49 protein-coding genes, 3 tRNA genes, 1 rRNA gene and 1 pseudogene (1 of these 54 cut by a window edge) are annotated in these 56,086 nt (G+C 73.2%); 25 read left to right on the plus strand and 29 right to left on the minus strand.

Annotation, left to right across the window (positions count from 1 at the left end; genetic code table 11):
• Positions 1–76, plus strand: a 5S ribosomal RNA gene (gene rrf, locus AB0C35_RS39180); the annotation flags it as partial.
• A 110-nt stretch (positions 77–186) separates the two neighbouring features.
• Here rrf and AB0C35_RS39185 read toward each other — a convergent pair.
• The 6 genes from AB0C35_RS39185 to AB0C35_RS39210 form a co-directional block, all read right to left on the minus strand.
• Entirely contained in the window at positions 187–903 is a 717-nt protein-coding gene (locus AB0C35_RS39185; protein ID WP_358467391.1) for a hypothetical protein, read from the minus strand.
• 76 nt (positions 904–979) lie between these two features.
• Complete coding sequence (locus tag AB0C35_RS39190; RefSeq protein ID WP_358467393.1) at positions 980–1,594, minus strand: TetR/AcrR family transcriptional regulator; 615 nt, start codon at positions 1,592–1,594, stop codon at positions 980–982.
• Between the two features lie 4 nt (positions 1,595–1,598).
• Positions 1,599–2,381, minus strand: coding sequence for a fatty acid desaturase (locus AB0C35_RS39195; protein WP_358467395.1), 783 nt, complete (start codon positions 2,379–2,381; stop codon positions 1,599–1,601).
• A complete protein-coding gene (locus tag AB0C35_RS39200; protein ID WP_358467397.1) occupies positions 2,378–3,904 on the minus strand; it encodes an NAD(P)/FAD-dependent oxidoreductase in 1,527 nt (508 codons plus the stop codon). Before AB0C35_RS39200 ends, AB0C35_RS39195 begins: the two co-directional genes overlap by 4 nt.
• A gap of 123 nt (positions 3,905–4,027) precedes the next feature.
• On the minus strand, positions 4,028–4,702 hold the full coding sequence (locus tag AB0C35_RS39205) for a DUF998 domain-containing protein (RefSeq protein ID WP_358467399.1): 675 nt from the start codon (positions 4,700–4,702) through the stop codon (positions 4,028–4,030).
• A gap of 82 nt (positions 4,703–4,784) precedes the next feature.
• Positions 4,785–5,588, minus strand: coding sequence for a metalloregulator ArsR/SmtB family transcription factor (locus tag AB0C35_RS39210; RefSeq protein WP_358467401.1), 804 nt, complete (start codon positions 5,586–5,588; stop codon positions 4,785–4,787).
• An 87-nt stretch (positions 5,589–5,675) separates the two neighbouring features.
• On the opposite strand from AB0C35_RS39210, the gene AB0C35_RS39215 reads away from it, so the two are divergent.
• On the plus strand, positions 5,676–6,095 hold the full coding sequence (locus tag AB0C35_RS39215) for a methyltransferase domain-containing protein (protein WP_358467403.1): 420 nt from the start codon (positions 5,676–5,678) through the stop codon (positions 6,093–6,095).
• 24 nt (positions 6,096–6,119) lie between these two features.
• Here the strand turns inward: AB0C35_RS39215 and AB0C35_RS39220 are convergent, their stop codons facing one another.
• Positions 6,120–6,728, minus strand: coding sequence for a TetR/AcrR family transcriptional regulator (locus AB0C35_RS39220; RefSeq protein ID WP_358467405.1), 609 nt, complete (start codon positions 6,726–6,728; stop codon positions 6,120–6,122).
• A gap of 99 nt (positions 6,729–6,827) precedes the next feature.
• Between AB0C35_RS39220 and AB0C35_RS39225 the strand changes: the two genes are divergently transcribed.
• From AB0C35_RS39225 to AB0C35_RS39240, 4 genes are all read left to right on the plus strand, one after another.
• Positions 6,828–8,540, plus strand: coding sequence for an acyclic terpene utilization AtuA family protein (locus tag AB0C35_RS39225; protein ID WP_358467407.1), 1,713 nt, complete (start codon positions 6,828–6,830; stop codon positions 8,538–8,540).
• Between the two features lie 56 nt (positions 8,541–8,596).
• Complete coding sequence (locus tag AB0C35_RS39230) at positions 8,597–10,129, plus strand: carboxyl transferase domain-containing protein (protein WP_358467505.1); 1,533 nt, start codon at positions 8,597–8,599, stop codon at positions 10,127–10,129.
• Between the two features lie 5 nt (positions 10,130–10,134).
• Entirely contained in the window at positions 10,135–12,099 is a 1,965-nt protein-coding gene (locus AB0C35_RS39235; protein WP_358467409.1) for a biotin carboxylase N-terminal domain-containing protein, read from the plus strand.
• Between the two features lie 61 nt (positions 12,100–12,160).
• Positions 12,161–13,315 (plus strand): acyl-CoA dehydrogenase family protein, encoded by a 1,155-nt coding sequence (locus AB0C35_RS39240; protein ID WP_358467507.1) that lies wholly within the window; start codon positions 12,161–12,163, stop codon positions 13,313–13,315.
• Positions 13,316–13,342: 27 nt separating this feature from the next.
• Here the strand turns inward: AB0C35_RS39240 and AB0C35_RS39245 are convergent, their stop codons facing one another.
• The 7 genes from AB0C35_RS39245 to AB0C35_RS39275 all read right to left on the minus strand — a co-directional run bounded on the left by AB0C35_RS39245 (position 13,343) and on the right by AB0C35_RS39275 (position 20,830).
• The gene (locus tag AB0C35_RS39245; RefSeq protein ID WP_358467411.1) at positions 13,343–13,912 is read right to left on the minus strand and encodes an AAA family ATPase; all 570 of its coding nucleotides are present in this window, start codon (positions 13,910–13,912) and stop codon (positions 13,343–13,345) included.
• The gene (locus AB0C35_RS39250) at positions 13,909–15,003 is read right to left on the minus strand and encodes an enolase C-terminal domain-like protein (protein WP_358467413.1); all 1,095 of its coding nucleotides are present in this window, start codon (positions 15,001–15,003) and stop codon (positions 13,909–13,911) included. Before AB0C35_RS39250 ends, AB0C35_RS39245 begins: the two co-directional genes overlap by 4 nt.
• Positions 15,004–15,043: 40 nt before the next feature.
• The gene (locus AB0C35_RS39255) at positions 15,044–15,514 is read right to left on the minus strand and encodes a hypothetical protein (RefSeq protein WP_358467415.1); all 471 of its coding nucleotides are present in this window, start codon (positions 15,512–15,514) and stop codon (positions 15,044–15,046) included.
• Between the two features lie 40 nt (positions 15,515–15,554).
• Complete coding sequence (locus AB0C35_RS39260; RefSeq protein WP_358467416.1) at positions 15,555–17,048, minus strand: LCP family protein; 1,494 nt, start codon at positions 17,046–17,048, stop codon at positions 15,555–15,557.
• A gap of 121 nt (positions 17,049–17,169) precedes the next feature.
• Positions 17,170–18,627: an LCP family protein gene (locus AB0C35_RS39265; protein ID WP_358467418.1), complete on the minus strand. Its 1,458-nt coding sequence runs from the start codon at positions 18,625–18,627 to the stop codon at positions 17,170–17,172.
• Between the two features lie 136 nt (positions 18,628–18,763).
• Positions 18,764–20,200 (minus strand): GuaB1 family IMP dehydrogenase-related protein, encoded by a 1,437-nt coding sequence (locus AB0C35_RS39270; RefSeq protein WP_358467420.1) that lies wholly within the window; start codon positions 20,198–20,200, stop codon positions 18,764–18,766.
• A 405-nt stretch (positions 20,201–20,605) separates the two neighbouring features.
• A complete protein-coding gene (locus AB0C35_RS39275) occupies positions 20,606–20,830 on the minus strand; it encodes a hypothetical protein (RefSeq protein ID WP_358467422.1) in 225 nt (74 codons plus the stop codon).
• A gap of 88 nt (positions 20,831–20,918) precedes the next feature.
• Between AB0C35_RS39275 and AB0C35_RS39280 the strand changes: the two genes are divergently transcribed.
• Positions 20,919–21,833 (plus strand): Lrp/AsnC family transcriptional regulator, encoded by a 915-nt coding sequence (locus tag AB0C35_RS39280; protein WP_358467424.1) that lies wholly within the window; start codon positions 20,919–20,921, stop codon positions 21,831–21,833.
• 75 nt (positions 21,834–21,908) lie between these two features.
• Here the strand turns inward: AB0C35_RS39280 and AB0C35_RS39285 are convergent, their stop codons facing one another.
• The 3 genes from AB0C35_RS39285 to AB0C35_RS39295 all read right to left on the minus strand — a co-directional run bounded on the left by AB0C35_RS39285 (position 21,909) and on the right by AB0C35_RS39295 (position 25,599).
• Positions 21,909–22,781: a LysR family transcriptional regulator gene (locus AB0C35_RS39285; protein WP_358467426.1), complete on the minus strand. Its 873-nt coding sequence runs from the start codon at positions 22,779–22,781 to the stop codon at positions 21,909–21,911.
• Between the two features lie 111 nt (positions 22,782–22,892).
• Positions 22,893–24,467: an MFS transporter gene (locus tag AB0C35_RS39290; protein ID WP_358467428.1), complete on the minus strand. Its 1,575-nt coding sequence runs from the start codon at positions 24,465–24,467 to the stop codon at positions 22,893–22,895.
• A 97-nt stretch (positions 24,468–24,564) separates the two neighbouring features.
• Positions 24,565–25,599, minus strand: a complete 1,035-nt coding sequence (locus AB0C35_RS39295; RefSeq protein ID WP_358467509.1) for a GDP-mannose 4,6-dehydratase — start codon at positions 25,597–25,599, stop codon at positions 24,565–24,567.
• A 176-nt stretch (positions 25,600–25,775) separates the two neighbouring features.
• Here AB0C35_RS39295 and folP point away from each other — a divergent pair, with 176 nt between their 5' ends.
• On the plus strand, positions 25,776–26,615 hold the full coding sequence (folP, locus tag AB0C35_RS39300) for a dihydropteroate synthase (RefSeq protein WP_358467430.1): 840 nt from the start codon (positions 25,776–25,778) through the stop codon (positions 26,613–26,615).
• A 55-nt stretch (positions 26,616–26,670) separates the two neighbouring features.
• Here the strand turns inward: folP and AB0C35_RS39305 are convergent, their stop codons facing one another.
• Both AB0C35_RS39305 and AB0C35_RS39310 read right to left on the minus strand, forming a co-directional pair.
• Positions 26,671–27,258 carry a CGNR zinc finger domain-containing protein gene (locus tag AB0C35_RS39305; protein ID WP_358467432.1) on the minus strand — a complete coding sequence of 196 codons (588 nt, stop codon included), beginning with the start codon at positions 27,256–27,258 and terminating at the stop codon, positions 26,671–26,673.
• Positions 27,259–27,473: 215 nt separating this feature from the next.
• Positions 27,474–28,046: a hypothetical protein gene (locus tag AB0C35_RS39310; RefSeq protein ID WP_358467434.1), complete on the minus strand. Its 573-nt coding sequence runs from the start codon at positions 28,044–28,046 to the stop codon at positions 27,474–27,476.
• A 301-nt stretch (positions 28,047–28,347) separates the two neighbouring features.
• Here AB0C35_RS39310 and AB0C35_RS39315 point away from each other — a divergent pair.
• From AB0C35_RS39315 to AB0C35_RS39325, 3 genes are all read left to right on the plus strand, one after another.
• Positions 28,348–28,419: transfer RNA gene (locus AB0C35_RS39315), tRNA-Trp, on the plus strand.
• Positions 28,420–28,434: 15 nt separating this feature from the next.
• Positions 28,435–28,505, plus strand: a tRNA-Ala gene (locus tag AB0C35_RS39320).
• Between the two features lie 55 nt (positions 28,506–28,560).
• Positions 28,561–28,648: transfer RNA gene (locus tag AB0C35_RS39325), tRNA-Ser, on the plus strand.
• Between the two features lie 16 nt (positions 28,649–28,664).
• Here AB0C35_RS39325 and AB0C35_RS39330 read toward each other — a convergent pair.
• The gene (locus tag AB0C35_RS39330) at positions 28,665–30,017 is read right to left on the minus strand and encodes a pyridoxal phosphate-dependent aminotransferase (protein WP_358467436.1); all 1,353 of its coding nucleotides are present in this window, start codon (positions 30,015–30,017) and stop codon (positions 28,665–28,667) included.
• A gap of 156 nt (positions 30,018–30,173) precedes the next feature.
• On the opposite strand from AB0C35_RS39330, the gene AB0C35_RS39335 reads away from it, so the two are divergent.
• The 5 genes from AB0C35_RS39335 (at position 30,174) to AB0C35_RS39355 (ending at position 36,308) form a co-directional block, all read left to right on the plus strand.
• Entirely contained in the window at positions 30,174–31,100 is a 927-nt protein-coding gene (locus AB0C35_RS39335) for a LysR family transcriptional regulator (protein ID WP_358467438.1), read from the plus strand.
• A 323-nt stretch (positions 31,101–31,423) separates the two neighbouring features.
• The gene (locus tag AB0C35_RS39340) at positions 31,424–32,227 is read left to right on the plus strand and encodes a VC0807 family protein (RefSeq protein ID WP_358467439.1); all 804 of its coding nucleotides are present in this window, start codon (positions 31,424–31,426) and stop codon (positions 32,225–32,227) included.
• Positions 32,228–32,346: 119 nt separating this feature from the next.
• On the plus strand, positions 32,347–33,528 hold the full coding sequence (locus AB0C35_RS39345) for an Ig-like domain-containing protein (protein ID WP_358467441.1): 1,182 nt from the start codon (positions 32,347–32,349) through the stop codon (positions 33,526–33,528).
• Positions 33,529–33,830: 302 nt separating this feature from the next.
• Positions 33,831–34,925 carry an Ig-like domain-containing protein gene (locus AB0C35_RS39350; protein WP_358467443.1) on the plus strand — a complete coding sequence of 365 codons (1,095 nt, stop codon included), beginning with the start codon at positions 33,831–33,833 and terminating at the stop codon, positions 34,923–34,925.
• 60 nt (positions 34,926–34,985) lie between these two features.
• Positions 34,986–36,308 (plus strand): glycosyltransferase family 4 protein, encoded by a 1,323-nt coding sequence (locus tag AB0C35_RS39355; protein WP_358467445.1) that lies wholly within the window; start codon positions 34,986–34,988, stop codon positions 36,306–36,308.
• Positions 36,309–36,344: 36 nt separating this feature from the next.
• On the opposite strand, the gene AB0C35_RS39360 is transcribed toward AB0C35_RS39355, so the two are convergent.
• Positions 36,345–36,854, minus strand: coding sequence for a DUF664 domain-containing protein (locus tag AB0C35_RS39360; protein WP_358467447.1), 510 nt, complete (start codon positions 36,852–36,854; stop codon positions 36,345–36,347).
• Between the two features lie 210 nt (positions 36,855–37,064).
• Here AB0C35_RS39360 and AB0C35_RS39365 point away from each other — a divergent pair, with 210 nt between their 5' ends.
• Together AB0C35_RS39365 and AB0C35_RS39370 are read left to right on the plus strand one after the other, a co-directional pair.
• On the plus strand, positions 37,065–37,919 hold the full coding sequence (locus AB0C35_RS39365) for an STAS domain-containing protein (protein ID WP_358467449.1): 855 nt from the start codon (positions 37,065–37,067) through the stop codon (positions 37,917–37,919).
• Positions 37,916–38,884, plus strand: coding sequence for a sensor histidine kinase (locus tag AB0C35_RS39370; protein WP_358467451.1), 969 nt, complete (start codon positions 37,916–37,918; stop codon positions 38,882–38,884). Before AB0C35_RS39365 ends, AB0C35_RS39370 begins: the two co-directional genes overlap by 4 nt.
• Here the strand turns inward: AB0C35_RS39370 and AB0C35_RS39375 are convergent.
• Both AB0C35_RS39375 and AB0C35_RS39380 read right to left on the minus strand, forming a co-directional pair.
• Positions 38,867–40,189: a HAMP domain-containing sensor histidine kinase gene (locus AB0C35_RS39375; RefSeq protein ID WP_358467453.1), complete on the minus strand. Its 1,323-nt coding sequence runs from the start codon at positions 40,187–40,189 to the stop codon at positions 38,867–38,869. The two genes, AB0C35_RS39370 and AB0C35_RS39375, sit on opposite strands and share 18 nt — an antisense overlap.
• Positions 40,186–40,842: a response regulator transcription factor gene (locus AB0C35_RS39380; RefSeq protein ID WP_358467455.1), complete on the minus strand. Its 657-nt coding sequence runs from the start codon at positions 40,840–40,842 to the stop codon at positions 40,186–40,188. Before AB0C35_RS39380 ends, AB0C35_RS39375 begins: the two co-directional genes overlap by 4 nt.
• Before the next feature lie 157 nt (positions 40,843–40,999).
• Here AB0C35_RS39380 and AB0C35_RS39385 point away from each other — a divergent pair, with 157 nt between their 5' ends.
• From AB0C35_RS39385 to AB0C35_RS39400, 4 genes are read left to right on the plus strand one after another with little or no spacing between them, the layout of a single operon-like run.
• The gene (locus AB0C35_RS39385) at positions 41,000–41,545 is read left to right on the plus strand and encodes a hypothetical protein (protein ID WP_358467457.1); all 546 of its coding nucleotides are present in this window, start codon (positions 41,000–41,002) and stop codon (positions 41,543–41,545) included.
• On the plus strand, positions 41,545–42,591 hold the full coding sequence (locus AB0C35_RS39390; RefSeq protein ID WP_358467459.1) for a peptidoglycan-binding protein: 1,047 nt from the start codon (positions 41,545–41,547) through the stop codon (positions 42,589–42,591). Before AB0C35_RS39385 ends, AB0C35_RS39390 begins: the two co-directional genes overlap by 1 nt.
• Positions 42,588–43,277 (plus strand): ABC transporter ATP-binding protein, encoded by a 690-nt coding sequence (locus tag AB0C35_RS39395; protein WP_358467461.1) that lies wholly within the window; start codon positions 42,588–42,590, stop codon positions 43,275–43,277. Before AB0C35_RS39390 ends, AB0C35_RS39395 begins: the two co-directional genes overlap by 4 nt.
• A complete protein-coding gene (locus tag AB0C35_RS39400; protein WP_358467463.1) occupies positions 43,274–44,476 on the plus strand; it encodes an ABC transporter permease in 1,203 nt (400 codons plus the stop codon). Before AB0C35_RS39395 ends, AB0C35_RS39400 begins: the two co-directional genes overlap by 4 nt.
• Positions 44,477–44,629: 153 nt before the next feature.
• Here the strand turns inward: AB0C35_RS39400 and AB0C35_RS39405 are convergent.
• A pseudogene (locus AB0C35_RS39405) lies at positions 44,630–45,274 on the minus strand (NAD(P)/FAD-dependent oxidoreductase); the annotation flags it as partial.
• On the opposite strand from AB0C35_RS39405, the gene AB0C35_RS39410 reads away from it, so the two are divergent.
• Positions 45,234–45,722, plus strand: coding sequence for a TetR/AcrR family transcriptional regulator (locus AB0C35_RS39410; protein WP_358467465.1), 489 nt, complete (start codon positions 45,234–45,236; stop codon positions 45,720–45,722). The pseudogene AB0C35_RS39405 and the gene AB0C35_RS39410 sit on opposite strands and share 41 nt — an antisense overlap.
• A 54-nt stretch (positions 45,723–45,776) precedes the next feature.
• On the opposite strand, the gene xylA is transcribed toward AB0C35_RS39410, so the two are convergent.
• On the minus strand, positions 45,777–46,937 hold the full coding sequence (gene xylA / locus AB0C35_RS39415; RefSeq protein ID WP_358467467.1) for a xylose isomerase: 1,161 nt from the start codon (positions 46,935–46,937) through the stop codon (positions 45,777–45,779).
• An 11-nt stretch (positions 46,938–46,948) separates the two neighbouring features.
• The gene (gene xylB, locus AB0C35_RS39420; protein ID WP_358467469.1) at positions 46,949–48,355 is read right to left on the minus strand and encodes a xylulokinase; all 1,407 of its coding nucleotides are present in this window, start codon (positions 48,353–48,355) and stop codon (positions 46,949–46,951) included.
• A gap of 90 nt (positions 48,356–48,445) precedes the next feature.
• On the opposite strand from xylB, the gene AB0C35_RS39425 reads away from it, so the two are divergent.
• Positions 48,446–49,651, plus strand: a complete 1,206-nt coding sequence (locus AB0C35_RS39425; protein WP_358467471.1) for an ROK family transcriptional regulator — start codon at positions 48,446–48,448, stop codon at positions 49,649–49,651.
• 29 nt (positions 49,652–49,680) lie between these two features.
• On the opposite strand, the gene AB0C35_RS39430 is transcribed toward AB0C35_RS39425, so the two are convergent.
• The 3 genes from AB0C35_RS39430 to AB0C35_RS39440 are packed head-to-tail and all read right to left on the minus strand — an operon-like array spanning position 49,681 to position 54,586.
• Positions 49,681–51,237 (minus strand): glycoside hydrolase family 43 protein, encoded by a 1,557-nt coding sequence (locus AB0C35_RS39430; RefSeq protein ID WP_358467473.1) that lies wholly within the window; start codon positions 51,235–51,237, stop codon positions 49,681–49,683.
• Entirely contained in the window at positions 51,234–53,561 is a 2,328-nt protein-coding gene (locus AB0C35_RS39435; protein ID WP_358467475.1) for a glycoside hydrolase family 3 N-terminal domain-containing protein, read from the minus strand. Before AB0C35_RS39435 ends, AB0C35_RS39430 begins: the two co-directional genes overlap by 4 nt.
• Entirely contained in the window at positions 53,558–54,586 is a 1,029-nt protein-coding gene (locus tag AB0C35_RS39440; RefSeq protein WP_358467511.1) for a LacI family DNA-binding transcriptional regulator, read from the minus strand. The genes AB0C35_RS39435 and AB0C35_RS39440 overlap by 4 nt, the downstream gene beginning before the upstream one ends.
• Positions 54,587–54,859: 273 nt before the next feature.
• Here AB0C35_RS39440 and AB0C35_RS39445 point away from each other — a divergent pair, with 273 nt between their 5' ends.
• On the plus strand, positions 54,860–56,086 hold the 5' portion of the coding sequence (locus AB0C35_RS39445) for an extracellular solute-binding protein (protein ID WP_358467477.1). 72 nt of this gene lie beyond the right edge of the window; only the first 1,227 of its 1,299 coding nucleotides appear in the window; the start codon lies at positions 54,860–54,862; its stop codon lies off the right edge, out of view.

Here is a 56,086-nt window from a genome sequence, read left to right on the forward strand (position 1 = left end):
GAACCCGGAAGTTAAGCCCTTCAGCGCCGATGGTACTGCATGGGAGACTGTGTGGGAGAGTAGGACACCGCCGGACTCATATTGCAGAAAGGGCCTCGCCGACACCGGCGGGGCCCTTTCTCATTTCTCGGCTTTCGTGGTCGTTCGGTCCGCAGGGGTACCGGTCCCTCGGAATCTGCAGGGCGGTCAGCGGCGAACCTGGTGTTCCACGCGGTGACGAATGTACTCGTCTGGATGCGAGCGGGCGATCGCCACCGCAGTGTCGACGAGGTCGTGTAGTTCCGGCGGGTACGCAGACCGCCACAGGGGAAGTCCGGGAAGGATGCAACGCCGAACGTCCAGGTGCTCGTTGTTCACGAATTCCCGGAGCGCGACCTCGGACCACTCCTGTGCCAGGACCGACCTGTCATCAGGTTCTGCCGGGCTTTCGGTGCGCGGGCCCTCCTGTGGCACGTCGTGCGGCCGTAGCGGTAGGGCCGACCAGTACCACGCCCGCGCGGCGCCCGCCCGTTCCGGGTCGGTGCCCGTTCGTAGATGGTCGAGGAGTTCTGAGCGGACGCGCCGGCGTCCGAATGCGTTGAGGGCCGGCTCGACGAACTGCCGGTTGAAGCTCGGGTTGGGGTCATAGACGGCCGCCCTGATCAGAACGTCGAAGGCGGCGTCGGGCAGCGCCGGGTCCTGTCGGCAGGCGGCTCGGAGTGCCGCCCGTACCTGGCGCTCCCAGCGCCGCCGGTCGTCGGGATCCGGCTCGGGCTCGACCGCGAGATCGATCAGCCGGACGATGTCGGCGAGACAGCGGAGGAACGGTCCCCGTCCGTCATCGGTTCGCGTCGGCAGCGCCATGAACCCCTGCACGGCGCCGGGCGCTTCCTCGGCGGCTGCTTCATCCTCGCCCGAGTTCATGCTGGCCTCTCAATCCGGAATCGGAAGCCGCCCACGGCCACGTTGAGCGGAGGCGGGACGTTGGCGGGCCTTCTTCTCACTTTTCGGGGATCGTTGTGGGGCCGCGGGCGAAGGCATCCCAGAGCAGCGCGGCGGATTCGGCGGTGTTGAAGAGCGATTCGATGCGGGAGCGGTCGTCGTCCAGGTGGACGAGTTTCTGGATGCCGAGGAACATCGCGACCGCGATCATCCCGACCTCACGGGACGGGACGACGTTCTCCAAGGCCGTTCCGTCGACGAGACGCTGGACCGCGGCGGCGGCGAAGGCGGACCACGATTCGACGTGCGCCAGTAGTTCCTCCCGCAGCCGCGGCGACGTCGCCGAGGCGGTGAAGAGTTCCTGGACCGCGTCGATATGGCCCTGTTCGCGTACGTCCGCGGCGTACACCTCACGGAGACGGGAGAACAGTTCGGTGGCGTCCGCGCAGGAGCCGAGCGCCTCCTCGTAGCGTTCCCTCCGGGCCTGGCTCGTTTCGCGGAGCGCCGCGACGAGAAGGGCTTCCAGATCCTCGAAGTGGTAGTAGATGACTCCCGGCGCGAAACCGCCCGTCCTGGCGATGGAACGGGCGGTCGTCCCGCCGTACCCCTCGATGGCCAGCGTTCGGATGGTCGCGTCGAGGAGGCGTCTTCTGACCTCCGCGCGTGGCGCCATTTTTCTAGATCACTTTCCAGGGTTTCACGCCGGCGTCGGCGAGGACGGGGTCCAGCCGCCGCGCGAGCCGCGCCAGGTGGTGGCTCGGCACCTGCGGGTACAGATGGTGCTCCAAGTGGTAGGTCAACTCCAGGAACAGTGCGGGGACGACCCGTCCGCGCAGGGTGTGCGTCTGCGTGAGCGGCGTGTCCCCATAGTGCCGGTGCGGCAGGTGGACGGTCAGCAACGGGTAGACCCAGCTTCCCACGATCATCATCACGGCGTACACGAGGAGGCCACGGGAGAACAGGACGCCGGCGCCGACGGCCGCGAAGGGCAGCGCCGCCTCCGCCAGCAGCCACACGCGCTGTCCCACGGAACCGCGCCTGTACGCCCACCACCACAGGCGGACGAGGAAGACCGGGCCGTAGACGAGCGCACCGAGCGCGGACAGGTTCGCGGGATACCCTTCCGGGTCTTCTTCGCTCGGGAACGTCCGGTGGTGTTGCAGGTGGGTGGCGCGGTAGGCGTGGCCGCTTTCCAGGAGGACGGCTCCCAGCAGGAACAGGGCCCATTCCGTGGCACGCCTGCCGAGTCCGAGGGAGCGGTGGACGACGTCGTGCGTCGCGGTCACCACCGCGACGAAGATGGCGAAGGCGATGAGCGGGGTCGACCACCACCAGCCCGCGAGCCATGCCGCGGCGAACAGGGTGACCCCCGCGTAGGGGAGGGACAGGGTGAGGATCCGCCGCGGGCGGGTGGTGACGAGCAGGTCGGGGCCGAGTTCGGACAGCTTGGGGACCGTCATCGCGTCACCGCCGTCCGGCGCGCGGACTTGAGCGCCTCGTCCGCGACGATGCGGCTGCCGAGCGCGCACGCGACGGTGCCGAGGCCGGGCCAGGTGGAGTCGCCGACGAGCCACAGGCCGGGCACGCCCAGCGAATGGGGGATCGCGTTCTGGTTGGCGTTGCCGGGCGACTGGTGGGCGCCGCCGACCGCCCCGCCCGGCCGGAACGCGAAACGTTCGTACGAGCGCGGTGTGCCCACCTCCCAGACGCGCGCGCGTTCGCCGAGGGTGGGGTGGACGCGGCGGGCCAGGCCGACGAGACGCTCCCCGATCTCGTGCTTGCGGACCTCGTAGTCGGCGTCCGGCAGCCCTTCCCAGTCCGCGAGCCGCGTGTGCGTGGAGATCATCACGGCGCGTTCGCCCGGCGGTGCGCTTTCGGTGTCGCCCCGCGCGGACACCGAAACGAACATGTTGTTGCCGTCGCCGAGTGGCCGGTCGTAGTCGTGCAGCAGCTGATGGTGGGTGAACTCCTGGCCGGCGACCTCGTCGTCCGGGACGCCGAGGAACACGACGATCGCGCCGCCCATGTCGTGCTCGTCCCGTTCCAGGTAGGGGTCGAGCGGGCGCGCGAGGTCGGGGACGACGCGTGCGGTCGTGGCGGCCGGCAGCGCGCTCACCACCTGCCGGGCGTGGACGGCGCCCCGGGCCGTGTGGACGACGAACGCCCCGGCCCGTCCGGTGACGCGTTCGACCCGGCAGCCGACGCGCAGCTGCCCGCCGATCCCGCGATAGTGCGCGAGGAAACGCCGCCAGAAGCCGCGCATGCCGCCGTCCGCGCGGGTGAGTCCGGCGCCGCGGATGGTGACGCCCAGCGCGGCGTTGATGAGCGGGGCGCGGTCGACGGTGCTGTGCACGGTGTCCTCGACCAGCATCGACAGCAGCCCGACGAGCGGTGCGTCACCGCGGAGGCGGTGCCGGACGAGGACGTCCCCGAGGGTGGTGTTCAGGTGGCGGGCGAGCGGCAGGCCGCGAGGCCCGAGGGCCCGCAGGTTGTGGATCGCGTCCGCGGGACGCCGGATCGGCAGCCGCACGCCGGCGCGGCTCGCGTCCCAGAACACGTGCGCGAGATGGTCGAGGCGGGCCCAGAACGCGCGGTGCCGGGGACTGTCGCCCAGCGTGCTCAGCCGTTCGCGGTGCCAGGTGCGGGTGTCGCGGTAGAGGGTGACCTTGCGGTCGGGCAGCCAGCCGACGTAGCCGGGCAGCGCCTCGCCGGGGACCGGGTCCATCCCGATGCCGTCGAGGAGTTCCGCGCCGACTCCTCCGGGTTCGAAGTCCACCATCGTGGTCGCGCCCACGTCGAAGGAGAAGCCCCGCCGGCGGTAGTAGCCGGCGCAACCGCCGACATGGCCGTGCGCCTCGATCACGAGCGTGGACACCCCCGCCGCCTGCAGCCGGGCCGCCGTCGCCATCCCGGCGAGGCCCCCGCCGAGCACGGCCACCTCGCACGACGCCGGGAAACGCGCCGCTCTCCGTGGACGATCCATCTGAACGTCTGTTCTGAACATGGGTTCAGATTCCGTCCGGTACCGGCCGCGGTCAATGTGTGGAGCCGGAAATGGCCGGAGGCGGCCCCGCTCCGCCGTGGAGCGCGACCGCCTCCGGGCGGTTCAGGTGCGGCCGGCGGATTCGCGCAGGAACTTCAGCGACAGGACGGCGGCCCACGTCCAGATGACGGCGCCTCCGGCGAGCATGAGCCGGAAGTCGCCCGCCGGGAGCGCGGCGAACCCCAGGAGGAGGTACGCGGACGGTGCGGCGGCGCTGTAGACCGTCCAGCCGGGCCGTCCCTCGCGGAGGAACCGGCGGGCGAACACCGCGCACGCCGCGCTCAGCGCGAGGCCCATCCCGACCGGGGCGAGGTTGTGCAGCATGCCGTGCCAGCTGACCTCGCCGGCGCCGCCGGGCGTCCCGGCCGGGAAGCCGTCGGCCGGGTCGGTGCGGAACACCCCGGCCCACACCAGGCTCGCGCCGTAGACGGCGATGAGGGCGGTGCCCCAGGTGCGGCCGATCGTGCCCGGTTCCAGGACGCGGCGCAGCCCGGCGGCGGACGCCGTGACGAGGACGCCGCAGACCAGGAAGTTCGCGGTCTGGATCCACCCGTGCTCGCCGAGCGCGAGCATGCTGAGCGGATGGCGCGCGGCGTCATAGCCGTCGCGGACGAGCGCCTGCGCGACGATCAGCAGCACGAACAGCGGCCCGGCGACGGCTCCGCCGGCGAGCAGCGCGCGGGCGGACGCGGGCGGGGTGTGGGAACGGGACGTGCCGGTGGTGGGGGCGCTGTGCATGGGGACTCCTTTTCGGGGGACGCCGGCGGCCGAGGTCCGGCCGCCGGCGCGGAATGACGCGGGGGGGAGGGGGAGGCGACGATCAGGCGAAGAGGGACTCGCCGGTCTCCAGCAGGGTCTTCAGGTCGCTGAGCGTCTGGCTCCAGCCGCCGCCGGCCTCGGGGATCTCGCCCGCGGCCTGCGCCGCCGTCTGCGGCGCGCCGGTGACGTCGTGGGTGACGGTCAGCCGCGAGATGCCGGTCTCGTCGTCCTCGATCTCGTAGGTGAGCCGCGTGTGCGCCTCGCCGAGGAACAGCGCCCGCCACGTCTGGACGAGCCTGCGCGGCGGGTCCGACTCGATGACCTCGCCGTCGATCACCACGTCCGGGGCGCCGTGCTGCTTCATCACGTCGCTGGCGAGGCCGCGGAAGGCGCCGCCGGGACGCAGGTCGTACTCCACCGGCGCCTGGTAGCCGAACTTCACCGTCCACTCCGGCTTGGTGATGGCGTCCCAGATGGCCTGCGGCGTCGCCTTGATGTACACGCGGTACACCTGGACGGTCCTGTCGCCGCCGGTTTCGGTCGTCGTCATGTCGGTCTCCAGTTCTCGCTTGAGGTCGGCGAGCGCCGCGACGGGCTGCTCGGTGTACTTGCCGATCCACCGGTCGTGGATCAGCCGGATCGGCACCGGGTTGAGGAAGTGCAGCTTCTCCCGGCCCGAACGGCGCGGGACCACCAGCCCGGCGTCCTCCAGCACGCGCAGGTGCTTGGCGACGCCGAACCGTGTCATCTCCACCTCCGACTCCAGTTCGCCGAGCGTCCGCCCGTCCCGGGCGAACAGCAGGTCGAGCAGGAACCGGCGGGTCGGGTCCGCCAGCGCCTTGAACGCCAGATCGTCGTCGTCCACACTCGAAAAATACGTGACCAAAAGGTCACATGTCAACCATGGTCGAGGAAAGCCGCGGCGGGCGGCGGGATGCCTTATCGTCGGCCCATGACGCTCTCGCCCCGGCTCGCCGAGATCGTGGACGCGCTGCCGCTCGCGCCGGACATGCGCGTCCTGGAGATCGGCTGCGGGCCGGGCGCCGCCGCGCGGGCCGTCGCGGCCCGGCTCGGCACCGGCCACGTGCTCGCGATCGACAGGTCCGCCAAGGCGGTCGCGCAGGCGCAGGCCGCCTCGGCCGCCGAGATCGCGTCGGGGCGCATGAGCGTCCGGCGGACCGCGATCGAGGACTTCGCGCCCGGACCCGGTGAGGGTCCCTTCGACCTCGTCTTCGCGGTGCGGGTGGGGGCGCTGGACGGCCGCCATCCGGAGGCCGGCCGGGAGGCCGTCCGGCGCATCGCCGCGGCGCTCGCGCCCGGTGGGCGCGTCTTCGTCGACGGCGGCGACCCCCTGCGGGAGATCACCGTCTGAGCCGCGGCCCGCGGCCGTGCGGGGTCAGCCGCCGAGCGCCTGGTCGAGAGTGAGGGCCCACTGGTTCAGCAGGCGGGTCCGGCGGGCCGAATCGTCGGTGAGGAGATCGGCCAGGCCGAGGCCGCGGACGAGATCGAGCGTCGCCTGCACCGTCTCGCGGACGCCGGGCACGCTCTCGTCCGCGCCGAGCGCCTCGATGGTGAGGCGGTGCGCCTCGCGTCCGACCCGGGCCTCCAGAGGGACGACCTGCGCGCGAAGCTGCTCGTCGGAGCTCGCGGCGACCCAGAGCTGAAGCGCGGCGCGGAACAGCGGGCTGGTGTACATCTCGCCGAGCAGCGCGACGACCTCCAGGGTGGACGGACGCCGGTCGGCCAGCGCGTCCAGGCGCTCGCGCATCTGCGTCATCCGCACGTCCGAGCCGTACTCGACCGCCGCCGTCACCAGTTCCTCGCGCGTCCTGAAGTGGTGCTGCGCGGCGCCCCGGGAGACGCCGGCGCGCTCGGCGACCACCGCCACGGTCGTCCCGGCCCAGCCGACGGACGCGAGGCAGTCGACGGCGGCCTCCAGGAGGCGCCGGCGCGTCGCGCGGCTGCGGTCCTGCTGCGGTTGGCGGGGGACTGCCTGCGTGGTCATGTGGTCCTCGGCTCGGTGGAGCTCCAGTCAACCAAAACGCCGACCAGGAAACAATCATGCGTGATTGATTTTTTCCGTCCGGGCTGGCAGGGTTCAGCCATGAGCCAACCGCTGCGGGTCGGTAACGCCTCGGGCTTCTACGGCGACCGCTTCTCCGCGGTCCGGGAGATGCTGGAGGGCGGGCCGCTGGACGTCCTCACCGGCGACTACCTCGCCGAGCTGACGATGCTGATTCTCGGGCGCGGCAGGATGAAGGACCCGGACGCCGGGTACGCCACCACGTTCCTGCGGCAGATGGAGGAGTGCCTCGGGCTCGCCGTGGAGCGCGGCACCGCGATCGTCGCCAACGCCGGCGGGCTCAACCCGCGCGGCTTGGCCGCGAGGCTGCGCGACCTGGCCGGACGCCTCGGCATCGAGGTGCGGATCGCCCATGTCGAGGGCGATGACCTGCTGGCGCGGGCCGGGGAACTGGGGCTCGCGGGCTCGCGCTACGGAGCGCCGCTCACGGCGAACGCCTATCTGGGGGCGTGGGGGATCGCCGAGTGCCTGCGGGCGGGTGCCGACGTGGTGGTGACCGGCCGCGTCACCGACGCGTCCCTGGCCGTGGGGCCGGCCGCCGCGCACTTCGGGTGGGCGCGCGACGACTGGGACGCGCTGGCCGGCGCGACGGCCGCCGGGCACGTCCTGGAGTGCGGGGCCCAGGCCACCGGCGGCAACTACGCCTTCTTCGAAGAAATCTACAACGTAAAGGAGCCGGGCTTTCCGATCGCCGAGATCCACGCCGACGGCTCCAGCGTGATCACCAAGCACCCGGGGACGGGCGGCGCCGTGACCGTCGAGACCGTCACGGCGCAGCTGCTGTACGAGATCGGCGGGCCGTTCTACGCCGGCCCGGACGTCACGACGCGCTTCGACACGATCGAGCCGGCCCAGGACGGCCCCGACCGTGTGCGGATCAGCGGCGTCAAGGGCGTCCCGCCGCCCGCCACCACCAAGGTCTGCCTGAACCACCTCGGCGGCCACCGCAACGAGATGACGTTCGTCCTCACCGGCCTCGGCATCGAGGCCAAGGCGGAACTGGCCAGGAGGCGGCTGGAGGCCGCGTTCGGCGACGCCCCGCCGGCCCGCGTCGAATGGACGCTCATCGGCACCGCCGGGCCCGACCCCGCCACGCAGGGGGAGGCCACCGCCCTGCTGCGCTGCGCCGTCCTCGACCCCGACCCGGAGAAGGTCGGCCGTGCGTTCAGCGGCGCGGCCGTGGAACTGGGACTCGCCGGCTACCCCGGCTTCACGATGACGTCCCCGCCGGGCAAGGGCGGCCCCTACGGGGTCTACACGCCCGCGTTCGTCCCCAACGAGGCCGTCGAGCACGTCGCGGTGACGCACGAGGGCGAGCGTGTCCCCATCCCGCCCGTGTCCACGACGGCCACCCTTCCCGCGCCGGAGGAGACCGCGCGCCGGGAACGGCCGGCGCAGGGGCCGTCCGTCCGGGCGCCCCTCGGGCGGGTCGCGGGGGCGCGGAGCGGGGACAAGGGCGGGGACGCCAACATCGGCGTGTGGGCGCGGACGGACGCGCAGTGGCGGTGGCTTGAGGCGTTCCTCACCGTCGAGCGGTTCCGCGAACTGCTGCCCGAAACCCGCGACCATCCCGTCCACCGCCATGTGCTGCCCAACCTCCGTGCGGTCAACTTCGTCGTCGAGGGGCTGCTGCAGGAGGGCGTATCGGCCTCGACCCGGTTCGACCCGCAGGGCAAGGCCCTCGGCGAGTGGCTGCGGTCCCGCCTCGTCGACATCCCGGAGGCAGTCCTTTGACGCTCAAGAGCACACTCGACACGCGCGGCCCGGAGTACCGGGAACGCCGCGCGGCCATGCTGGAGAAGATCGCCGCCCTGGACGCCGAGCACGCCAAGGCGCTGGAGGGCGGCGGCGAGAAGTACGTCGCGCGGCACCACGCGCGCGGCAAGATGCTCGCGCGCGAACGCATCGAGATGCTGCTCGACCCCGACTCGCCGTTCCTGGAGCTGAGCCCCCTCGCCGCGTGGGGCAGCGACTTCTCCGTCGGCGCGAGCGTCGTCACCGGCATCGGGGTCGTCGAGGGCGTCGAATGCGTGATCGTGGCGAACGACCCGACGGTGCGGGGCGGGGCCAGCAACCCGTGGACGGTGAAGAAGAGCTTCCGGGCGTCCGACATCGCCCTGAAGAACCGGCTGCCGCTCGTCAACCTGGTCGAGTCGGGCGGCGCCGACCTGCCGACGCAGAAGGAGATCTTCATTCCGGGCGGGCGGATGTTCCGCGACCTGACCCGGCTGTCGGCGGCCGGGATCCCGACGATCGCGCTGGTGTTCGGCAACTCCACGGCGGGCGGCGCGTACATCCCCGGCATGTGCGACTACGTCGTCATGGTCAAGGAGCGCGCGAAGGTGTTCCTCGGCGGTCCGCCGCTGGTGAAGATGGCGACGGGGGAGGAGGCCGGCGACGAGGAGCTCGGCGGCGCGGAGATGCACGCGCGGGCGTCGGGCCTCGCCGATTACATGGCCGTGGACGAGGCGGACGCGCTGCGCCTCGGCCGCCAGATCGTCAAGAACCTCGGCCACCGCAAGCCCGGCCCGCCGCCCGGCCCGGTGGAGGAGCCGCTGTACGACGCGGACGAGCTGGCCGGCATCGTCCCCGAGGACCTGAAGGTCCCGTTCGACCCGCGTGAGGTCATCGCCCGGATCGCGGACGGCTCGCGGTTCGACGAATTCAAACCCCTGTACGGGACGAGCCTGGTCACCGGCTGGACGCGCGTCCACGGCCACCGCGTCGGGGTGCTCGCCAACGCGCAGGGCGTCCTGTTCAGCGAGGAGGCGCAGAAGGCGGCGCAGTTCATCCAGCTCGCCAATCAGCGCGACACGCCGCTGCTGTTCCTGCACAACACGACCGGCTACATGGTCGGCAAGGACTACGAGCAGGCCGGGATCATCAAGCACGGCGCCCTGATGATCAACGCGGTGGCCAACAGCACGGTCCCGCACCTGACGATCGTGATGGGCGCCTCGTACGGGGCGGGCAACTACGGCATGTGCGGCCGCGCGTACGATCCCCGGTTCCTGTTCACATGGCCGAGCGCGAAGTCGGCGGTGATGGGCCCGCAGCAGCTGGCGGGGGTCCTGTCGATCGTGGCGCGGCAGGCCGCCGAAGCGCGCGGGCAGGCCTACGACGAGGAGCAGGACCGGGCGATGCGGGAGATGGTCGAGTCGCAGATCGAGGCGGAGTCGCTGCCGTTCTTCCTGTCGGGGCGGCTCTACGACGACGGCGTCATCGACCCGCGCGACACCCGCACCGTTCTCGGCCTGTGCCTGTCCGCCGTCCACAACGCGCCCGTGCGCGGAGCCGACGGCTTCGGCGTCTTCCGGATGTGAGGGTGATGATCGCAAGAGTGCTGGTCGCCAACCGCGGCGAGATCGCCCGCCGCGTCCTGCGGGCCTGCCGGGACCTCGGGATCGGGACGGTCGCCGTCCACTCCGACCCGGACGCGGGCGCGCCGCACGTCCGGGAGGCGGACGTGGCGGGGCGGCTGCCCGGGGCGTCCCCGGCGGAGACGTACCTGTCGGCCGGGCGGCTGCTCGCGGTGGCGCGGAGCGCCGGGGCGGACGCCGTCCACCCCGGGTACGGGTTCCTGTCGGAGAACGCGGACTTCGCGCGGGCCGTGATCGACGCCGGCCTGACCTGGATCGGCCCGCCGCCGGCGGCGATCGCGGCGATGGGCTCCAAGATCGAGGCGAAGAAGCTGATGGCCGCCGCGGACGTCCCGGTGCTGCCCGAGCTGGATCCCGCCCAGGTCACCGGCGCCGACTTCCCGCTGCTGGTGAAGGCGTCCGCGGGCGGAGGCGGGCGCGGCATGCGGATCGTCCGGACGCCGGACGGGCTGCCGGACGCCGTCGCCGCAGCGCGCCGCGAGGCGGAGTCGGCGTTCGGCGACCCGACGGTGTTCTGCGAGCCGCTGCTGGAAGGCGCCCGGCACATCGAGGTGCAGATCCTCGCCGACGCGCACGGCACGGTCTGGGCGCTCGGCGAACGCGAATGCTCGATCCAGCGCCGCCACCAGAAGATCGTCGAGGAGGCGCCGTCGCCCGCGGTCGGGCCCGGACTGCGCGCCGAACTGTGCGGGGCGGCGGCGAGCGCGGCCCGCGCCATCGGTTACACGGGGGCGGGCACGGTCGAGTTCATGCTCGCCCGCGACGGCCGCTTCTTCTTCCTGGAGGTCAACACCCGCCTCCAGGTAGAGCATCCCGTCACCGAGTGCGTGTACGGGGTCGACCTCGTCCGGCTGCAGATCGAGATCGCCGAGGGGGCACGGCTCCCGGACGCGGTGCCGGAGCCGCGCGGCCACGCCGTCGAGGTCCGCCTGTACGCCGAGGACCCGGCCCTCGACTGGCGTCCGGGCAGCGGCGCCCTGCACACCTTCGAGGTGCCGGACGTCGACGCCGAGTTCGCCGTCCCCGCGTCGTACGGGCTGCGGCTCGACAGCGGGGTGGAGAGCGGCGGCGAGATCGGCGTCCACTACGACCCGATGCTCGCCAAGGTGATCGCGTGGGCGCCGGACCGGCGCGCCGCTGCCCGCCGGCTCGCGGCCGGGCTGCGCGGCGCCCGCGTCCACGGCCCGGCCACCAACCGCGACCTGCTCGTCCGGATCCTGGAGGAGCCCGGTTTCCTGGACGGCGACACCGACACCGGGTACCTGGACCGGATCGGCCTGGATGTCCTCGCCGCGCCGCTGGCCGGGGAGGACGCGGTCCGGATGTCCGCGCTGGCCGCCGCGCTGGCCGGGGCCGCCGCGGACCGGGCGGCCGCCCCGGCGCTCGGCGGGCTACCCTCCGGGTGGCGCAACGTCCGGTCGCAGCCACAGCGCAGGACGTTCGAGGGCCCGTCCGGGACGGTCACCGCCGACTACCGCCTGGACCGGGACGGGCTGGTGTCCGGACTGTGCCCCGGCACGTCGCTGGTGAGCGCCGCACCGGAAAGGGTCGTCCTGGAGCATGACGGGCTGCGCGAGACGTTCACGGTGACCACCGCCGGTGACTCGGTGTACGTCGACTCCCGTCTCGGCTCGGTGACGTTCCGGGCCGTCCCGCGATTCGCCGACCCGAGCAGCCACATCGCACCCGGTTCGCTCCTCGCGCCGATGCCCGGGACCGTCGTGCGCGTCGAGACGGAGCAGGGCGCCGCCGTCACCGAGGGACAGACCCTCGTCGTCCTGGAGGCGATGAAGATGGAGCACCGCATCGCCGCCCCCGCGTCCGGGACGGTCGCGGAATTGAACGTCACGGCGGGCCGGCAGGTCGAGTCCGGCGCCGTCCTCGCCGTCATCGAAGAGGCGAGTGCGCAGTGAGGAACGAAGGGCGCCCTCGCAGGGCCGAGGGCCCGGAGGCATGGAGAGCAGGGATCCCCGGATGAGCTTCGTCGAGACCGAGGAGCGTCGGGCGCTGCGCGCGGCCGTCGCCGAGCTGGGCGCCAAGTACGGCGCCTCGTACTACGTGGAGAAGGCGAGGTCCGGGCAGAAGACCGACGAGCTGTGGTCGGAGGCCGGCCGGCTCGGCTACCTCGGGGTGAACGTCCCCGAGGAGTACGGCGGCGGAGGCGGCGGCATCGGCGACCTCGCCGCGGTGTGCGAGGAACTGGCCGCGGCGGGCTGCCCGCTGCTGCTCATGGTCGTCTCCCCGGCGATCTGCGCCACGATCATCGCGCGGTCGGGCACCGGCGATCAGCGGAGCCGGTGGCTTCCGCGGTTCGCGGACGGCTCGGTCAAGATGGCGTTCGCGATCACCGAGCCCGACGCGGGCTCGAACTCGCACCGCATCACCACCACGGCGAGGCGTGACGGCGACAACTGGGTGCTGAGCGGGCAGAAGACCTTCATCTCGGGGGTGGACGAGGCGGACGCGGTCATGTTCGTCAGCCGCTCCCAGGACCAGAAGGGCAATCTGCGTCCCTCGCTCTTCATCGTCCCGACGGACGCGCCGGGCTTCTCCTGGACGCCGATCGACATGGAGATCGTGTCTCCGGAGAAGCAGTTCATCTGCCACCTCGACGACGTCCGGCTGCCCTACGACGCGCTGGTCGGGGACGAGGACGGCGGACTCCTGCAGCTGTTCGCCGGCCTCAACCCCGAGCGGATCATGGCGTCCGCCATGGGCGCCGGGATCGGCCGCCTGGCACTCGGCAAGGCCACGGCCTACGCGAACGAACGGCAGGTGTTCAAGACGCCCATCGGCGCGCACCAGGGCCTCGCGCATCCGCTCGCCGCCGCGAAGATCGAGCTGGAGCTGGCGCGGCTGATGGGGCAGAAGGCCGCCTGGCTGTACGACGAAGGCGACGACACGGGCGCCGGGGAGGCCGCCAACATGGCCAAGTACGCCACCGCCGAGGCAGCGATCCACTGCGTCGACCAGGCCATCCAGACGCACGGCGGCAACGGCCTCACCACCGAGTACGGCGTCGGCATGCTCGCCGGGGTCGTCCGCCTCATGCGCATCGCCCCCGTCAGCCGCGAAATGATCCTCAACTACGTCGCGCAGCACTCCCTGGGCCTGCCCAAGTCCTACTGACCGGCCGGGTCGTGCCGGCCGGCGGCGCTACCGGCCGGCCAGCGCGTCGAGCTGCGCCTCCAGGGGGACGGGCGCCGCCAGCCGGTTGTCCACGGCCGTGTGGGGGACGGGCGGCGGCTCGTCCGGGCGCATCCGGGCGGTGAAGGCCTCGAAGCCGGCCAGCTTGCCGGTGTCGCGGGGCGAGCCGCGCTCCTCCAGGCGGCGGCGCAGCGTCGCGGCGTCCGTGCGGACCCACACGAGACGCACGGGCGGGCCGCCCAGGGACCGCGTCCACTCCGCCCAGCGGGACCCGTCCCGGATGTGGCCGGTGAACGGGCCGCTGAGCAGCACCGGGCAGCCGTGTGCGCGGATCTCCCGCGCCGTCGCGGTCATCCCGGCGTACTCGTGCGGCTTGACGTGCTCGTCGTACCACGGGCCCTCCCGCTCACCCGGGTCGCGGGCCGACGCGGCGAGGGCGGCCTCGACGAACGGCCCGTACATCGTGTCCTTGTCCAGCAGGGCCGGGACGGGACGCAGCCGCGCCAGCAGCAGGCCCGACACGGTGGACTTGCCGGAGCCGGGCGGGCCCGCCACCACCCACACCGGGGCGGGGATCATGTCGACAGGCGCAGCCGGCGGGTCGCCAGCCGCTCGATGCGCGCCTCGTCGATCTCGTGGCCGAGCCCCGGCTGGGTGAGCGGGACCCCGACGACGCCGCCGGACGAGCGGACGGGCGGCGTCACGAACACCGGGCCGCCCGCCGGGTCGGACACGTCGCTCGGCAGCGTGCAGCCCGGCAGGGACGCCAGCGCGACGGCGGCGGCCTGGCCGATGCCGAACGCGCCGCACCCGCTGCACCACACGTCCCACCCCGCCGCGTACGCCAGGTCGTGGGCGCTGCGGGCCGCGGTCAGCCCGCCGAGCCGGTCCAGCCGCAGGTGCAGGGCGCGGCCCGCCTCCAGCGACAGGGCGGCGTCGAGGTCCTCCAGGCCGCCGATGGCGGGGGCGACGGCGGCGCCCACCCGGAGCTGGAGCCGGGCGTGCGCGGCGAGGTCGCCGGCCGCGAACGGACGCTCGATCGCCGCCAGGCCGTAGGCGTCCAGCGCCTCCAGCACGGCCAGGTGCTCGGGCGAGTCGGAGTAGGCGTGGCCCGCGTCGGCCACGAGCGCCAGCGCCGGGTACGCCTGCCTGACCGCCCGGACCGGCTCGATGTCCCAGCCGGGGCGGATGCCCAGGGTGACGCGGGTGTGGCCCGCTCCAACGGCCTTGTTGACGCGGCCCGTGAGCGTGTCCAGCGCCGGCTCCGGTGAGATCCGCGCACCGGTCACGATGGACGTGCGGGTGCCGCCGAGCGCGTGCGCGAGCGGCAGGCCCTTCACGCGGCACCACAGGTCCCAGCAGGCGGTGTCGACGGCGGCGGCCGCCTCCTGCGCCCCGAGGTCGGCGGCGGCGGACACGTCCTCGGGACGGTCCAGGTCGAGCCCGACGAGCGCGGGACCCATGCGCTCCTCGATGTCGGCCCAGGCCGGGCCCGGACCGCCGGAACCGCTCGGGACGGCCATCTCGCCCCAGCCCACGGCGTCGCCGCCGGTGAGGCGGACGAGGACGCTCTCCGGCCGCCGCCCGCGCGGCATCGTCACGCGGAACGCGTCGCAGCCCTGGATCCGAGGCACCCGCACCCGCCCTTCGAGGAAGTGGTCTCCTCCCATGATCCCCCCTCCGGGCACCTGCGAAGACACACCGGGCGGGTCAGCCCGCGCGGGGTGGCCGGGATCCACCACCGAGGAGCCGGCGCAGGACCGGGCGCAGCGGCCGCCGCTCGTACCCGCCGTCGGCGAGGCCGGCGAGACGCTCGAACGGGTTGTAGGACGACCAGTCGCCGCACAGCAGCATCGACGCGCCCGCGCACACCACGTACAGCGCGATCATGGGGAGGCCGAGGCACCAGGCGTACTGCGTGCAGTGCCGTGCCTCGTGCCGCAGCAGCCGCGACCCGTCGGCGAGGCCGGACGCGTCGCCCCGCACGAGGACGACGTTGCCGACGGTGAACACCGGCGCGGCCGGGAGCGGCGGCCGGTAGCCGCCGGCGACCAGCAGCCCGTCCGGGGCCCGGCGGACGCCGCGGGGACGGCGGGTGGCGGTCACGGCCAGCAGCAGACCCAGGCACGTCGACAGGTTGACCGCGTTGACGACCTGCCGGAGCCGGTGCACCCGTTTCACGGGTACGAGTGTCCCGCGCCGGCGGTACCGCCGGGAACGGCTACGGGCAGTTCGCCTCCAGGGACACCGGTTCGCTGGTGGGCGACTGCGTGGCGCCGCCGCCCGGCTGCTGCCCCGTCCCCGGCTGGCCGGCCACCGGCGGCGACACGCTCGGCGACGCGCCGGGCTCGCCGCTCGGGTTGCTGCTCACCTGGCGGGGATCGGTGTTGACCGCCTCGGCCGCCAGCCTGCGGATGAGGTCGAAGTCCGGGTTCCCGGTGTAGATCAGCGGCGGCACGAACTGCAGGCTGTTGATGTGCGCGCCGTCCTTGACCTTGTCCGACAGCTTCACCAGAGCGGGCAGCAGCTCGTGCGGGATGTCGGTCGACAGGGTCTGCTTGGCGGCCGCGGCGAGCTTGTCGAAGCTGGTGAGGACGGTCCGCGGGTCGGCCTGCTCGGCGATCGCGGCCATCAGGCACTTCTGCCGCGCCATCCGCACGTAGTCGCTGCTGCCCGTGCGGGACCGGCCGTACCAGAGCGCCTCCTTGCCCGACAGCGTCCGGTGGCCGGGCTCGAGCACCGCGCCCTCCAGCCCGTACGGGATGGGCTGCTTGATGTTGATCTTGACGCCGCCCATGGCGTCGATGATGTCGGCGAAGCCGAACATGTCGACCAGGATGTAGTAGTCGACCCGCAGGCCGAGGATGCCGGCGATGGTGGCCTTCAGCAGCTCGGGGCCGCGCTGGTTCTTGGGGACGCCCGGCACCACGTCGGGGTGCTCCTCGGCGTACTGGTACACCTCGTTCAGCAGGCCCGGCGTCTGCGGGCCGTCGCCGGTGAAGCCGTAGGGGAACCGGTCGCGGGCCGGTCCGGGCGGCAGCTGGAAGCTCTCCAGGTTGCGGGGCAGGCTCAGCAGCACCGTGTCGCCGGTCTCGGTGTCGACGCTGGCCACCGTCATGCTGTCGGTGCGCACGCCGGTGCGGTTCTCGGCGGAGTCGCCGCCGAGGAGCAGGATGTTGACGCGGGCCTGCCCGTTGAACGGGTCGTCGGCGTCGACCTCCTTGCCGTTCTGGTTGCCGCTGTGGAAGATGCTGGTCAGCGCGTCCCGGTAGACGTAGGTGCCGTGCGCCGACCAGGCCACGGGGACCGCGACGGCGAAGCACATCACGGCGACGGCGGCCGCGCCGAGCGTGCGCGCGGGCGCCGACAGCCGGAGGGGACGCAGCACCTGGTAGGAGCGGATCACGATGAAGACCCACACCACGCCGAGCGCCAGCAGCGCGGCCGACAGCCGCTGCAGCACGTCCGGCTGGACGGCCAGGTGCAGCAGGTCGGAACGGTAGAAGGTGCCGGCGGCCGCCACGGCGGCGGCGAGCGCGACGTACAGGGACAGCAGCAGCCACCCGGCGATCCGCCGGCCCGCGACGATGTGGGCGACGCCCCACACCAGGGCCGACGCGAGCGTCAGCGCGAGCGCCCGGGGGAGCCCCCCGGCGCCGCCGGAGGAGCGATCCCCGTCCCCTTTCCGGGCGCGCCGACTCGCCGATCGACCCATGTACGCTCCGATTCCCACCCACGGTGAATTAAGCCTGGCTCACATTTAACGACGCGCGAAACCGGTCAAAAGTTGCGTGGGAGTCGACCGCGTGCGAGCGCGCGCTGCCCCTCGGGGTGCCCTAGGTGCAGCTGTTGTTCAGGATATTCAATCCGGCCGTCTTATGGGAGCCCGACGCGGAGGCGCGGACCGCCCGCGCCGCCATCCGCCTGATCTCGGCGTAGTCCGGGCGCCAGGTCGAGATGAGGGGCGGGACGAACTGCAGGCTCGTGATCTCGGCGTTCCTGATCTTGGCCGCCAGGTCGACCAGCGGCGGCAGCAGCCCGCGCGGCAGGTCGGTGCTGACGGATTCCTTGAAGACCTGGGTGAGCCGCTGGAAGCTGCGCAGCACGGTGAGCGGCCCCGCCTGGCGGGCGAGCGCCCACATCAGGCATTTCTGCCGGCCCATCCGGTCGAAGTCGCTGGTGCCCGTCCGCGACCGCCCGTACCAGAGGGCCTCCCGGCCGCTCAGCGTGCGGCAGCCGGGTTTCAGGACCCCCGCCGGCACCTGCTGCCTGGGCACGGGGACGGCGTCGGCCACACAGACCCGGACACCGCCGACCGCGTCCACGATCTGCCGGAAGCTGCGCATGTCGACCATCGCGTAGTAGGGGACGGGACGGCCGAGGATGTGCGCGACGGTCCGCTTCAGCAGCTCGGCGCCGGGGTCGGGGACGTGCCCGCCGCCGGAGAGGACGCCGGGACGCTCGGTCCCGGCCCCGTAGACGGCGTTCAGCAGCCCCTCGGGCGGGTACGGGACCCGCTCGCTGCCCGACCACACCGGCACGTGCTGCAGATTGCGCGGCAGGCTCAGCAGGACCGTGTTCCCCGTCCCGGTGTCGACGCTGGCGAGCGTCATGCTGTCGGTGCGGATTCCGGGGCGGCCCACGTCGGCGTCGCCGCCGATGAGCAGGACGTTGAGGCGCGGAATGCGCGCCCACGGGTCGGCGGTCTCCCGCGGGGCGGCCGCCGCGCCGCGGGCCGCGTACCGGTCGTCGCCGAACAGGCTGGTGACCAGGCCGCGCTGCAGATGGCCGTAGTGCGCGACGGTCAGCGGCGGGACGACGGCCAGCAGGCACAGGACCGAGACGGTGGTGCCCGCGGCGAGGCGCCACAGCGGCGACAGCCCGCCCGGCGCCAGCACCGCGTAGGAGTGGACGATCAGCGCCGCCCACAACCCCGCCAGGACCGCGGAGCCGGCCGTCAGGGCCAGCAGCCAGCCGGGCCGCACCGACAGCTCGAGGAACAGCGAGCGGCCGTGACCGGCGCACAGAGCCGCGGCCGTCAGCAGCACCGCCTGCGCGCCGAGCAGCGCCGCGCCGAGCCGGACGCGCCCCGCCCGCAGGTGCGCGACGCCGGGCAGCGCCGGTGACACCGCGGCCATCAGCAGCGCCTCCGCCAGCCGCCGCAGCGCCGCGTCCCGCCGGTCCCGCGCGGCCCTCCTGCCCCGCTCGTGCCGCTTGTCCCGCCCGCCGTCCTCCGGCCGCGCACGGTCCGGCAGCAGCGGTGTCCGGTTGCCGGTCGATCCCGAGTCGAACATGTCCGCCCCCTTCAGGGACGGCAGCCCCCGCTCCGTCCCCTACTACAGAGCGTGCATGTCACAACACAAAATATGGCGTGTCGGCTACGGCGTGTCGCGAAATGAGATGGCGGTCGAGAAGGCAGAATCAGAAGGTTTACCAGCTGCTGGACAGCGGCATGCCCTCGGCGTACCCGGACGAACCCTGGATCCCGACGGTCGCCCGCTCGTGGAACTCCTCCAGCGTGCGGGCGCCCGCGTAGGTGCACGAGCTGCGCAGCCCGGCGACGATCGAGTCGATCAGGTCCTCCACGCCGGGCCGCCGCGGGTCCAGGAACATCCGGGACGTGGAGATGCCCTCCTCGAACAGCGCCTTGCGGGCCCGGTCGAACGGGGAGTCGTCGGCGGTGCGCAGCCGCACGGCCCGCGCGGACGCCATCCCGAAGCTCTCCTTGTAGAGCCGGCCGTCGGCGGCGCGCTGCAGGTCGCCGGGCGACTCGTAGGTGCCGGCGAACCAGGAGCCGACCATCACGTTCGCGGCGCCGGCCGCCAGCGCCAGGGCCACGTCGCGGGGGTGCCGGACCCCGCCGTCGGCCCACACGTGCTGGCCGAGGCGGCGGGCCTCGGCGGCGCACTCCAGGACGGCGGAGAACTGCGGGCGGCCGACTCCGGTCATCATCCGGGTCGTGCACATCGCGCCGGGTCCCACGCCGACCTTGACGATGTCGGCGCCGGCCTCGATCAGGTCGCGGGTGCCCTCGGCCGTCACCACGTTCCCGGCCGCGACCGGGACGCCGGGGTCCAGGCCCCGGACGGCGGCGAGCGCGCTCAGCATCTTGTCCTGGTGGCCGTGCGCGGTGTCGACGACGAGCAGGTCGGCGCCCGCGTCCAGCAGCGCCTTGGCCTTGCCGGCGATGTCGCCGTTCACGCCGACCGCCGCGGCGATGCGCAGCCGCCCGGCGCCGTCCACAGCGGGCTTGTAGAGGGTGGCGCGCAGCGCCCCGGTGCGGGTCAGGATGCCCGCCAGCCGGCCGGCGGCGTCGACGACGGGGGCGAGCCGGTGGCCGCGCTCGTGCAGCCGGTCGAACGCCTCGCGCGGGTCCACGCCGGCCGGCACCGTGACCAGGTCGCGGGACATGATGTCGCGGAGCTGGGCGAACCGGTCGACGCCCTGGCAGTCGGCCTCGGTGACGACGCCCACCGGCCGGTCGTCCTCGACGACGATCACCGCGCCGTGCGCCCGCTTCGGCAGCAGCGCGAGCGCGTCGCCGGCCGTGCTCGACGGGTCCAGCCGGATCGGGGTGTCCACGATCAGGTCGCGTCCCTTGACCCAGCCGATGACCTCGGCGACCACGTCGGCCGGGATGTCCTGGGGAAGCACCGCGATGCCGCCGCGCCGGGCGACGGTCTCGGCCATCCGGCGTCCGGAGACGGCCGTCATGTTGGCCACGACGAGCGGCACGGTCGTCCCGCTGCCGTCCGAGGTCGAAAGGTCGACGTCCAGGCGCGACCCGACCGAGGAGCGGCGCGGGACCATGAAGACGTCGTTGTAGGTGAGGTCGTGAGCGGAACGCTCACCGTTCAGCAGATGCACGGCGGTTCTACACACCAATCACGGGATCCGGGTGGCCTGGCCACCGTTCATTGTCGGCCATACCCGCCGATGCTCCCGCCAAGCCGGGCCCGGGGGCCGCCGCAGCGCCCGCGGCGGGTCCGCGGGGCCGTACCCAGGGGTGATGACTCTGTGTCCCCGCGGCGTGGCCGGGTGATCTCCGGTGGTTCCCCCGTCCCCTTCCGCGTGTGACGCGAGTGAACACCATGACTGTGGTGCAAAACGGTGCAACGTGGGGCTTGGCTCTCTGTAAAGTTACCTCTTGACGTAACTGCGCCCCGGATGCACTTTTCTTACATGTGCCTCATGCGGACGGCGAGACCCGCCGTGGGGGCGTGACAGCAGAACACCGGGAGAAGCGCATGCAGGTCACGCACTTGGGCCCGGTCAGCCGCGCTCGCCCGCGCCGCGGGCCGCCCCGCCGGGGCGGCGATCGCCGCGGTGATCATTGTCATTCCGCGCGGCCGCCGCCGGCGCGGCGCCGCGCCGGGTGGGCGGCGCGAGCCCGGCAGCGTTGCGCTCTTGCAGCGGTTGACCCGGCGTCGGAAACGGCGCCGCGCGGAACCCGGCGCAGACGCATCGACGGCCGCCGGGCATGACGAACACGAGCAAGATCAATATTTGACGTCATACCGTCCTGAAATGGAATGATCTTGCAGTTGCTGGCAGAACGATTCATTACACGTCGAGGAGGAGAGCCGTGCTGGATGCGGTCGACGCCGTGCTCGTCCGCGAGCTCCAGCGGGATGGCAGGGCGACGTTCCAGGCGCTCGCCGACCGCGTCGGGCTTTCCCGCACGGCAGTGCGGGCACGGGTACAGCACCTTCTCGAGACCAAGGTCGTCCGCGTCGTCGGCATCGTGCACGCCGCCGTCGTCGGCGCGGAGGCGATCGGGCACCTCTCGGTCACCGTGGACGGCTCGGCCAGGGAGGTGGCCGCGGCCATCGCCGAACGCCCCGCCGTCAGCTTCACCGCGCTGACCGCCGGCCCGCACGACCTGGTCGCGCAGGTGCGCACCCGCGACGACGCCGCGCTCGCGGCCGAGGTGGACCACATCCGGTCCGTCCCCGGCGTGCGCGCGGCGGAGGTGTTCCGGTCGGTGTCCACCGTGCGCGACACGCACGCGGTGGTGCGCGAGCTCGGCGAGGTCAGCCTCGACGACATCGACTGGCGGCTCCTGCAGGAGCTGCAGCGCGACGGGCGCGCCCCCTACACCCGGCTCGCGCACATCATCGGCCTGTCGCAGGCCGCCACCCGGGCCCGGGTGGTCAGGCTCATGCGCACGGGCGTCATCCAGGTCACCGGCCTGGCCGACCCGCTGGCCCTCGGCGCCGCCGAACTCGGCGGGTTCGGGCTGATGGTGACCGGAGGGCTGCGCAAGGTCGCCGAGGCGGTCGCGTCCCAGGACGGCGTCCGCTACCTGGCGACGGGCTTCGGCCGCTACGACATCGTCGGGCAGGCCGAGGCGACCTCCCGCAGCGAGCTGGTCGCCGTGCTGGACGCGATCCGGTCGGTGCCCGGGGTGACGGTCCGGGAGTCCTGGCACCACCTGGACGTGGTGAAGGAGTCCTACGCCGTCGAACTCCCCGAGCACCCCCTCAACGGGGCGTCCTGACCGGCCCCGCCCCGGCCGCGGCGCGAACCGCGGCCGGGGCGGGGCCGGGGCGGCCGGGAACCGGTCCGTCCGGCGTCAGTGGTCGTCGCGGCCCGTCTCCTTGGCGAACGCCAGGAAGTCGCGCGCGGCGGGCGGGAGCCTGCGGTGCGCGTGGACCAGCCCGATCATGCGGGTGATCGGCGGCATGAACGACCGGACGGTCACCCCCTCGGTGTCGTCGATCTGGTTCCGGTACCACAGCAGGGACCCCATCCCCGCGCGGACCCAGCCGAGCCAGGCGCCGCGCTCGTCGGACTCGACGGCGGCGACCGGGGTGGCGCCGATGCGCCGCAGCATCGTGTCGATCTCGGCGCGGCGGGCGCTGCCGCGGGCGGGCAGCACGAGCCGCATCCCGTTCAGCGCCGCCGGGGACACCGGCTCGCGGACCTTCAGCGCGGGCGGCGAGATCAGCACGACCTCCCGCTGCTCGAACGGGTGCGCGGACATGTCGCCCGGGACGGGCAGGTCGGTCAGCGCCAGGTCGGCGCGGCCCGCCCGCAGCGCCGCGGCGACCTGGTCGCGGTCCGCGCAGCGGACCACCCGGATCCGGACGGCCGGCTGGTCGCGGGCGAAGCGGGGGATGAGCCGGCCGGTCAGCTCCGGCTCCAGGGACGCGGTGACGGCGATGCGCAGCTCCGCGCCCCGCCCGTTGGCGCGGGCGACCGACAGGGCCTCGATCGCCTCGACGGCGCCCAGCGCGACGCGGGCCTGCCGGACCACCTGCTCGCCGGTGGGGGTGAGGACGACGCCGCGGCCGGAACGCGCGAACAGTTCGACGCCGAGCTCGCGCTCCAGTTCGCGGACGGCCCGCGAGAGCGCGGGCTGGGCCACGTAGAGAGCCTGGGCCGCCGACGTCATCGTGCCGTGGTCGGCGGTCGCCACGACATAGCGCAGCTGCCGCAGATTCATGCCTTGACCGTATGACAACGAACCGATCCGGTCCCGGACATAGCCGGAATCGGACCGAGAATCAGCGGCGGCGGACCGCGTCCGGCCAGGTGATCAAGGTTGCGGCCCCGGTCACGGGGCCTTGCGCAGGCCCCCGGGCGGGCCGGGCGGGACGGTCTCCGGCTCGGGCTGCAGCTGCGGGGCGCCGACGCCGCAGTGGCTCTTGCACTCCGGTTCGACCTGCTCCCCGGACGGGGTCCGCAGCGCGTCGTCGCCGATGGTCAGGAAGCTCAGCACCGCCCCGCAGACGAGGATCGCGGCGCACGTGGCCATCGCGATCCCGAATCCCCGGGAGAAGTCGGCGGGGTTCTCGTAGGCGTCGCCGGTCAGCCCCGCCAGCGGCGGGATCGCCGCCACCGCCAGCAGCCCGGCGGCCCGCGCCACCGCGTTGTTGACCCCGCTGGCCACGCCCGCGTGGCGGACTTCCGCGGTGGCGAGCACGGTTGCGGTGAGCGGTGCGACCACCGCCGACAGGCCCAGCCCGAACACGATCACGGGGGGCAGGACGTCGCGCGCGTACGAGGCGTCCGCGCCGATCCGGGAGACCATCAGCATCCCGGCGGCCGCCACCAGCAGCCCGCCCGTCATCGGCAGCCGCGGGCCGATCCGCTGCGCGAGCGCGCCCGCCCGCGCCGACAACAGCAGCATCAGCACGGTGACCGGCAGCAGCGCCGACCCCGCGGCGATCGGCGAGAACTCGCCGACGACCTGCAGGTGCAGCACGAACAGGAAGAACAGCACGGCCATCCCGCCGTACATGATGAACGTGACGACGTTGACGGCGGAGAACTGCCGGGACGCGAACACGTCCAGCGGCAGCATCGGCTGCGGCGCCTCCCGCCCGGTCCCGCCCCTCACGCGCCGGCCGGGCAGCGGCCGCCCCCGGCCGCGGATGCGCTCGACCGCCACGAACCCGACCGCGGCCGCCAGGCCCGCGACGGCGGCGGCCCCGATGACCGTGGCGTTCACGTCGCCGCCGGGCGCCTCGGTGAGCGCGTAGGTCGTCCCCGCCAGGGCGAGCGCCGCCAGCGCCGCGCCGAGCACGTCGAAGCGCCCGCGGGCCTGCGGGTCGGCGCTCTCGGGGACGTGCCGGGCCGCCACCAGCACCACCACGGCGGTCAGCGGCACGTTCAGCAGGAACACCCACCGCCAGCCGGCCGCCTCCACCAGCCAGCCGCCCGCGAACGGCCCGACCGCGGCCGCGACGCCGCCGAGGCCCGACCAGGCGCCCACCGCGCGGGGACGGTCGTCGGGGGCGAACGACGACTGGATGATCGCCAGCGACCCGGGGGTGAGCAGCGCGCCGCCCACGCCCTGCAGCGCCCGCGACACGATCAGCATCTCGATGTTCAGGGCGAGACCGCACAGCGCCGAGGCGACCGCGAACCACACGACGCCGATGAGGAAGATCCGCCGCCGTCCGAACCGGTCCCCGAGCGAGCCGCCGAGCAGGATGAACCCGGCGAGCGTGAGCGTGTAGGCGTTCACCGTCCACTGCAGCCCGGCCATGTCGGCGCCCAGGTCACGCGCCAGCGCCGGCAGCGCCACGTTCACGACCGTGGCGTCGAGCATCGCCACGCCCGACCCGAGCACGGTCGCCAGCAGGATCCAGCGCCCGGGCCCGGTGCCCAGCCTGACGTCCGGCATCAGACGACCGGTTCTTCGGCGACCATGCCTGCATGGTGCCACGATCCGCCCGGGTCACGCCTCCCCGGCGCGACGAATCACCAGTGGTCGGGCCTGATCACCAGTGGTCGGGGCTGAACGGCTCGTCCTCAGGACGCGCGGACCGCGACAAAAGCCGCAGGTCCGACTCGACCATCATCGTCACCAGCTCCTCGAACGTCACCGCCGGCTCCCAGCCGAGCTGCTCGCGGGCCCTCTTCGGGTCGGCGCACAGCAGGTCGACCTCGGCGGGACGCGTGTAGCGGGCGTCCAGGACGACGTGGTCCTCCCAGTTCAGGCCCGCCGTGCGGAACGCGAACTCCACCAGCTCCCGCACCGACTGCGTCTGGCCCGTTCCGATGACGTAGTCCTCGGGGGCGTCCTGCACCAGCATCAGCCGCATCGCGCGGGCGTAGTCGCCCGCGTAGCCCCAGTCGCGCCGCGCGTCCAGGTTGCCGAGCCGAAGCTCGGTCGCCAGGCCCAGCTTGATGCGCGCCGCGCCGAGCGTCACCTTCCGGGTCACGAACTCGGCGCCCCGGCGCGGGGACTCGTGGTTGAACAGGATCCCGCTGACGGCGAACATCCCGTAGGACTCGCGGTAGTTCTGCGTGATGTAGTGCCCGTAGCTCTTGGCCACCCCGTACGGGCTGCGCGGGTGGAACGGCGTCCTCTCGTTCTGCGGCGTCTCCCGCACCATCCCGAACATCTCCGACGACGACGCCTGGTAGAACCGGATCTGCTCGCGGCCCGGCGTCCGGGACGGGCTGATGCCCGACACCACGCGGATCGCCTCCAGCATCCGCAGCACGCCCATGCCGGTCACCTCGGCGGTGAGCTCGGCCTGCTGCCACGACATCGGCACGTAGGAGATCGCGCCCAGGTTGTAGACCTCGTCGGGCTGTACCCGCTCCACCGCCGAGATCAGGCTGCCCTGGTCCAGGAGGTCTCCGGTGGTGATCTGAACGTCGCCGATGTGCTTGCGCAGCCGCGACACATGGGGGTTCGCCTGCCCCCGCACCAGGCCCCAGACCTCGTACCCCAGCCCAAGCAGATGCTCGGCCAGATACGAGCCGTCCTGTCCGGTGATGCCGGTGATGAGTGCTCGCCTGGACAGCGGATCCTCCATGGCTGTAATAGGTCCGACCGGGCCCACCACGGGTGGGACCCGCAACGAGCGTGAAATATGAGATTACCGACCACGCCGCGTCGATGACGAGGGAGGGCACCGTTTGAACCGAATTCACTTCTGGTTCGCCCGCCGGGCCGCCGGTGTGCCACGGTGAGGGCATCATGAGCTCTGCGCTGGTGCCGCCGCTGCGGCTGAACGGCCGCGAGATCGGCCCGCACGCGATCATGGCCGTGGTGAACCGCACACCCGACTCGTTCTTCGACCGGGGCGCCACCTACGGCTTCGACGCGGCCCTCGACGCCGCCGGCCGGGCCGTCGCCGCCGGCGCCGACATCGTCGACATCGGCGGCGTGAAGGCCGGCCCCGGCGAGGACGTCGGCGTCGACGAGGAACTGCGCCGGGTCGTCGACCTGGTCGCCGCCGTCCGCGACCGCCATCCCGGCGTGGTGATCAGCGTCGACACCTGGCGCCCCGAGGTCGGCGAGGCGGTGGCGCGGGCGGGCGCCGACCTGCTCAACGACACCTGGGGCGGCCCCGACCCCCGGCTCGCCGAGGTCGCCGCGGCGCACGGCATCGGCCTGGTCTGCTCGCACGCGGGCGCCCTCGCCCCCCGCACCCGCCCGCACCGGATCGGCTACGCCGACGTCGTCGCCGACGTGATCGCGCACATCACCGCCGAGGCCGAGCGGGCCGCCGCCCTCGGGGTGCGCCGGGACGCGATCCTCATCGACCCCGCCCACGACTTCGGTAAGAACACCCGGCACTCCCTGGAGATCACCCGGCGGCTCGGCGAGCTGACCGCCACCGGGTGGCCGGTACTGGTCGCGGTGTCCAACAAGGACTTCATCGGGGAGACCCTCGGCCGCCCGGTCGGCGCACGCGGCGTCGGCACGATGGCCGTCCTCGGCGTCTCCGCCCTCCTCGGCGCCCGCGCCTTCCGCGTCCACGACGTCGCCGGCGCGCGCCGCGCCCTCGACGCGGTCGCCGCCCTGCGCTCCTGAACGCCTGCGTTCCTGAACGCCCGTGCTCCTGAACGGCCGTGCTCCTGAACGGCCGTCAGTGCGCGGCGGTCTCCTTCTGGGGCGAGTCGGCGCCGGCTTCCCGCTGCCTGGCCCGGTAGGCGGCCACGTGCATGCGGTTGCCGCAGGTGCGGCTGTCGCAGTAGCGGCGGCAGCGGTTGCGCGACAGGTCCACCAGGACCCGTGAGCAGTCGGGCGCCTCGCAGGTGCGCAGCCGGTCCAGTTCGCCCGCCGCCACCACGTACGCCAGCGCCATGCCGCAGTCGGCGGCCAGGTGCTCGCCCAGCGGGGCGCCGGGCGCGAAGAAGTGCACGTGCCAGTCGTAGCCGTCGTGATCGGTCAGGTGGGGGGTGGCGCCGACCGCGCCGACGATCTCGTTGATCTGCCGCACGGCGGACGGGACGTCGCCAGCGCGGAACACCGCGTGGAACCGGGCGCGCAGGTCCAGGACCCGCAGCAGGTCGGCGTCGGTGAGCTCGCCCACGTCGCTGAACGTGTTGCGCTCCACGAACGAGCGCAGGCCGGGCAGCCCGCCGAGGCGCTCGGCGCCGGACGCCGCCGCACCCGTGTTGATCAGGTCGACGACGACGGCGAGCGCGTGCTCGGTGTCATGAGTGAAGATCACAATGACTCCAGTCTCCGGGACCGGGGCGGTCGTGTGCCCGGCGGCGCCGCCGGGGCCGGAACGCGGCCCGTGGCCCCCAACCATATGACGCCGGTCGCCCACGTCCACGCGCACCCCGCCAGGACGTGCCGGTGCGCCACGCGGCCTGATCCGGCCGGAACGTTCCATGCGCGGCGAGGGCCGCGGGCGCGCCCGCGGCGGGGGATCGGCGCCCGTCAGCGCTCGTAGTGGGGGTCGGCGACGACCGGGTAGTAGGCGTCCGTGTGCTGGATCCGCATCGTGACGGCCGCGCCCTCCAGCGTGTAGTCGGCCTTCACCTGACGGAACATCGAGTCGCTCGCCCACGGGTTGTAGAGCCGGCCCACGGTCGCGCCGTAACGCAGATGGACGACGTCGTAGCCGCCGGACGGCATCGACTCCAGCGTGAGGCCGTCGGCGAGGGAGACGGTGAAACGGAACTCCGAGGGGGCGTCGGGTCCGTGGATCACCGTCAGCAGCCGCACGCCGCCGGCCGTCGTCTGCGCGACGATGTCGGTGTCGACGTCGACGCCCACGAACACCCGCAGGCTGGGGCGCAGCACCTGGGCGACGGTGTCCGCCGCCGCCACGTCGATCCCGAGGTGGATCCGCTGCCCGTCCCTGGTCGGCACCCACACGCCGTCACGGGCGCGCTGACCCCAGGCGACTTCCGGATTCTCCATCTCCTGGGGCTCGTTCTTGCCCCGCGCGACCAGAATCCTGGAGGCGGCGCTCATCGCCGCGGCAGCCCCGTCCCGTGCATGCCTCATGGCGGGCCCCCTCGCCTTCTTTCATCACTTGCGTGACTTCGTGCTCATCTTGGGTTTATCACGGGCAAGGCGGACCGGATGCCGCTTGGCTGGCCGTTGGTCGATTCGTGACGTTCGCCCCGTGCGTCGTTGGACCTTACACCACGCTTATACGTGCCGGTCGGGCCAGGCCGTGATCCTCCGCACGGCCGATCACGGCGCCGATGACGGTGCGCATCCGGCCCTTCACGCAGAAAACACTTTGTGCCATGCCGGGAACCTCAGCATCATTGGACACATCGAACAGGACGCGAAAGCACGATGGGGTGAGCCACCGGATAGGCGGCCGGTCTCCAAAACCGGCGGAAAGTGGGTTCGACTCCTACCGCCCCAGCTGAGCGCGGATCACGGGCTTGTGGTGTAACGGCAGCACACTTCCCTTGCAAGGAAGCGATCAGGGTTCGACTCCCTGCTGGTCCACCGGCGGTTCACGCGGCGGGCCGTCCGGGCGCCCGGACGGCCCGCGCTTTCGCCCGGAGGGTTGGCCGAACGGTAAGGCAGCAGTTTCGAAAACTGACGTCGAGGTGACACTCGAAGGGGTTCGACTCCCTTACCCTCCGCCATTCCGGCCTTTTCCGGTCAGGCCGGCACCGGCTCGCCCGCGGTGACCGACTCGGAAAGGTCGGCGAGGACGTCGCCGAGGCGGTCCAGGGCGCCCGCGATCCAGGGCAGCGCCGCCGGGGCGGGGGAGGCCAGGGCCGCGAGCCGCTGCTCGTCGGTCTCCCCGTAGAGCAGGCTCGGCGCCACCCGCATCCGCAGGGCCGCCGGGGCGTCCCCGAACGAGCTGCCGGGCAGGACGCCGACCCCGTAACGCTCCAGCAGCAGATGCGTCAGGTCCCCGGCCGTCCGGATGCCGTGGTTGACCCGCAGCACCTCCCGGACCGGACCGAAGTCGGGGTAAACGTAGAAGGCCGCCTCCGGCCGCGTGACCCGCGCGCCCGCGGCGGCGAACCGGTCGGCGACCGCGCCGGTGATCGCGGCGTGCAGCCGCCGGCTGCGGTCGATGTGCTCGACCAGCTCGGGCGGCTCGGCGAACGCGTACGCGGCGGCGTGCTGCATCGGGGCCGGGGCGCTGGACCAGATCTCGCTCGCCACGCCGAGCAGGCTGTCGCGCAGCGCCCGGCCGAACGGGCCGTCCGGCAGCCGCGCGACGCCGATCCGCCAGCCGCCCGCGGCCAGGCTCTTGCTCAGGGCGGTCGTCACGACGGTCCGCTCCGGCGCGTGCCGGGCCGGGCTCGGTACCTCGCGGCCCGGCACGTGCACCAGGTCGCGGTAGATCTCGTCCGAGATGATCACAAGGTCGTGCTCGCGCGCCACCGCGCACAGCCGCCGCACGGTGTCCGCGGAGGCGATCGTCCCCGTCGGGTTGTCGGGCAGCGTCACCACCACGGCCCGCACGTCCCTGCCCCGCGCGCGGGCCCGCACGACGGCGTCGGCCAGCAGCGCCGGGCTCGGCACACCGCCTTCGCCGGGCGGGGTGGCGACGCGGATCGGCTCGGCGCCCACCAGCGACGTCTGCGCGGCGTAGGTCACCCAGCTCGGCGCCGGCACGACGACATCGCCGCCGAGCGCGGTGAGCAGGGCGTACAGCAGCGGCTTGCTGCCGGGACCGGCGACGACGGCGGACGGGTCGGTGGGCAGCCCGCGCCGCGCCCAGTAGCCGGCGGCGGCGGCGCGCAGCGCGGCGGACCCGGCCACCGGGCCATAGCCGCCGCGGCCCGCGGCGGCGCCGAGCTCGCGGGTCAGGGCGGGGTGGATCGGTATCCCGGCCTCCCCGAAGCCCAGGGGGAGGACGCGCCGGCCCTCCCTGCGCTTGCGCGCGATCGCCTCGTTCACCGCGAGCGTCGCCGACAGCGGGACCGGACGCGGGGTGAAGGGCACCGGCCGGACGGGTGCGGACAGTTTCCGGGCAGGCTCTTTCTGGGCAGGCATCTATGCTCCAAAGGGCATGGCGAAATAGGGATGACGAAACAGCGGTGGGTGACTGCGCAATCCCCCTGTGCGACCCGGCCGGGCTCGATCTCATACTTGCCCGCTTCTAGCATCATCACAAGCGAGTCTCATCGATGGTGACCGTAAGATGGAATGATGCTAGAGCTGCGCCGCCTCCGGCTGCTCGCCGAATTCGCCCGCCGCGGCAGCATCGCCGCGACCGCCGCCGCCCTCGGCTACACGCCGTCGGCGGTCTCCCAGCAGCTGTCCGCGCTGGAGCGGGAGGCCCGCGTCCCGCTGCTGGACCGGACCGCCCGCAGCGCGGAGCTGACCGACGCCGGGCGCCGCCTGGCCGAGCGCGCCGAGGAGATCCTCGGCCTGGTCGAGACCGCCGAGGCGGAGCTGTCGGCGCATTCGGAGACCCCCATGGGGCGCGTCGTCGTCACCGCGTTCCCCACCGCCGCCGTCGCCTTCGCGCCCGCGCTCGCGCAGAGCCTCGGCGAGCATCCCGGGCTGACGTTCGTCCTGCGCCAGACCCGCCGCGGCGACGGCATCCGGCAGGTGCAGAACGGCGAGGTGGACATCGCGCTCATCGACGACTGGACGGGCAAGGTCCCCGACCAGTCGCCCGCCGCCCTGGAGTTCTTCCACCTGCGCCGGGATCCGCTGGTCCTCGTCGTCCCGGCCACGCACCCCATGTCGGACCCCGCGCTGCCCGTGGACCTGCAGCGGCTGCGGGAGGAGCCGTGGATGGCCGCGCCGCCCGGGGAACTGTCCCGGCAGGCCGTCGAGCGGCTCCTGGACACCGTCGGCGGGGCCCGTCCCGTCCCGTGGGAGTTCGAGGGCCTGCACACGATCCTCAGCCTGGTGGCGCGGGGGATCGGCATCACCGCGGTGCCCGCGCTGGCCCTCGCCGCCGGCGACCAGGGCGTGGCGGTGCGGCGCATCCCCGAATGCACGCTGGCCCGCGAGGTCTACGCCGTCACCCGGACCGCGAGCGTGCGCAGGCCGTCGGTGGCGGTCACGCTCAGAGCCATCTACGCGGCGGCTCGCGACGCTCAGCCCGCCCCGCCGGAGAGCTGAGCGAGGGGGCCGCTAAAGTCGGAATCAGGGCCGGGGTCATGCCGGTTCGACTCTGGCCGTTTCCGGACGCCACCCGCACCGAAGGGACGCGGAGCCGAACTAAGAGGGAACGGCCGCGGAACCCGGGTCATCTTTCAAAACGGACATACGGGTGCGGATCATCACGTACGGTGGGGCGAATCGTGAGCACATCCGAGTTCATGCACACCGATCGGGGAGCACATCGCTCGATGGATCGACCGGCGACCATGCCCGCACCGCCTCTCGGGGCGGTGGAACCTCCCACACTCGCGGCGGACACCCCCGCGGAGGAGCCTCGCGCTGTGGAGAGCCGTCCCGCGGAGAGCGCCGCGGCGGTGACCGCGCCCGCGGAGGGCTCCGCCGCTGAGGCCCCACGTGCCGAGACCCCATCGGGGCTCACGCGTGCCGAGGCCCCGTCGGGGCTCACGCGTGCGGCCGGGTCCGAGGAACCGCACGGCGCGGGGCACCTCGTGTTCGAGCTGCCGCGGGTGCCGGCGCTGCTCATGCACGCGCTTCCTCGATTCGTCGAGGGGGTCATCGCCCCCGTCGTGGTGTTCTACGTCGCCCTCATGCTCCTGGGCCTGACCGGGGCGCTCGTCGCCGCCGTCGCCTGGGTGTACGGCGGCATCGTCTACCGGTACGTGCGCGGGCATCCGGTGTCGGGGATGCTGCTGCTGGCGGCGGTCGGCGTGACCGTCCGCGCGGGGCTGGCCGCCGCGACGGGCAGCGCGGTCGTGTACTTCCTGCAGCCGACGCTCGGGACGCTGTGCGTGAGCATGGCCTTCCTCGCCTCGGTGCCGCTCGGCAAGCCGCTGGCGATGAAGCTCGCCAGGGACATGGCGCCGATCCCCGACGCGTTCTACAAGCACGCCAGGGTCCACCGGTTCTTCCTGCGCATCTCGCTGCTGTGGTCGGCGGTCCTGCTCGCGAACGTGGGCGTCAGCCTCTGGATGCTGTTCAGCCAATCGATCAGCATGTACCTGTGGATCCGCACCGGCATCGTCGCCGGGCTCGGCGCGATCGGCATCGCCGTGTCCGTGTGGGGCTTCAAGCGCCTCGTGCGCCACATCAACCGCGAGCCCGCCGAGAGCGTGCCCGCCGCCTGAGCGGCCTCATCCGGCCTGAGCAGTGATCGGCCGCCCCGCGGGCCGAACTTCCGGCCCGTCCGCGGCGTCTCCATTCTCAGATAGTCCGACACGGGCGAATTTTTGAGTTTGGGGGAGTTGTGGCGACTAGGGGCCGTTTCAGGCTGGTGCTGACCGGCGGCACGGGCATGGTGGCGATGCTCATGGTCGGCGGCACGGCCGGCTGCACGGTCGGCGGCGGGGGCAAGCTGGCCGCCGGGAACTCGGGCGAGCCCATGACGATCACGCCGGCCAACGGGACCGCACAGGTCAAGCCGGACGGCACGATCCAGGTGAAGGCCGCCGACGGCAAGCTGCAGAAGGTCACCGTCCAGGGCGAGGGCGCCACGATCACCGGGAAGTTCGGTGACGACCGCAAGACCTGGAGCTCCACCCGGACGATGACGCCCGGAACGTCCTACACCGTCACCGCGCAGGCTCGCGACGACGGCAAGACCCGCACCGTGACCAGTTCCTTCACCACGCTCAAGGCGGCCCAGACGCTCTCGATCGTCGATGTGACCCCGAACGTCGAGGGGGAGAAGGTCGGCGTCGGCATGCCGATCATCGTCCGGTTCGACCGCCCGGTCACCGACAAGGCCGCCGTCGAGCGGGCCCTGCGGGTCAAGCCGGACAAGCCGGTGGAGGGCGCGTGGCGGTGGGTCGCCCCAGACCAGGTGATCTACCGGACGAAGACGTACTGGCAGCCGCACCAGAAGGTCGCCTTCCACGCGACCCTGGCCGGGGTCAACGCGGGCGGCGGCGTCTACGGCGCGAAGGACGCGCAGGCGACCCTCCACATCGGCGCCGCGCAGATCACCACCGGCGACATGCGCAAGCACCACATGACCGTGACCCGGGACGGCGAGAAGCTGCGGACCATCCCGTTCAGCGCGGGCAACGGCCAGACGCGGGAGTACACCACGACCAGCGGCGTCCACCTGCTGATGGGCAAGGGCAACCCCGTCACGATGACGGCTCCCGGCCGCAAGCCGGGCGACCCCGGGTACTACAAGACGGTCGTCGACCACGCGGTCCGCTTCTCCAACAGCGGCGAGTTCGTGCACTCGGCGCCCTGGTCGGTCGGATCGCAGGGCTCGGCGAACGTCAGCCACGGCTGCATCAACGTCAGCCCCGCCAACGCGCGCTGGTACTACGACATCATGCAGCGCGGCGACGTCATCAAGCTGACCGGCACCGACCGCGAGGTCGAGTGGGACAACGGCTGGGGCTACTGGCAGCTGTCCTTCGACAAGTGGCGGCAGGGCAGCGCGCTGGGCTGACCTGCCACGATCGGCGGCGCGCCGCCCGGTCCGCACCGGGCGGCGCGCCGCTCTGCAACGCTTTGATCTCGGAGACCTGCAAAAACCCTGTGACGTGGCATGATCGAGGACTTTTGTCGCTAATGTCTCTCTGGTAGACGGCGGGGTACTGGAGGTTCGAGGTGCAGCGGAGGCTTTCCGCAGGAGTTCGGGCGGGCACGGCGATGGCGGGTGTCGTGTTGCTCCTGGTCACGGCCTGCAGCGGGGGTGAGAAGGACAACGGTGTCACCGTCGGTGAGAAAGCCGACGCGAACGTTCCACAGGTGACGATCGACCCGGGCAACGGGAATGTCAAGGCCGAGCCGGAGGACGGTGTCACGGTCACGGCGGCGGGCGGGACCCTCGACAAGGTCACCGTCACGTACAAGGGGAAGCCGGTCGACGGCGAGATGGCCGCCGACAAGACCACCTGGAAGTCGCGCACGCTGCGTCCCGGCTCCAAGTTCCAGGTCACGGCGGTCGCCACGAGCCCGCAGGGCAAGTCGACCACGGTCAACGCCACGTTCGCCACGCAGCGGGCGGCGCGGGTGCTCGACATCGCCGACGTCACGCCCGGCAAGGACGAGAAGGTCGGGGTCGGCATGCCGATCCGGGTCGTCTTCAACCGCGAGGTGGCCGACAAGAAGGCCGTGGAGAAGGCCCTGGAGGTCAAGTCCACCAAGCCCGCCACCGGGGCGTGGCACTGGGCGAACGACACCACGGCGATCTTCCGCACCAAGAACGGCCAGTACTGGAAGCCCAACCAGGAGATCCAGTTCCGGGCCAAGCTGTCCGGGGTGAAGTCGGCCAAGAACACCTACGGCATGTCCGACTTCAAGCGCGCGTTCCGCATCGGCGACTCGCACATCACCCACATCAGCGCCAAGAGCAAGAAGGCCGTCGCCAAGGAGAACGGCAAGACGGTCCGGACCTGGCCGATCAGCGCCGGCCGGGGCGGGCGCGTGGTCAACGGCGTCGACACCTACCTCACCGCCAGCGGCATCCACCTGACCATGGGCAAGGAGAATCCGGCGATCATGACGTCGGAGTGGATGGGCGTCGATCCGAAGGACAAGAAGAACGGCGGCTACAAGGAGGTCATCCCGTGGGCGGTGAGGATCTCCGCCACCGGCGAGTACGTCCACGAGATGGCCGCGACCGTGTGGGCGCAGGGCCGCCAGAACGTCAGCCACGGCTGCATCAACTCGCCGCCCAAGGACGCCCGCTGGTTCTACAAGTGGTCCTACCGGGGCGACCCGGTGATCATCACCGGCAGCAAGCGCGGCCTTGACCCGTTCAACGGCTGGAGCTACTACGAGATGTCCTGGAAGCGCTGGGTCGAGGGCAGCGCGCTCGACCGCACGGTGACGACCGGCTGACGTTAACCGGGCCCGCCGCCGGGAAGGAGCCGGACACGGCCGCCTTCGACGGGGGACCCGGTGAACGAACCAGACCGCAAGCCGAGACTGCGGCGCCGCGTCCGGCGCAGGGCACACCGTGTTCTGCGCCGGGCGGCGCTATGGACCTTACGTCCGCTCCGATGGAGGCGCGTACCGCCGCCGGGTGAGCGGCTCCACGTCCGCGTCCTCCTGCAGAACGCGCACGGGACGGGCGGCACGATCCGCACCGTCCTGAACCTCTGCGGGCCCCTGACGCGCGACCACGACATCGAGATCGTCAGCGCCCTGAAGGGGAACCCGAAACCGTTCTTCCCGCTGCCCGCCGGCGCCGCGGTCACCTACGCCGACGACCGCTTCGCCCCCAAGGGCAGGACGGCCCGCCTCCTGGGCCGGTTCCCGAGCCTGCTGATCCCGGCGGAGGAGTCGTCCTTCCGCTACATGAGCCTCTGGACGGACGTGTGCCTCCTGCGCGCCCTCCACCGCACGCCGTGCGACGTGCTCATCGCGACCCGGCCGTCGCTCATCCTGCTGGCCGCCGAGCTCACGCCGCGCGGCACCGCGACGATCGGGCAGGACCACATGAGCCTGGAGTCCTACCAGCCGCCCCTCCGGCGGCAGGTCGTGCGCGCCTACCGCCGGCTCACCGTGCTCAGCGTCCTCACCGCGCCGGCCCGCGCCGGCTACGAGGCGGCCCTCGCCGGATCCGGCGTCCGCATCGTCCGGATCCCCAACGCCTCGCCGCCGCTGCCGGGCCGGCCGTCCCGGCGCGAGCACGAGGTCGTGCTGGCCGCCGGCCGCCTCGTCGCCAACAAGGGCTTCGACCTGCTGATCCGCGCCTACGCGCCGATCGCCGCCGAGCATCCCGGCTGGACGCTGCGCATCTTCGGCTCCGGGCTGCGCCGGGAACGGCTCGCCGCGCTGATCGCCGAACTCGGCCTGACCGGACGGGTCGAGCTGAGCGGTTTCACCCGCGACCTGCACGGCGAGATGGCGCGCGCGTCGATCTACGTCCTGTCGTCCCGCCGCGAGGGCATGCCGATGGTCATCATCGAGGCCATGGGGATGGGACTGCCGGTCGTGTCGTTCGACTGCCCCTTCGGCCCGCCGGAGCTGATCACGCACGGGCACGACGGGCTGCTGGTCCCGACCGGGGACGTGGACGCGCTCACCGCCGCGCTCCGCGAGCTGATCGCCGACCCCGGCCTCCGCGACCGGCTCGGCGAGCAGGCCCGGCGGTCCGCGCGCGCCTACGACCTGGAGCACATCGGCGCGCGCTGGTCACGCCTCATCTCCGGGCTCCGCCCGTTCCCGCCGCACGACTTCACCGGCAAGCCCGAGAAGTCGCGGCGCATCCCGGCCTGAGCGTCCCCACCGGAGGCCGGCGGCGCCGGCGGCGGCTCAGCCGCGCCGCAGGAGGCCGCGGACGAAGGCCGCCTGGCCGGCATGCTGCAGGTCATCGGAGATCACGCTGATCAGCCGCACGGCCAGCGTGACCGGCGGGTCCCATGCGCGGTCCACGACGCGGTCCAGATCGTCGTCGGTGAGCGAACCCACGTACTCGACGGTCCGGTCGTGCACGGCGTCGTGATAGCCGGTCAGCAGCTCCGCCGAGTCGACCTGGACCGCCGCGACCTCGTCCGCCGTGTGGCCGTAGCCGGTGTCGGACGGGTCGAGCGGGAGCCCGAACCGGCCGGCCCAGCCGTCCCGCGTCCACACCTGGGCGGTGCCGGCGGCGCCGGCGATGTGATCGTCCTGGACGCGGGTGAGGTGCCAGACGAGCCAGCCGATCGGGTTGGCCCCCTCACCGGCGCGGTAGGCGAGCTGCCGCGGGGTGAGCCCGCCGGCCGCGTCGTGGACCGCCTCCCGGATCCGGCCGAACGCGTCGGTGAGCAGTTGCGCGCTGGTCATTGCCCTGACGCTACCCGAACGGGCCCGCGCGTTCAGGACCTCGCCCCGCCGCGGCGCGGCGGGTTCCGGCATTCCGCTTGATACTCAACGTGATGCGTACGATCCTTAGCGTGATCGGTGAGGGCGGCTCACCGGGCGGGACGACTCGGATGCTCGGGGAGGGGTGCGGATGCCGGTGGCGTGCGTCCCGCCAGGGGTGTCGGGCGGATCATGTCCGACGCCTTGACCTCGGTGTTCGGCATCGAGCCGGGCGACCACGCGTACGTCCGGTACGCCGGCGAGGACGAGCGCCGCCGGCTGCGGGCCGCGCACGTGACCGCCGCCGCCGTCCGCGGTGAGCGGGCCGTCTTCGTCGACGCCGTCGCCCGCGACGGCCACGACGCCCGCGCTCTGCCCGGCGGCGGGCAGGTGATCGTCCTGACTCCCGGTGAGGCGGGGTTCGCCGGCGGGCGGCTGGACGTCCCGCGGCTGATCCGGGTGCTGGACGCGCAGGCCGCCGACGCCGCCCGGCTGGGCCTGCGGGGGCTGAGGATGTGCGTGGACGTGGCCGGGGTCCTGGCGGGCGCGCCGGAGGCCGCGGCCGCCGACGTCGGCCGGCCGGGCCGCTGCCCGCTGACCGTCCTGCGGGACCGGCCCCGCCCCCCGGCCGTGATCTGCCACGGCGATCGGCTCCGGCTGCCCGAGGCGGTCCTGCCCGCCCTAGCGGAGCGGCACCCGCTGACACTGGACGCGGCGACGGCCCTGGCACGGCACCCGCTGCTGTGTGTCCGGCCCGTGCGCGACCCGGCCGGGCTGTGCCTGGAGGGGGAGATCGACGACTCGAACATCGGCCTGCTGACGAGGGCGCTGGAGACGGCGCCGCTGGACGGACGGGACCTGCGGCTGTACGTCCGGGGCCTGCGGTTCGCCGATGTGCGGGCGGTGCGGCTGCTGGCACACGCGGCCGAGGCGATGCCGGACGGCCACCGGCTCGTCCTGCACGCGCCCGGTCCGGTGATCAGGGCCGTCCTGCGCCTCTACGCGTGGGATCGCCGGATCGTGGTGGAAGAGGGGGACCGGGGGTGAGAGGTTCTGCGTTCGTCCATCAGGGCTGCCTGTACGCCGACGACGACGAGTTCCTGCGGATGGCCGTGCCGTTCATCGACGAGGGCCTGCGGCGGGACGAGCCGGTGCTGGTCGCCACCACGCCGGTCAACCTCGATCTGGTGCAGACCGCCCTCGGGCGGCACGCGCGGAAGGTCGACTACGCCGAGACCGCGTTCTTCGGCCGCCGCCCGCCGCAGCGCGTCGCCGCCTTCACCGGCTACCGGCACCGGCATCCCCGCGCCGGCCGGGTCCGGATCATCGCCGAACCCGTCTGGGCGGGGCGGTCCGCCCGGCAGGTCGAGGCCTGGGAGTGCATGGAGTCCGCGCTCAACGCCGTACTGGCCGGCACCGGCATCCACATGATCTGCCCCTATGACGCGCGCACCGTCGAACCGGAGATCGTCGGCAACGCGCTGCGCACCCATCCGCACATGGTGGACGGCGCCGACGTGGCCGCGAGCCCCCGCTACACCGAGCCCGTCTCGTTCGTCCGCGCGCGGGCCGCGCCGCTGCCCCGCCGCCCGGACGACGCCGTCACGCTGACGTTCGGCGGGGACCTCAGCCGGATGCGGCACGCCGTCGTGATGGAGAGCGCGATGCTCGGGCTGGCCGGCGAACGCCTGATGATCTTCTCCGCCGCGGTCGGCGAACTGCTCACCGGAGCGCCCGGCGCCGGGGCGGAACGGCCGAGCGTCGCGCTGTGGGTGCGGCCCGGCGAGGTCGTGTGCGACATCCGCCTGCCCGCCACCACGTCCCTCGACCCGTTCATCGGGCTGCACCCGCCGACGCTGGACCCGAGGCCGGGCGACGGGTTCTGGCTCGCCCGGCAGATCTGCGACCACCTCGACGTGCGGCCCGCACCCGACGGCACCACGATCCGGCTGCACACCCCGAACCTGCGCTCCGCCGAAACGCACCACGGCGGATCACCGCTGGACGGGTGAGGCGAGACCGGCGTGGTCCGCGTCCCCGCCGCCGACGCCCGGCCGCCCGGCGGGCTCGCGGGCGGGCAGCCGGACGGTGACGACGAGTCCGCCGCCGGGACGCGGCGCGGCGGTCACGGTGCCGCCGTGCGCGGTCGCCGTCGCGCGGACGATCGACAGGCCCAGCCCGGAGCCGCGGTCGGAGCGCACCCGGTCGTTGCCGAGCCGGCGGAACGGCTCGAAGATCGTCTCGATCTCGTAGGCGGGCACGACCGGCCCGGTGTTGGTGACGACGACCTCCGCCCAGCCGTCCTTCTCCCCGGTGGCGACCGCCAGGTCACCGCCGTCGTGGTTGTGCCGGATCGCGTTCTCGACCAGGTTCTGCACGAGCCGCTCGACGAGGACGGGATCGCCCGAGGCGGGCGCCGGGCCGAGGCCGCGCACGGCGACCACGCCCCTGGCCTCGGCCTCGGCGGCCGCCTGGTCGAGGACGTGGCCCGCCACGTCCGCCAGGTCCAGCGGCCCGGCGCCGGTCACGGCGTTCTCGGTGCCCGCGAGGGTGAGGAGCCCGTCGATGAGCCGCTCGTGCCGCCCGTTGACGACCAGCAGCGACTCGCCGAGCCGCTTGACGTCGTCGGTGGCGTCGGGGCGGCGCACCGCCACGTCCACGAGCGTCCGGTTGATGGCGAGCGGGGTGCGCAGCTCGTGGGAGGCGTTCGCGACGAAGCGGCGCTGGCCGTCGAACGCCCCGGCCAGCCGGCCGAGCATGGTGTCGAAGGCGTCCGCCAGCTCCTTGACGTCGTCGCGCGGGCCCTCGTAGGAGATCCGCTCGCTGAGGTCGTGGCTGCGCGCCACCCGGCCCGCCGTCTCGGTGATCTTGTGGACGGGACGCAGCGCACGGTCGGCGAGCAGCCATCCGAAACCGAGCCCCGCCGCGCCCACGACCCCGAGGGCGATGCCGCCCTGGGTCAGGAGCGCGCTCAGCGTCTCCCGCTGGTAGTCCTCGCGCCCCTGGACCAGGAAGCCCTCGACCGTCCGGATCGTGGCCTCGTTGTTCATCGGGGGCGGGGCGGCGAACTCGTTCGCCTGACCCCGGGCCATGAGCACCCGGTCCGCGTTGACGGCCGGTTCGCTCTGCCGCTGAAGACTGCTCTGCACCAGGATGTAGGTCAGGCCCAGCAGGACCACGCCCGTGCACAGGAACAGGCCGGTGTACAGCAGCGTGAGCCGCATCCGGATCGTGGGCCGCAGACGCCTGGCGAACCCCGTTGAGCCGGTGAACCCCGTCGCCCCGGTGAGCCCTGTCGAATCGGTGAGCTTCGTCATGGAATCCGGTACCCCACTCCAGGGACGGTCTCGATGACCGGGGGATCGCCGAGTTTGCGGCGCAGCTTCATCAGCGTCACCCGGACGGTGTTGGTGAACGGGTCGGCGTGCTCGTCCCAGACCTTCTCCAGCAGCCGCTCGGCGGACACGATCGTCCCGTCCGCGCGCAGCAGTTCGGCCAGAAGCCCGAACTCCTTGCGCGCCAGATGCACGTAGCGCCCGTCCCGGTACACCTCCCGGCGGGACGGGTCGAGCCGGATGCCGGCGCGTTCCAGGGTCGGCGGAGCCGCCGCACGGGCGCGGCGGCCGAGCGCCTGGACCCGCGCCACCAGCTCCTCGAACGCGAACGGCTTGGTCAGATAGTCGTCGGCGCCGATCCGGAGCCCATCGACCCTCGCCGGGACGGTCACGGCGGCGGTGAGCATCAGCACCCGGACCAGCGCGCCGGACTCCACCACCGCGCGGCACACGTCGTCGCCGTGCACGACCGGCAGATCCCGGTCCAGGACGAGGATGTCGTAGTCGTGCACGCCTAGCCTTTCGAGCGCCGCGTCCCCGTCGTAGACGACGTCCACGGCGAGGGCCTCGGCCCTGAGTCCCTCGGCGATCGAGTCCGCGAGCATCCGCTCGTCCTCGGCGATCAGTACCCGCACGGTCGTCCTCCCCTGCCGTCCTGTCCCCGGCAAGCTTCGGGCACCGGGCGTAACGCCGGCATAACGCGATCTGGTTACGCCGGGGTTATCGGCCCGCGGCTGAACTTGCGGACGCCGTCGGCGCACCGTCCGGCGGAGACGACGAGGAGACCGACCGATGCGACGACGGACGTTCGCGGCACTGGCCCTGGTCCCGGCTCTGGCCCTCGGCCTGCAGGGCTGCGGGGGCGACGGCGGCGGCTCAGGCGGGAGCACCGCCAAGGCGGCCAGCGACCAGGAGAAGATGCGCAAGTTCGCGCAGTGCATGCGCGACAACGGGATCGACATGCCGGATCCGTCGGGCGACGGCAGGGTGACCGTCCGCAAGAGCCGAGGCCCTTCGCAGGGCGGCGGCGGCCCCGGCGAGGACGACGAGATGATGGCGGCGCAGAAGAAGTGCCGGCACCTGATGCCGAACGGCGGCAAGCCGCCGGAGCTGAAGCCGGAGGAGGTGGCGAAGCTGCGCGCCTTCTCCAAGTGCATGCGCGACAACGGCATCAGCGAATACCCCGACCCCGACGCCGACGGCCGCATGCTGCTGAAGGCCGGGCCCGGCACCGGAATCGACCCGGAGAGCCAGAAGTTCCAGGCAGCGCAGAAAGCGTGCGACAAGCACATGCCCGGCGACAAGGGCCCGCGCTTCAGCAGCAAGGTCGGCGACTAGTGTCCAGGACGCGCACCGCCGTCCTGGGCGCGGCGGGACTGGTCGTCGTCGGCGGCGCGGGCCTCGCGACCGCCGGCCTCGGCGGCGGTGACGGCGGCTCGGCCGCCGCGCACGGTTCCCTGCCGCCCGCGACGGCGCCGATCGAGCGGACGACGCTGGTCGAGACCCAGGACGTGGAGGGCGCGCTCGGGTACGGCGCCGCCCGCACGGTCACCGGTGCGGGCCGCGGCACCCTCACCTGGCTGCCCGGCGCCGGTTCCGTGATCTCCAGGGGGCGGCCGGTGTACCGGGTCGACAACAAGCCGGTGCCGCTTCTGTACGGCAAGCTGCCCCTGTACCGGACGCTCTTCACCGGGAAGGAGGGCGCGGACGTCAGGCAGCTCGAACAGAACCTGCGGGCCCTCGGCTACACCGGATTCACCGTCGACGACGCCTACAGCGCCGCGACCGCGGCGGCCGTGAAGCGCTGGCAGGACGACCTCGGCGTCGAGGAGACCGGCAGGGTGGAGCGCGGAGCGGCCGCGATCGCGTCCGGGCGGATCCGGGTGGCCGAGCGCAAGGCCCATGTCGGCGACGAACTCGGCGGCCCCGTCCTCACCTACACCGGCACGACCCGCGTCGTGAGCGTCGACCTCGACGTCCGGTACCAGCGGCTTGCGAAGAAGGGCGCGGAGGTGGAGATCGAGCTGCCGTCCGGCGACACCGCCAAGGGGAAGATCACCTCGGTCGGGAAGGTCGCCGAGCAGGGCGAGCAGGACCGGCCGGCCACGGTCGAGGTGACGATCGCGGTGGGCGGCCAGAAGTCGCTCGGCTCCTACGACAAGGCGCCCGTCGGGGTGCGCCTCACCGCGAACCGGCACCGCGACGTCCTCGCGGTGCCGATCGGAGCGCTGCTCGCGCAGGGTGACGGCGGCTACGCGGTGCAGGTCGTCCAGGACGGGCGCGTCCGCACGGTGCCGGTGGAGACCGGCGTGTTCACCGAGGGCCAGGTCGAGATCTCCGGGTCCGGCCTCGCCGAGGGCATGAAGGTCGGGGTCCCCTCATGAGCCCGGTCGTGGAGCTCCGGGAGGTCACCAAGACCTACCCGGGCGAGGTCGTCGCGCTGGACGCGGTGTCGCTGGTGGTCGAGGCGGGCGAGTCCGTCGCGATCGTCGGCCCGTCCGGATCAGGGAAGTCGACGATGCTGCACATGATCGGCACGCTGGACCGGCCGAGCGGCGGCACCGTCCTCATCGAGGGCGGGGACGTGTCGCGGCTGCCGGACCGGCGCCTGTCGGCGCTGCGCGCCCGCCGGATCGGCTTCGTGTTCCAGCAGTTCCACCTCGCCGCCGGCGTGAGCGCGCTCGGCAACGTCGCCGACGGGCTGCTGTACGGGGGCGTGCCGCCGGCGCAGAGGCGGCGCCGGGCCCGCCGCGCCCTGGAACGCGTGGGGCTCGGGCATCGCCTCGGCCACCGGCCGCACCAGCTGTCCGGCGGGGAGAAGCAGCGGGTCGCGATCGCCCGCGCGGTGGTGGGGGAGCCTCCGCTGCTGCTGGCCGACGAGCCGACCGGCGCGCTGGACTCCGCGTCGGGCGCGGGCGTCCTGGACCTGCTGCGCGAGCTGTCCGGCGCCGGGACGACCGTCGTCCTCATCACCCACGACCGGGACATCGCGGCGCTCATGCCACGGCAGGTGCGGATGCGCGACGGCCGGATCGTCCACGACGGCGCACGGCTGGAGGCCGCACGATGAACGCGAAGACCCCGCCCGGGGACGCGCCGGCCCGGCTCGGCCCCGGGGACGTGCTGCGGGTCGGCGCCGCCGGCCTGCGGTCCCGCCCGGCGCGGGTGTTCCTGTCCGCCCTCGGCATCGCGATCGGCATCGCCGCGATGATCGGCGTGGTCGGCATCTCGACGTCCAGCCGCGCGCAGCTCCAGGTCACCCTCGACCGGCTCGGCACCAACCTGCTCACCGCCGGGCCGGGCGAGGACTTCTTCGGTGACGCCTCGAAGCTTCCCGAGGAGTCGGTCGGCATGGTGGCGCGGATGCCCGGCGTCGAGTCGGCGTCGGCCACGGCGAAGCTGGAGGACGCCAAGGTCTACCGCAACGACCACATTCCGGAGGGGCAGAGCGGCGGGATCAGCGTCCTCGCGGCCCGCCTCGACCTGCCCCGCACCGTCGGCCTCACCACGGCCGCCGGAACCTGGCTCAACACGGGCACCGCGCGGTACCCGGCCGTGGTGCTCGGGTCGGCGGCCGCCGAACGGCTCGGCGTCGCGGCGCCCAACGTCCAGGTGTGGCTGGGCTCCCAGTGGTTCACCGTCGTCGGCATCCTGAACCCGAACGAGCTGGCGCCCGAACTGGACGCCGCCGCGCTGGTCGGCTGGGACGCCGCCGCGGCCCATCTCGGCTTCGACGGCCACCCGACCACCGTCTACACCCGCGCCCGCGACGACGCGGTCACGAAGGTGCGGGAGCTGCTCGCCGCGACCGCCAACCCGCAGGCGCCGAACGAGGTCGAGGTCAGCCGCCCGTCGGACGCGCTCGCCGCCGAGAACGCCGCCGACCGGGCGTTCACCGGCCTGCTCCTCGGCCTCGGGGGTGTCGCGCTGCTGGTCGGCGGCGTCGGCGTCGCCAACACGATGGTCATCTCGGTCCTGGAGCGCCGCGCCGAGATCGGCCTTCGCCGCTCCCTGGGCGCGACCCGCGGCCAGATCAGGCTGCAGTTCCTCACCGAGTCGCAGCTGCTGGCCGCGCTCGGCGGCGTCGGCGGCGTGGTCCTCGGCATCGTCGTCACCGCGGGCTTCGCGGTGACGCAGGACTGGCCGACCGTCGTCCCGGTCTGGGCGATGGCCGGCGGCATCCTCGCGACCCTCGTCATCGGCGGCGTCGCCGGCCTGTACCCGGCCGTCCGCGCCGCCCGCCTGGCCCCCACGGAGGCGCTGTCCTAGCGGAGGAAGTCGCTGATCCGGGCGAGCCAGCGGGTGTAGTACAGGGCGGCCAGGCCGTCGGGGATGAGGCGGGAGAAGAGCGGGCGGTACTTGTTGACGTCCTCGGTGCCCGAATGCCGGGCGACGATGCCGGCCTTTGCGCGAGCGCCTCCGCTCGTACTCGCGCAAGGCCCCGGGCACGTCCGCGGGCATGTCCGACGAGGTGCGCAGGACGGTGGCGAGCGTCCACGCGTCCTCCAGCGCCTGGTTGGCACCCTGCGCCCGGGCCGGCGGGAACGTGTGCGCGGAGTCCCCGGCGAGCGTGACCCGGCCGGTTCCCCACCTGCGGGGGACGCGGTGGCCGTAGTGCGGAAAGAACTCCACGTCCTGCTCGTGGGCCGCCTTCAGGACGGCTGGGACGGGCGGGCACCAGTGCCCGAATCGCCGGCGGATCTCGCCGAGCGGTGAGGCGGGCGGCGGCTCGTCCGGGTTCCACGGCATGTCGAACCACCACTGCAGGAGCCCCTCCCCGGCGGGCATCAGGCCGCAGCTCCCGGCCCGTCCGCTGATCATCAGCCCGCGGCGCGAGGCCGTGACGTCGATGGGGACCGGGGTGAGGCCCTGCCAGGTGCCCCAGCCGCTCGGCTCGGCGGGATCGCGGTCCCACAGATGGCCGCGGACGGCCGAGCGGCGCCCGTCCGCCCCGATCACCAGGTCGGCCTCGACGGCTGGGCCGCCGGTGAGGCGGGCTGGAATCCACGGCCTGAGCCACCGCGCGGTGGACGAGCGGTCCGGGCTGCCGCCGGGGACCGCGTCCAACTACTTCCGCAGCCGGGACGCGCTCCTCCAGGCCGCCGCGCGGCGTGTGGTCGAGCTGCACCTCGGGGAGATGACGGCCGCGACCGGGGCGGCGGCCGCGCCCGTCGATCGCGAGACGCTCATCGAGCTGATCGCCGTGTCGCTGCACGAGTCGGCGACGCGGCACCGGATCCGGTACCTGGCGATCTACGAGCTGACGCTGGAGGCGACGCGGCGTCCCGAGTTGAGCGAGGCGCTGTCGCAGATCGAGGAGCCCATGGTCGACTTCACGCTCCGGATGCACCGCGACCTCGGGCTCGGCACGACCCGCGACGAGGTCCGGACGCTCATCGCGCTGTTCGGCGCGGCGGTGTTCGCGCTCGCGACCCGGCCGCGCGGGGCGGTGACCCTCGACGCCGCCCGGACGCTCGTCCGCGCCATGGTGATGGGGACGCTCGGTCCGTCCTGACGTGCGGAAGCCCGCCCCCGGGAGGAGAGGGCGGGCTTCCGCGGGGAAGGGCGTCTAGGAGCGGACGCCGTAGAGGTGTTCGAGGGCGAGCTGGTCGAGGTGCTCGAACGCGGTGCGGCGGGCGGCGAGGGCCTCGATGTCGGGGGAGGCGTCGCGGACGGACCGCCAGTCCTCGCCGGCGGCGAGGGTCGGCTGCGCGAGTTCCTCCAGCTTGGCCTCGCGCAGAGCGCTCTGGACCTCCGGGTCGGCGCGGAAGGCGCGGGCCTTCTCCCGCAGGATCAGCCAGTTGCGCATGCACGCCGCCGCCGACTCCCACACGCCCTCGTCGTCCTCGGTGCGCGGAGGCTTGAAGTCGAAGTGGACCGGGCCGTCGTAGTCGCTCTGCTCGATCAGGTCGACCACCCAGAACGCGCCGCGCGCGTTGCCGGCGCCGAACCGCAGGTCCTGGTCATAGCGGGGGCCGTGCTGCCCGTTCAGGTCGATGTGGAACAGCTTGCCCTGCCAGAGCGCCTGCGCCAGCCCGTGCGCGTAGTTCAGCCCGGCCATCTCCTCGTGCCCGACCTCGGGGTTCAGGCCGACGTTGTCGGAATGCTCCAGGGTCTGGATGAAGGCGAGGGCGTGGCCGATGGTGGGCAGCAGGATGTCGCCGCGCGGCTCGTTCGGCTTCGGCTCGATCGCGAACCGCAGGTCGTAGCCCTGGTCGGCGACGTAGGCGCCGAGGACGTCGAACGCCTCCTTGTAGCGGTCCAGCGCCGCCCGGACGTCCTTGGCCGCCCCGGACTCGGCGCCCTCCCGGCCGCCCCAGCACACGTACACGGCGGCGCCCAGCTCGGCGGCCAGGTCAAGGTTGTCCATGACCTTGCGCAGCGCGAACCGGCGCACGTCGCGGTCGTTGGCGGTGAACGCGCCGTCCTTGAAGACCGGGTGGGAGAACAGGTTCGTAGTGGCGGTGGTGACGACCAGGCCGGTCTCGTCCAGCGCCTTGCGGAACGCGTCGATCCTGCCCTGCCGCTCGGCGGGCGAGGCGTCGAAGTCGAACACGTCGTTGTCGTGGAAGTTCACGCCGTAGGCGCCGATCTCGGCGAGCTTGCGGACGGCGCGGTCGGCGGGCATCGGCGGCCGGGTGCCGGGGCCGAACACGTCGACGCCCTGCCAGCCGACCGTCCAGATGCCGAACGAGAACCGGTCCTCGGGTACGGGCGTGTAGTCGCTCATGGGAGACCTCCTCAGATCTGCGGGGCGGAGTCGCGCAGCGCGGCGTAGCGTTCGCGGATCTCCTGCCCGGTGTGCTCGCGGGTGTGCCCGGCCTCCGGCGGAGCCGGTCGTTCGGTCGCCGGCGGAGCCGGCCATCCGGGTGGCTCGGGTGTCCCGGCGAGGGCCCACGCGGCCTGCCGGGCGGCGCCGAGCGCGACGTACTCGGCGGGTTCGGGGACGGTGACGGGAGTCCCGAAGATCGCCGGGGCGAGGGCCCGGACGGCCTCGGAGCGGGCGCCGCCGCCGATCAGCAGGGTGCGGCGGGGCCGGATGCCCTGCGCGGCGAGATGGTCCACCGCGTCGGCGAGGGAGCACAGCAGCGCCTCCACCGCGGCCCGCGCCACGTTCTCCCGCGTCGCGTTGGACGTGGTGAGCCCCGCGAGGACGCCGGTCGCGTCCGGCCGGTCGGGGGTGCGCTCGCCGTCGAGGTAGGGGAGCAGCGTCACCCCGCCGGCGCCGGGTTCGGCGGCGAGGGCGAGCGCGGACAGTTCGTACAAGGCGACCCCCGTCATGGCGGCGGCGGCCGACAGGATCCGGGCGGCGTTCAGCGTGGCGACGAGGGGCAGGAACCGGCCGGTGGCGTCGGCGAACCCCGCGACCAGTCCCGACGGGTCGGCGGCCGGCTCGTCCGCGACCGCGAAGGCCGTGCCCGACGTGCCGATCGACACCACGACGTCGCCGGGCCGCAGCCCGAGGCCGAGCGCGGCGCCCATGTTGTCGCCGGTGCCGGGGCCGAGCGCGGCGCCCCATGCCGTCTCGCCGACGCGTTCGCCGGGGGCGGCGACGCGCGGCGTCTCGGCGTCGTGGCCGAGCGCGGCGCGCAGCAGGTCGGGCAGGTAGCCGCCGGCCGCGGGGGACCAGTAGCCGGTGCCGGACGCGTCGCCGCGGTCGGTGACCGGTTCGGGCGCGCCGAGCCGCAGCGTCAGCCAGTCGTGCGGCAGCATCACCCGCTCGGTGCGCCGCGCGTTGCCCGGCTCGTGCTCGGCCATCCAGCGCAGCTTGGTCACGGTGAACGAGGCGGGCGGCACGCTGCCGGTCCGCTCCGCCCACGCCTTCGCGCCGCCGAACTCCTCGACGAGGGCGCGGGCCTGCGGCGCCGAGCGCGTGTCGTTCCACAGCAGCGCGGGCCGGACGACCTCGCCCGCGCCGTCGAGGGCGACCATGCCGTGCTGCTGCGCGGCGACGGCGACCGCGTCGGCGCGTTCCAGCAGGTCCCGCATCTGCGAGAGCGCGTTCCACCAGTGGCCGGGATGGCATTCGGTGCCGTCGGGGTGCGGGGCCGACGCCTCGGCGACCACGGTGCCGTCCGCGGCGCGGCACAGGACGACCTTCGTCGACTGCGTCGAGGAGTCGACGCCCGCGACCAGGCTCTCGGCCATCCGTCCCACCTTTCGTAAAGAGCGTGGACTAATTAACGTAGCAGAGGGGTAACGTCCTGCCTATACACGTGATTCATTTAGGGTTCATTCATGACGAAGTCCGCGAACGCCCCCGTCCGGCACGCGACGATGCGCGAGCGGAACCTCGCCGTCGTGCTGGAGCACATCGCCCGGCACCAGCCCGTCACCAGGGCGCGCCTGGCCGAGCTGACGGGCTTCACCAAGACGACCGTCTCGAACCTCGTCGCCCTCCTGGAGAGCGCGGGCCTGGTCCGGGGCGGTGCACCCGTCCACGAGGGAGAGCGCGGGCGTCCGGGCGTCGGGGTGTCCGTCCACGGCGACGGCGCCGCCGGGCTCGGCCTGGAGGTCAACGTCGACTACCTCGCCGCCTGCGTGATCGACCTCGGCAAGCAGGTCCGCTACCGGCACGTGGTCAGCTCCGACAACCGCGGACGCGAACCCGGCGCCGTCCTGGACGCCCTCTCGGCCCTGGCCGCGGAGGCCGTCTCCGCTGTCGCCGGGCAGGGCCTCACCGTCGCCGGCGCGGCCGTCGCCCTCCCCGGCCTGCTCGACCGCGAGGACGGCGTGGTGCGCCACGCCCCGAACCTCGGCTGGACCGACGTCCCCGTCACCGGCGCGCCCGGCCTGGACGCCGCGCTGCCCGCCGAGTACGACAACGAGGCCAACCTCGCCGCACTCGGCGAACTGTGGTTCGGCGGCGGGACCAGGCTCGGCGACTTCGTGCACGTCTCGGGCGAGATCGGGATCGGCGCCGGCATCGTCGTGGACCGCCGGGTGTTCCGCGGGGCGCACGGCTTTGCCGGCGAGCTCGGTCACCTGGTCGCCGAGCCCGCGGGCCCGCCCTGCTCCTGCGGCGGCCGCGGCTGCCTGGAGCAGATCGCCGGTCAGGAGGCGATCCTGCGCGCGGCCGGGCTGCCCGTGACGCGGCCGGCGGCCGGGCCCGGGAGCCCGGTGGGCACGCTCGTCGACCGGCTGAACTCCGGTGACGGGCCCGCCCTGCACGCGGTGGACCGGGCCGGCCGCGCGCTCGGCGGGGCGCTCGCCTCCGTCGTCAACCTGATCGACCCGGACACCATCGTGCTCGGCGGGGTCTTCTCCCCGCTGGCCGAATGGGTCCGCCCCCCGCTCCAGGCGGTCCTGTCGGAGGGCTCCGGCTCGCTCCGCAGGGGCGTGCCGCCGGTGGAGGTCTCCGGCCTCGCCGAGGGCGCGGCGGTCCTCGGCGCCGCCGGCCTCGTCGTCGAACGCGTCATCGCCGACCCCGCCCTGCTTTTGTAGACCCGGGGCTTCGGTAGACCGGGGCTTCTCTAGAGCGGGACGTACTCGAACCAGGCGAAGTCGGCGTGGTTGGTGCTCGCCCGGCCGTTCGCGGTGGCGTAGACGCCGATGTAGGCGCCGGTGAAGCCGCCCGCGACCTGGCTGCTCAGGATGTCGCCGTCCACGGGATCGCCGAGCGGTGTCCAGCTCCCCGGCTCCACGGCGTTGCCCGCGTCCACGGAGTAGGACGCCTGGTACCAGCGGCCGTGGGCCTCGAAACCGAGCCGGACCGGCCCGGGAGCGGCCGGCGCTTCGGCCAGCACGGTTTCGAGGCCCTGCTCGCGCTTGACGAGATGCAGCCCTTGGCCGGTCGACACGAGCAGGACGTGGAAGTCGTTGTTCTGGACGAGGGCGAGGCCCGCCCACTCCTCGTTGGCGGGGACGAAGTCGAGCTCGGTGAAGGCGGCGAAGTCCGGGTGCTGCTGGCGCCGCCCGACGAACGAGGGGTTGGCGACGTCGGCGAGGCTCTCCGGCCGGACGCGCAGCCGCAGGTGCCCGGGGCGCTCGTCCAGGCTCCACCAGCGTTCCCGCGGCGGCCGCAGCATGTTCCAGGCCGGGGCCAGCTCCGGCCCGTCGAACTGGTCGCAGAGCGGGACGGCGGGCCAGGGATGCGGCGGCAGCGACGGAACCGGATGGCTCGGCTCGACCCGGCCGCCGGTGACCGGCCAGTCGTCCTCCCAGGCGACGGGCGTCAGGAACGTCTCCCGGCCGAGGACGCACCGGTCGCCGTGGTGCGGGCGCATCCCGAGGAGAACCATCCACCATTCGCCGTCCGGCGTCTCCACCAGGTCGGCGTGGCCGGTCCCGACGATGGGATGTCCGGCCCCGAGGTTGCGGTGGGTCAGCACCGGGTTGCGCGGGTTCCCCTCGTACGGGCCGGTGACGGCGTCGGCCCGCGCGACGATCACGGCGTGCTCCAGCGCGGTGCCGCCCTCGGCCGTGAGCAGGTAGTACCGCCCGCCGATCTTGTAGAGGTGGGAGCCCTCCGACCAGATCGAGCCCTTCAGGGCCCCGTCCCAGAGCACGTGCTCCTCGCCCGTCAGCGCCAGGGCCGACGGGTCGAACTCGCGCAGCCAGATCTCCGTGTGCCCCTCGTACCGCCCGGTCAGGCGGGTGCCGGTGCACCAGGCGCGGCCGTCGTCGTCGAAGAACAGGGACGGGTCGATGCCCTCGCCGTCCAGCCGGTGCGCGTCCGACCACGGGCCGGCGGGATCGGACGCGGTCATCACGAAGTGCCCCGACCACTCGGTGCCGTCCACGAGCGTGCAGACCAGGTAGAAGCGGCCCGCCTGGTTCGGGGGCGCGTGGTAGCGCAATGTCGGCGCGTACAGGCCCCCGGACGCGGGGACGCCGTCCAGCGGGAGCTGCTCCGGCCGGTCCAGGGCGTGCCCGGCGTGCCGCCAGTGCACCAGGTCGCGGCTGTGGAACACCGGCATGCCGGGGAACCACTCGAACGTCGACGTCACCAGGTAGAAGTCGTCGCCCACCCGGCAGATCGACGGGTCGGGATGGCAGCCCGGCAGCACCGGATTCCGGAACACGGTCATAGCAGCGTCACCTCGGCGGGGACGGTCAGCACCCGGTCCGCGTCGAGGACGCGGACGGGACCCTCCAGCGCGAACGAGCCGCGCAGGGGGAGAACGGCGCTCGACGGCCCGACGGAGACCTCGATCTCGCCCGGCTCGACGATGCGCCGCAGATCGGTTCCGGTGAACGAGGTGCGGTCGGCGTGGACGTCGAACTCGATCCGCGCCGCGTCGCCGGGCTCCAGCCGGACCCGGGCCCACCCGGCGAGCCAGCGCCCCGGCCGCACCACCGACGCCACCGGGTCCGACAGGTACAGCTGGACGACCTCCGTCCCGGCGCGGTCCCCGGTGTTGCGGACGACGGCGCTGACCGTGACCGACCCGTCCGTGGCGGCCGACTCGCCGACCCGCAGGGCGCCGTACTCGAACGTCGTCCAGGTCAGGCCGTGGCCGAACGGGTACAGCGGGACGGGATCGACCTCGCTCCAGTCGTGCCCGCCGTCCATCTTCGACCGCAGGTAGGTGACGGGCGGGCCGGACGCGCGGCGCGGCACGCTGATCGGCATCCGCCCGGACGGCTCGACCCGCCCCGACAGGACTCCGGCGACCGCCCGGCCGCCCTCCTCGCCGGGGAAGAACGCCTGCACGACGGCCGCGGCGCGGTCGGCGATGCCCTCCAGCGCGTACGGCCGGCCGGTGAGCAGCACGATGACCGTGGGCGTGCCGGTGTCGATCACCGCGGCGGCCAGCTCGGCCTGCCGCCCCGGCAGTGCCAGCGTCTCGGCGTCGCAGCCCTCCCCGGACGTGCCGCGGCCGAAGAGCCCGGACCGGTCGCCGAGCGCCAGCACGCACAGCTCGGCGTCCCGGGCCGCCGCCACGGCCGCCTCGATGTCGGCGTCGTCGGTCACGAGCACGTCCTTGGACCCCGCGACCCGCAGGTCGGGCAGTTCGCCGTGCAGCGCCTCCGCGATCGTCGGGATCTCCACCCCGAGCGGCAGTTCCGGATGCTGCCGGCCGACGTGGCTCGGGAACGTGTAGCAGCCCATCATCGCGAACGGATCGTCGGCGAGCGGCCCCGCCAGCACGACCCCGGCGCCGGAGCGCAGCGGCAGGGTGCCGTCGTTGGCCAGCAGCACCACCGACTCCTCGGCCAGCCGCAGCGCCAGGGCCCGGTGCTCGGGCGGATCGAAGTCCGGCGCCGCGCCGTCGCCGTCGCCCGGCACCCCGTCCAGCAGGCCGAGCTCGGCCTTGAGGGTCAGGACGCGGGCGGCCGCCCGGTCCAGCAGCTCTTCGGGGACGGCGCCCTCCCGCAGCTGCTCGATCAGGGGAGTGCCGTAGCAGCGCACGGTCGGGAGCTCCATGTCGATGCCGGCGCGCAGGGCGAGCGCCGCGGCCTCGCCCCGGGAGCCTGCCACGCGGTGGCGCGTCTCCAGGAACGAGATGGCGAAGTAGTCGGCGACGACGATGCCCTCCAGGCCCAGCTGGTCGCGCAGCAGCCCGGTCAGCAGCCGCTCGTCGGCGGCGGCGGGCATGCCGTCCACGTCGGTGTAGGAGTGCATCACCGAACGGGCGCCGCCGTCGCGCAGGGCCATGACGAAGGGCTCGACCAGGACGTCGGCGAACTCGCGCGGCCCGATCGGCGTGGGGGCCATGTTCCGGCCGGCGCGGGAGGCGGAGTAGCCGGCGAAGTGCTTGAGGGTCGAGACCACCCCGGATCGTTCCAGGCCCTGGACGTACGCGGTGCCCAGAACGCCGACGAGGTACGGGTCCTCTGCGATGCACTCCTCCGTCCGGCCCCAGCGCGCGTCGCGGACGACGTCCAGCACGGGCGCGAGGCCCTGGTGGACGCCGGCCGCCCGCAGGGTCCCGCCGATCGCCGCGGCCATGGCGCCGACGAGGTCGGGGTCGAACGTCGCGCCCCACGCGGGCGGGCTGGGGAAGACGGTCGCGCCCCACGTCATGAAGCCGTTGAGGCATTCCTCGTGCGCGATCGCCGGGATGCCGAAACGGTTCCCGGCGGCGACGCGCCGCTGCAGTTCGCGGAGCCGGGCGGCGCCCTCGGCGGCCGGGACGGGAGCGGTCCCGAACACGCGGGTGAGCTGGCCGAGGCCCCGGTCCAGGATCTCGTCCAGGGACGGGGCGGTCTCGTGGGAGTCGTCCTCCATCGGGGCCACGGGCGCACCGGGCCCGGCGGGCATCGCCCAGTATCCGGCGAGCTGGCCCGCCTTCTCCTCCGGCGTCATCCGGGCCAGCAGGTCGGCGACCCGCTCGGCGACCGGCAGCCCGCGATCACGCCAGGGCTCACGGGTCGCGTTCGCGCTCGCGGCCGGGACGGCTTCGGTCATCGCTCCTCCGATGGTGGTGGTGCGGTGGAGGCGCGGACACGCAGATCGGTGGCCAGCTCCACGCGGGGGGTCAGGGGCGGCCGCCCGTCCAGCAGCTGGAGCAGGGTGCGGGCCGCGACACGGCCCATCTCCTCCAGCGGCTGCCGGACGGTCGTCAGCGGCGGCGACAGCCACTCGCAGGTCGGCAGGTCGTCGAAACCGACGACGCTCAGGTCCTCGGGGATGCGCAGGCCGGCGAGCCGGGCGGCCTGGTAGGCGCCCATCGCCTGCTCGTCGCTGCCGGCGAAGATCGCCGTCGGCGGATCGGGGAGCTCCAGCAGCTCGCGCGTGCGGGCGAAACCGCCCTGGTGGCGGAAGTCGCCGTACCGGATGAGGTCCCTGTCGATCTCGATCCCGGCGCGCTCCAGGGCCGTCCGGTAGCCGTCCACCCGGGCCTGGGTGCACAGCATGTCCGCCGGGCCGCCGATCATCCCGATGCGGCGGTGACCGAGCCCGAGCAGATGCTCGGAGGCCGACATCCCGCCGGCCCAGTTGGTGGCGCCGACGCTGGCGATGTCGTTGTCCGGCAGGTTCACCGGATCGACCAGGACGAGTCCCACGCCGGCGCGCGCCAGCTGGTCGCGCTGGCGGCGCGTCATCCGGGACGTCACCAGGATCACCCCGTCGCTGTGGTGCAGCGCGGGCAGGTTCTGCCAGCTCGGCGGGCGGGCGTCGTCCTCGCGGACCAGGGAGACGACGACGCCGGTGCCCTGCTCGGCGCATTCGGCCTCCACGCCGCGCAGGATCTCCACCGCCCACGGGCTGTCCAGCCCCGCAAGGACGAGATCGATCAGGCCGGACCGGCGGGCGCGCCGCGAGCCGCCGGGTCCGGGGTAGTTGTGGGTGCGCAGCAGCGCCTCCACCCGCTCGCGGGTCGCGGCGGCGACGTCGGTCCGGCCGTTGAGGACCTTGGACACCGTGGCGGGGGATACCCCCGCCTCGGACGCGATGAGCGCCAGCGTCGGCCGGGACGGCGGATCTGGCATCTCGTCGGTGGTGCGCACGGGCACGCTTCTCTCCTCCCCGAGGAAACGATTGCGAACAGTATCGCAATGTTTCGCCGTCTCCTAGCCCCCCGGTCGATAACCGTTCCGCACATAATTGCGGTCAACCAGCGCTCAGGTCTTGACCGTAGGGGGTCGCCTTCTTAGAGTTCCACGGCAACGGAGCCCGAAGACTTTCGAAATGTTTCGAGCGAGATCCACCTCGTTCCACCGTTCCAGGCCATCGCCCACCACCCCCGGACCCAGGAGACCAGCATGGGCATCCCACACCTACCGCGCCGTTCCTTCCTCACCGCAGTCTCCGCGGGAGCCGTGCTGGTCACGGCCGCGCCCATGCTCGCCGCGTGCGGCGGGGACGGCTCCGGATCGGACGGCAAGGTCACGATCGAATGGATGAACATCGCGACCGCCGAGCCGTCGCAGAGCCTCTTCCCGAAGATCGCCAAGGCGTACGAGGCGCAGCACCCGAACGTCCGCATCAAGGCCACCAGCCTGGAGAACGACGCCTTCAAGTCCAAGATGACGGCGCTCGTCGCCTCCGGCGACCTGCCCGACATCTACGTGACCTGGGGCGGCGGCGTGCTCAAGCAGCAGATCGACGCCGGGCTGGTCAAGGACCTCACCTCCGACGGGTCCGAGCTGCTCGGCACCGTGACCGACGTCGCGAAGAAGAGCTACCAGTTCGACGGGAAGACCTACGCCGTCCCCTACGACATGGGCATGGTCGGCTTCTGGTACAACAAGAAGCACTTCGAGAAGGCCGGGATCAGCGGCCCCCCGAAGACCTGGGCCGAGTTCATCGACGCCGTCCGCAAGCTCAAGGACGCCGGCATCGCCCCCCTCGCGCTCGGCGGCAAGGACAAGTGGCCCGGCCACTTCTACTGGGCCTACCTCTCGATGCGCATCGGCGGCACGGCCGCGATGGAGCAGGCGGCCAAGAGCAGCGACTTCAGCGGCCCCGCGTTCGTCCAGGCCGGTGAGAAGCTGAAGGAACTCGCCGACCTCCAGCCGTTCCAGAAGGGCTACCAGAACGCCGGCTTCGACACGCCCGGCGGGCAGGCCGCGTCCATGGGCTCCGGCAAGACCGGCATGTCGCTGATGGGCCAGTGGGCGCCCGCCGTCCAGGAGGACACCTCCGGCAAGAGCCTGGGCGACGATCTGGGCTGGTTCCCCTTCCCGACCGTCGACGGCGGCCAGGGCCGCCTGACCGACGTGTTCGGCGGCGGCAACGGCTTCGCGGTCAGCAAGGACGCGCCCCCGGAGGCCGTCGACTTCCTGGCCTTCTTCCTGAACGAGCAGAACGAGCAGGAGCTCGTGTCCTCGGGCGCGGTCATGCCGGTCGTCAAGGGCGCCGAGGGCGCGCTGACCGACAAGAACCGCAAGATGGTCGCCGAGGCGCTGGGCGCCTCCACCGGGTTCCAGCTCTACCTGGACCAGCAGTTCCCGCCGGCCGTCGGCCAGGAGGTCAATGACAGCGTCGCG

The sequence above is a fragment of the Spirillospora sp. NPDC048819 genome (assembly GCF_040650055.1).
Lineage (GTDB): Bacteria > Actinomycetota > Actinomycetes > Streptosporangiales > Streptosporangiaceae > Spirillospora.

Bases quoted from the DNA above. Each gene is read 5' to 3' on its own strand.
- AB0C35_RS39185 (WP_358467391.1), bottom strand. From the start codon at position 903: ATGAACTCGGGCGAGGATGAAGCAGCCGCCGAGGAAGCGCCCGGCGCC.
- AB0C35_RS39190 (WP_358467393.1), bottom strand. From the start codon at position 1,594: ATGGCGCCACGCGCGGAGGTCAGAAGACGCCTCCTCGACGCGACCATC.
- AB0C35_RS39195 (WP_358467395.1), bottom strand. From the start codon at position 2,381: ATGACGGTCCCCAAGCTGTCCGAACTCGGCCCCGACCTGCTCGTCACC.
- AB0C35_RS39200 (WP_358467397.1), bottom strand. From the start codon at position 3,904: ATGGATCGTCCACGGAGAGCGGCGCGTTTCCCGGCGTCGTGCGAGGTG.
- AB0C35_RS39205 (WP_358467399.1), bottom strand. From the start codon at position 4,702: ATGCACAGCGCCCCCACCACCGGCACGTCCCGTTCCCACACCCCGCCC.
- AB0C35_RS39215 (WP_358467403.1), top strand. From the start codon at position 5,676: ATGACGCTCTCGCCCCGGCTCGCCGAGATCGTGGACGCGCTGCCGCTC.
- AB0C35_RS39220 (WP_358467405.1), bottom strand. From the start codon at position 6,728: ATGACCACGCAGGCAGTCCCCCGCCAACCGCAGCAGGACCGCAGCCGC.
- AB0C35_RS39225 (WP_358467407.1), top strand. From the start codon at position 6,828: ATGAGCCAACCGCTGCGGGTCGGTAACGCCTCGGGCTTCTACGGCGAC.
- AB0C35_RS39230 (WP_358467505.1), top strand. From the start codon at position 8,597: ATGCTGGAGAAGATCGCCGCCCTGGACGCCGAGCACGCCAAGGCGCTG.
- AB0C35_RS39235 (WP_358467409.1), top strand. From the start codon at position 10,135: ATGATCGCAAGAGTGCTGGTCGCCAACCGCGGCGAGATCGCCCGCCGC.
- AB0C35_RS39240 (WP_358467507.1), top strand. From the start codon at position 12,161: ATGAGCTTCGTCGAGACCGAGGAGCGTCGGGCGCTGCGCGCGGCCGTC.
- AB0C35_RS39245 (WP_358467411.1), bottom strand. From the start codon at position 13,912: ATGATCCCCGCCCCGGTGTGGGTGGTGGCGGGCCCGCCCGGCTCCGGC.
- AB0C35_RS39250 (WP_358467413.1), bottom strand. From the start codon at position 15,003: ATGGGAGGAGACCACTTCCTCGAAGGGCGGGTGCGGGTGCCTCGGATC.
- AB0C35_RS39260 (WP_358467416.1), bottom strand. From the start codon at position 17,048: ATGGGTCGATCGGCGAGTCGGCGCGCCCGGAAAGGGGACGGGGATCGC.
- AB0C35_RS39265 (WP_358467418.1), bottom strand. From the start codon at position 18,627: ATGTTCGACTCGGGATCGACCGGCAACCGGACACCGCTGCTGCCGGAC.
- AB0C35_RS39285 (WP_358467426.1), bottom strand. From the start codon at position 22,781: ATGAATCTGCGGCAGCTGCGCTATGTCGTGGCGACCGCCGACCACGGC.
- AB0C35_RS39290 (WP_358467428.1), bottom strand. From the start codon at position 24,467: ATGCCGGACGTCAGGCTGGGCACCGGGCCCGGGCGCTGGATCCTGCTG.
- folP (WP_358467430.1), top strand. From the start codon at position 25,776: ATGAGCTCTGCGCTGGTGCCGCCGCTGCGGCTGAACGGCCGCGAGATC.
- AB0C35_RS39310 (WP_358467434.1), bottom strand. From the start codon at position 28,046: ATGAGGCATGCACGGGACGGGGCTGCCGCGGCGATGAGCGCCGCCTCC.
- AB0C35_RS39330 (WP_358467436.1), bottom strand. From the start codon at position 30,017: ATGCCTGCCCAGAAAGAGCCTGCCCGGAAACTGTCCGCACCCGTCCGG.
- AB0C35_RS39335 (WP_358467438.1), top strand. From the start codon at position 30,174: ATGCTAGAGCTGCGCCGCCTCCGGCTGCTCGCCGAATTCGCCCGCCGC.
- AB0C35_RS39360 (WP_358467447.1), bottom strand. From the start codon at position 36,854: ATGACCAGCGCGCAACTGCTCACCGACGCGTTCGGCCGGATCCGGGAG.
- AB0C35_RS39365 (WP_358467449.1), top strand. From the start codon at position 37,065: ATGTCCGACGCCTTGACCTCGGTGTTCGGCATCGAGCCGGGCGACCAC.
- AB0C35_RS39375 (WP_358467453.1), bottom strand. From the start codon at position 40,189: ATGACGAAGCTCACCGATTCGACAGGGCTCACCGGGGCGACGGGGTTC.
- AB0C35_RS39385 (WP_358467457.1), top strand. From the start codon at position 41,000: ATGCGACGACGGACGTTCGCGGCACTGGCCCTGGTCCCGGCTCTGGCC.
- AB0C35_RS39395 (WP_358467461.1), top strand. From the start codon at position 42,588: ATGAGCCCGGTCGTGGAGCTCCGGGAGGTCACCAAGACCTACCCGGGC.
- AB0C35_RS39400 (WP_358467463.1), top strand. From the start codon at position 43,274: ATGAACGCGAAGACCCCGCCCGGGGACGCGCCGGCCCGGCTCGGCCCC.
- xylA (WP_358467467.1), bottom strand. From the start codon at position 46,937: ATGAGCGACTACACGCCCGTACCCGAGGACCGGTTCTCGTTCGGCATC.
- xylB (WP_358467469.1), bottom strand. From the start codon at position 48,355: ATGGCCGAGAGCCTGGTCGCGGGCGTCGACTCCTCGACGCAGTCGACG.
- AB0C35_RS39425 (WP_358467471.1), top strand. From the start codon at position 48,446: ATGACGAAGTCCGCGAACGCCCCCGTCCGGCACGCGACGATGCGCGAG.
- AB0C35_RS39430 (WP_358467473.1), bottom strand. From the start codon at position 51,237: ATGACCGTGTTCCGGAATCCGGTGCTGCCGGGCTGCCATCCCGACCCG.
- AB0C35_RS39435 (WP_358467475.1), bottom strand. From the start codon at position 53,561: ATGACCGAAGCCGTCCCGGCCGCGAGCGCGAACGCGACCCGTGAGCCC.
- AB0C35_RS39440 (WP_358467511.1), bottom strand. From the start codon at position 54,586: ATGCCAGATCCGCCGTCCCGGCCGACGCTGGCGCTCATCGCGTCCGAG.